Below are 57,671 nucleotides of genomic sequence, written 5' to 3'. Positions count from 1 at the left end.
GACGGCGACCTGGCGGCGGCAGTGCCGGGCGGAGACAGCGGCCATTCGGTGCTCGAGCGCTACGTGCCGGTGCTCGACGGATTCCGATCGCAGTACCTCGGCGACGACACGGCAGGCGATGTGGTTGTCGTCAGTCACGGTGCCGCCATCAGATTGGTGGCCGCGGTACTGACCGGCGTCGACGGGACCTTCGCGGCCGACAATCACCTCGACAACACGGACACCGTCGAGCTTCTTCCCCTGCCCGGCGGCGGGTGGGCCTGCGCCAAATGGGGCACGTTCCTGCCGCCGTTCGAGGGCAAGGGCAGCGACGAAGCAGACAATCCGATCAGCTAGCGGCCATGGCGCCGCGCCGAGCCGATCAGTTCGGTGAGGGCGGCTGCGACCTTGCTGTCCGTCGCGCCGGTCAGTGAACTCCACGACGTGCCGTCGGCGGCGAGGGCCGAGGTCGCGACGATGCGGCCTGCTCGGGTGTCGAACAGGGCCACGGGCCGGCCGGCCACCTGCCGGGTGCCGTGCCTGCGCGCGACGGCCGTGATCTCGGTTCTGCCGGCGCAGGTGGCCAGGGCAGAGGCGAGTGCGGCGGCGCGATCGTCCGCTACTCCGATTCTGCGGAGGCGCGAAGCGGTTGCCCCGACATCGCTCGGTGCCGCATCGAGCGCCTCGGCCAGCAGATCGGTAGGAGCGTTGACATCGCCCAGGTTGGAGTTGCCCAGTTCGACGTTGCCCAGTTCGAGCGATGTGGCCGAACCGATCGAGGCGAGGAGGTCGCGAGCGGGGTCGCCCAGGATCAACCGGATTGTCGTCTCATCGTCTGTGCGGACCGCCGACACCGTGGTCCGGTCGTCGGAAGCGACACAGATTCGGGTGGTGGGAGCGGGTTGTTCTGCCTCGGTATCGAAGATGCGGGCCGAGACGTACCAGTGCGGTTGTTCGAGAACCCGCATCCAGCGCTGAAGGTCTTCGTGAACGTCGCCCCCGACCAGCAGTCCTGCGGTGTCGAGGGCACTGCGGCCCCGACCCAGGGCCCGGTCTCGGGCGAGGACGTCGTCGAAGCGAGGAAACACGTCGAGAACAACCGGTAGTTCGGCGATCGACAGTTCGTCGACGAGGAAGTCCATTTCATCGATGCCGAGCCGGGCGTTCGGCAATGTGTGGCCCACCGGCACGGTTCCCAAGTCGATCAACGGCCGTTCCCGTTGGTAGCGGATGCGGGCAGCGTCGGATCCGCGCCGATGACGGACGGTGCGACGGTGCGACCATCCGCGAAGTGCTCGAACTGCTTGAGGTAGTCCGGTGTTTCGTGCTCGTCGTCCTCGGCCTGACCGCGTGCGCCTGCGGCCGGGGCTCCAGCCGCGCCGGTTCCACGCTGAGCCAGGCCCCCGTCGGCTGAGGCTGGTGCGCCCGAGACACTGCTGGGACCACTCTGGCCCGCAACCGACGGCGTCGATCCACCGCCCGCGGGACCCAACCCCGAGCCGGTCATTGCGAACCCGCCGATACCGCCGACTCCGCCGGAGCCGCCTGGAGCCCCGAACGAGACCGGACGCGTCGATGCCGGGCCGACAGCCCCGGACCCCGGACCTGCGGGCGGGAGACCGTGACCACCTGCGGCCCCTGGTCCGCCGGCGAGCGCCGTCGATGCGATGTTCGATGCGGCGGTGGCCACGGTGGAGACGCCCGTTCCGGCGACCGACGTGGCTGCGCTACCGAGCTGGCCTGCCGCCGCGGCAACTCCCGGGTTGTGTGCCGCCATCAGGCCACCGATCGCTGCCTGAACCGGCGAGGTCATCAGTGCACCGTTGGCGAACCTACCGAGGCCGCTGCCGGAATCGGAGACGATGGCAGGCGGGTGATCGAAGGTGGTCTTGACGATGCGATGCGAGGACACCAGCTCGAACCCTTCCATCACCAGGGCGGCACGGATATCGAGCAATCGATCGGCCACCTCGGCCGCCTCGTAACTGCCGTTCAATGCACCGCCCGTCGACGCCGCGGCGACCTTCGCGGCCTGCACGGCACCGATCTCCACGAGCGAGGGCATGGTCGCCAGCGCGACGCCATAGGAGGTACCGGCCGCCGGGGCCTCGACCGACAACGATGCAGCCTTGGCTGCCGTCGCGCCGGTCCATGTGGCGAACCGGGCGAGCGCGGCCTGGGCGAGCAGAGCCGAATCACCCTCCCAACCTTCGGTCAACGCCGCCGTGACGGCAGCGATGCTCGCCGACGCCTCGGTGAACGCCGCCGCCACCGAACCCCACGCACCGCCCGCGACGTGCAGCGGCACCGGACCTGGCCCGAGCAATCGCGTCGAATTTCCCGTCGCCGTGCGTGGCAGCCACACCACACCTGTCACTCCGAGCGTCATCCTCTAGCCCCCATGATGTTTCGGCCCTGCGTCATTGTCGTGGTCCGGTCGAGATTGTCGTGGTCCGGTCGAGACGGGTTCTCTCGAGTGCGTGCCTGCCTCAGATGCCGGGGAGCCCGGGCAGGCCACCGGCCGTGTCGTCGTCGGTGGCCACATAGTCCGCTGCCTGCTTCCGCAATTCCGCTGCCGCTCGGTGCAGCTCCGCGATGCCCTGCGCTGCGGCGGGTCCGAAGGTATCGGCTGCGGTGCCGAAGAATCGCTCGGTGAGCAGCGACACCTCGTCCGTGCCCGGCGGCAGAGGCCGCATCGGAACAGCGGTAGCAGTGACGGCGGCCTGCAAGCGCGCGGCGACCGCATCGAGTTCCGAGGCGGCGAGCTCGAGTGCCACAGGATCCACCTTGATGACGGTCATGAGCCACGCTCCTCGATCTCGAGAACTTCTGCTGTCGGTAGGTAGGACGCCAGCGTGCGCGGTTTGGTTCCATCGACATGCGAAAAACTGAGCACGAACTCTCTGCGGCGCAGTTGCGCCCCGCGGCAGTGCGTGTGCGCTCAGCCGAAGCCGAGTTGATGCAGTCGCTCGTCGTCGATGCCGAAGTGATGCCCGATTTCGTGGGCCACGGTGATGGCGATCTCACGTCGGGCCTCGGCCTCGTCGGCGACCATCTCCAGAATCGGCTTGCGATAGATGGTGATGACGTCCGGGAGATGACCGCTGTACTCGAAGCGGTCGGTCAGCGCGATGCCCTCGTACAGCCCGAGAATGTCCTCGGTCGGGTGCTCCTCCTCGACGAGAACAACGACGTTGTTCATGAAATCGGTGAGCTCTCGCGGCAGGGTGTCGAGGGCATCGGAGACGGCTTCCTCGAAGTCGACCCGGGTCATGTGGGTGGGGATGTCATCCTCCGGCAGTGATCGGAGCGGCACCGGGCAGCGGAATCGGGAGAGCCCGGCCCTCGGGAGCGGCAGGAGGGGGCACCGGGGCAGCACCGTTGATGAGGATGTCGCCCTTGGCGGTGCCGACGATGGTCGCGAAGCCGCCCGAGTCGAGTTCTTTGCCCACCGAGCACGTCACCTGACGGCTACCGGCCAGCCAGCTCGCACCGTCGATCGTGTCCCAGAACAACGTCAGGGTCTTGTCGCGCAGGGCGGTGTCCGAGCCGAGGTAGCCGTTGACGGCATCGGTGCACGTGCCTTCCAGATACGCGTCCTGATCGCCCTCGGACGGGTGACCGCCAGGGAACTGCTGAGTCAGGTTGATCACCGATGCGACCTCGTAGGCGTGCGGTGCCGAGCAGTCCACCGGATCGGCAGGCACGTTCTGATTGATGCCGATGCAGGTGCCCGTCGGCCACACCTTGGACTGGTCCTGGTCCAGAATCGAGCCGGTCACTTCCAGCAGGGCACCGGTGTTCGACGGCATCTGCACTCCGCAGCGCAGAGTTCGCTCGCCCTTGGCCCATCCGGCCTGGCTGGGGAACATCAGCCCGACGCCGAAGCGTCCACTGGGGTCGAACTTGGCACCGACGTACTGATCTACGGCAGACACGCAGTGCTCGTCGCGCAACTCGCCGAAGCGAATGGATCCGGGGTACGGCGAACCCGGACCGAACTCGACTCCCGGGTACACACTCATGTCGATGTCGCGGGCGACCTCGAAACGATGAGGATCGGCGCACGATACTTCGGCCAGATCCTGGCGGTCCGTCTCCGGATCGTCGGTGGGCGTCCACTGCAGACACGTGCCGGGATCGGCCGCACCGAACGAGGACGCAGTCACGGGCCCGGCGGTGGCAGGGCCACTTGCCGTCGTATGGGTGATGATCTTCTCGGGCGTCGAGAATCCGTCGGAGAAGAAAACCGTCGCCCCAGCAGCCAGGACTGCTCCGACTGCAACCAGGGCAAGACCGCGTCGAGCGGTGGTTGCAGACAGTGTTCGACGAGACTTCTCGCTCGTCGGGGTGTCTGTTTCGTATCCGGGCATCACCCTCCATCATGCCCGAGTATCTTCGGTGCCCATGAACGACCCGACAGGTGACGATGACCTCAGCGAGCTGGCGGGGCGTCTGTTCACGATGGCGCGCACCGGTGATGCTCGGGCTCTGGCGAGTTATCTCGACGCGGGTGTGCCGGTGAATCTGCACAACGAGTCCGGGGACACGTTGATCATGCTCGCTGCGTATCACGGACATGCCGACGCGGTGCGGGTGCTGCTCGAACGCGGTGCCGATGCGAACAAGCCCAACGACAAGGGACAGACCCCACTCGCAGGGGCGGTATTCAAGGGCGAGGACGAGATCGTGCGCGTACTCGTCGACGGCGGAGCCGACCCCCATGGTGGCCATCCGACGGCGATCGATGCTGCAACGATGTTCGGACGCGAGGATTACCTGGGGTTGCTCGGCAAGTAAGGTTCCCTCTCGTGATCGACCTGAAATTCCTTCGCGAAAATCCCGATGCCGTGCGCGCCTCGCAGCGAACCCGAGGCGAGGACCCCGCTCTCGTCGACGCGCTTCTCGACGCCGACGCGTCCCGCCGTGCTGCCGTGCTGGCGGGCGATCAGTTGCGGGCCGAGCAGAAAGCACTGGGAAAGCGGGTCGGTAAAGCCTCCGCCGAGGACCGGCCCGCGCTGCTCGCCGGGGCGTCGGAACTCGCCGCCGAAGTCAAGGCAGCGCAGGCCGCCGAAGCCGAGGCCGACGCAGCCCTCGATACGGCTCACCGGGCGATCTCGAACATCGTGCAGGACGGCACACCTGCGGGCGGCGAAGACGACTTCGTGCTGCTCGAGACCGTCGGAGATCTCCCGGAGTTCGACTTCGAGCCCAAGGATCATCTCGAACTCGGCGAAGCGCTGAACCTGATCGACATGGAACGCGGAGCGAAGGTATCGGGCTCGCGCTTCTACTTCATGACCGGCTACGGGGCGCTGCTCCAGCAGGGGCTGCTGCAGCTCGCCGCGCAGAAAGCAGTCAAGAACGGCTTCACCATGATGATCCCGCCGGTGCTGGTGCGGCCCGAGATCATGTCCGGAACCGGCTTCCTCGGCGCACACGCGGACGAGATCTACCGACTCGAAGCCGACGACCTCTACCTCGTCGGAACCTCGGAAGTAGCGCTCGCCGGCTACCACTCGAACGAGATCATCGACCTCGCCGACGGCCCCAAGCGCTACGCGGGATGGTCCTCGTGCTTCCGCCGGGAAGCGGGCAGCTACGGCAAGGACACCCGCGGCATCATTCGAGTCCACCAATTCGACAAGATCGAAATGTTCTCCTACATCAAACCGGAGGACGCAGCGGCCGAGCACCAGAAGCTGCTGGAGTTCGAGAAGGAGATGCTCGCTGCCGTCGAGGTGCCCTACCGCGTCATCGACACCGCAGGCGGCGATCTCGGTTCCTCGGCCGCCCGCAAGTTCGACTGCGAGGCATGGGTGCCGACCCAGCAGGCCTACCGCGAACTCACCTCCACCTCCAACTGCACGACCTTCCAGGCCCGACGCCTCGGCGTGCGGTACCGCGACGAGAACGGCAAGCCGCAGACGGCCGCGACCCTCAACGGCACCCTCGCCACCACCCGTTGGATCGTGGCGATCCTGGAAAACCACCAGCAGGCCGACGGCACCGTCCGGGTCCCGGAGGCTCTCGTGCCGTTCGTCGGAACGGACGTACTGAGCTAGGTGTTCTTCCCGGGGGTCGTCGCCTGCGACATCAGGCGATATTGCCGATGCAGTAGCCCTCGCCGCCGATCGTCAGCACGAAGGTTCGGTTCTGGTAGTTGCCCGAGGCGTCGATGATGTCCGCGTTGACCTGCGTGTAGATGCCGTTCTGTGCGGTGACGAAGACGCTGTCGGGATCGAACGAGGTGATCGCGGGCAGGATGCCCGGGTTCTCTGCCAGCGGTGGCGCGGTGGGGGATCCGCTGGCCGCGGGGTCCCATGTTCGTCGGGCTTCGCAGACGAGCGGGTAGTTCTCCTCGACGTCGTTGCGGTTGACCGGACTCCCGGCGACCCGTCCCAGATAGCGGTCGACGGTGTAGGCCGCATCTGCCGCGTCGAACACCTGAGGGCTGCCGGTGGGATAGACGGCGGGGCATGCGTAGCCGGATGCGATCTCACTGCGTTTGATGCTGACCGTCGCAGTGGGCCCGGTCCACGTCACCGCGTACTGGCCGTCGAGGCCGAGGCCTGCAACGGCGGCAAGAATTGCGGCGGTGTCGGCGTACATCGCGGGAATCTTGGTGGGCGGAACCGTCCAACACCGTGCTGTGACGACACCTATTCCACCGCCGACGAGATCGCCCACGAACGGACGCAGCGCTGCCGCCGCGCCGGGGTTTCCCGGGGGGTCCGGTGCGGGCTTCGGGCCCGGTCGCGGCGGTGATCAGTGCTGCCCGGGCCATGTCGCGGCCCTCGGGTGGGAGGTCGTGGGGTGGGGTTTCGGCGAAGTCGAGGATGAGGGCGGCGTGGTCGATGGAGATGCTGCCGGTGTTGACGGCGTCGGCGATGTCGGGGAAGTTCTTCAGTCCGCGGGCGAGGGCGAGAATTTTGTTGGCTTTGCCTGGCGTGAGCAGGGTGGTGGAGGTGAGCCAGCCGGCGGGTCCGGGGAAGCCGAGTTTCTCGCGGGTGACGCGGGTGTCGATCTCGGCGACGAGAGCGATCCGGCGGGCTTCCAACAACTGGATCTGGTGGGAGACCGCGGCGGCGTCGGCGAGGAGTTGATCCTCGCTCAGTTGCCAGATCTCGGTCGTCATGACTCAAACTGTATCGAACTAGTGTTCGAGTCGCAATGATCGTCAAATCGAAAACTATTGCCTTGCAAAACTATTCGCGAGCACATTCTTGTCGGTAGCTCGTGGTAGTCACCTTCTCGGTGGCTGTGGACCGGATGCCTTCCGTGGCAGGCTGCCAATGCCCTTCGGTACGACGGGACGCCGTGAGAGTTGCCGTCTCGAACGAACTCGTACGTCAGGCCGTCAGTTCTTCGGACGAACTTCGTCAGCCTCGCGCGCAACGCTTTCCAGTTCGGCGCGATACTCGGCCCACCACTGCGCATCGCCGTCGGCCATGTTCTCGTTGCCCAGTCGTAGTCCAACCGAACTGTCGATGAGCTCGCGCACGATGTCCGCATGCCCGCAATGGCGGTTGGTCTCGGCCACCAGGTGCACCAGCACACGATGCAGATCGATGTTCTGCTTGTCTGCGGGCCAGTGCAGCACCGTGCCGGGGGAGTCCAATTCCAGGGCGGCGATCGTGGCGTCCGAATGCACCCACGCCTCGCGGTATAGGGCGATGATCGACTCGGAGGACTCGTCGGCGGCGGCCCACATGTCGGAATTGAGCCGTGCGATGGCTGATTTCTCGAGTTCGGCGAAACGCGCCGGAAACTCACGACCGAACGTGAGCCCGAAGTAGCCGTACTCCACCAGCGCGAGGTGCTTCACCAGCCCCAGCAGGTTGGTACCGGTCGGGGTCATGGGCCGACGCATCTGGTACTCGGTGAGGCCGTCGAGCTTCCACAGCATGTTCTGGCGGGCGATCCGAAGGTATTGCCACAACATGTCTTTCATGACCGCCTCAGCTCACCGACGCGTGCCAGACCAGGGCCGCAGCCAAGGCTCCGAGCCCGTTGAGCGACCAGTGCAGGGCGATGGGGGCAATCAAGCTGCCGCTGCGGCTGCGCAGCCACGTGAACACCACCCCGGCTGCAGCCGTCGCGGCAACGGCCAGTGCGATGCCTACGACCTGCCCGAAGACGCCGCCGCCGAGGAATCCGCTGAGCCCCACATTGCCTGCTGTCAGGCCGAGCGAGGACGCGATGTGCCACAGCCCGAACAGCAGCGAACCGGCGGCGAAGACGCCTCGCGCACCGTAAATGCGACCCAGGGTGCCGTGCAGAACTCCGCGGAATGCGAGTTCCTCGGGGATGACGGTCTGCAAGGGGATGACGATCATCGAGGCGATCAGGGCGGCTGAGACGGTGGCGTACCGATCGGCCATGAAGAAAGGTCTGGTGAGGGGCAGCAATGCGCCGATCGCCACGACGGTGAGGACGATCCCGACGGCGCCCAGCGCGTACAGCGAACCCGTCTTCCACTGTTTCGGAGACAGGCCCAGCTCGGCCCAGCCAAGGCTGCGGCGGTTCGAGAGGACCACCAACAGAATTGCAGCGATGGGAACCGTCGCGATACTGGCCCAGGCAGTGGTGAAGTGCGCGATCAGATTGGTCCCCACGAGCACCAGTACGACGACGGCGACGTCGAGATACGCGTGGAAGGCACGTCGGGGCACAGCGCTCCCGGCCGGGTTCACAGCAGGCATTGGAGCGAGTGTACTGACGTCAGCTGAGAGCGCCCGCAGAATCGAGGCTTCGATCGAGGCCTTTCCGGTCGTAGAGGAGGGTGAACACCAGGCCGAATACCAGCCCGATGAGCAGTCCGAGTGCAGTCATCGACACCGAATGGAGCAGGCCCGCGTCGAGTGAGGCGTTGAAGTACAGGATCGACCGGGTGCCGAGGAAGATCTGGTGCATGGGCTCGAACTGCGCGAGCCAGGTGAAGATCGGCGGGCTGGCCTCGAGGGGGATGGTGCCGCCCGAGGACGGCAACGCCAGAATGATGAACACGATCAGATTGACCAGCAATCCTGCCGTGCCGAACGCGGACATCACCGCCAGCGCCGTGACGCCGACCGCTGTGATCGCGAACGCGCCGTACATCCACAAGGTCCAGGCATGGGTGATCGGCATACCGAGCAGATGGCTGATCAGCAGATAGAGGGCCGAGACCAGCATGGCGAGGACGATCATCACCAGCCATTTCACGAGCAGCGTCTGGAAGCGATTGATCCGGGTCGGTCCACGATGGATGTACTTGGGACCGATTTCCGTTGGTGTGAATCCGAGTAGGCCGTCGACGAGGGTGCTGACGATGGTCGCACCGGTGAAGCCCGCCAGGACGAGCAGGAGCGCGTAGTAGAAGGCGGACAAGCCCCCGCCGGTGCCGTCGGGTAGAGGATCGTATTGGGTGACGATCACATCGATCGGCTGTGCGAGGGTGAGAGCGCTTGCACCGGCGAGCTGAGTGTCACCGAGCTGCTGGCGCACCTGTTCGGTGATCTGTTGTCCGACAGTCTGATTGACCGACTCGAATGCAGGTGTGGCGACTCCGGTCACGAGTGACATTCCGAAACTGCCCGCGCGCGGATTGGTGTAGACGGTGATGATCGGCTTTTCGACATCGCCGGGAATCACACTCGCCTGCGCGAGAATTCCCATTCTCTTCGTGAAATCGCTGGGAATGGCGATGGAACCGTAGACCTCGGCCGTCGACAGCATCGAGTCGGCCTGTGCCGGCCCGACCTGGCGAAATGCGACCTTCTCGGAGTCGACGTTCTGGAGCAGGCCGTCGACGATGTCGTTGCCGATGTTGCGTTGTTCGCCCGCGAGGGTGTCACCCTCGTCCTGGTTGACGATCGCGATGGGTAGGTCGTGCAGATTGCCTCGGGGGTCGAGTACGCCGCCGAGATACAGGGCGGCCAGAAACGACATCAACGCCGAGACCACCAGGATAGGAGCCAGCCAGAAACGCGGCGAACGAAGGACCTGGGTCACCGATCGAGGTGTTCTGTCGGAAGTCACCGGATCAGTGTCGCAAAATTCGAGGATCCTGCGAAGCCGGAGCGCACATCCTGCTCCACTCGACGCACGAATCGGCAGAGTTTCGCCGACGAGAGCGAGGAGTGGAGCAGGAAACGAAACTGATCAGGCGGTTGCCCGACGCGGCAGCTTCCAGTCCGGACGTACCCAGTGGCAGGTGTATCCCTCGGGGTACTTCTGCAGGTAGTCCTGGTGCTCGGGCTCGGCCTCCCAGAAATCACCGGCCGCAGTCACCTCGGTGACGACCTTGCCCGGCCACAGTCCCGACGCGTCGACATCGGCGATCGTGTCCTCTGCGATGCGCTTCTGCTCCTCGTTCAGGTAGAAGATCGCGGAGCGGTAGCTGGCTCCGATGTCGTTGCCCTGACGGTTCTTGGTGGTGGGATCGTGGATCTGGAAGAAGAACTCCAGCAGATCGCGGTACGAGGTCTTGGACGGGTCGTAGATCACTTCGAGGCCCTCGGCATGGTTGCCGTGGTTGCGGTAGGTGGCGTTGGGCACCTCGCCGCCTGTGTAGCCGACGCGAGTGGAGACCACACCCGGAAGCTTGCGGACGAGCTCCTCGGCTCCCCAGAAGCACCCTCCGGCGAGGATGGCGGTTTCGGTGGCTTCAGACATCGTTACTCCTTGTGCTCTATCGATCGATACGTGGGTTCCAACGAACGAGCGGTCGTCATAATTCCGAGTCGTGGGTGCGTTCGCCGACCTCGAGAACGAGTTTGCCGGTATTGGCACCGTCGAACAACAGGTTCAGCGTCGAACCGAAGGCGGTGATGCCGCCGATCTCGATCTGCTCGCGCGCGGTCATCTTGCCGCTGGTGAGCAGTTCCGACAACGCGGCGATGCCCTCCTGGTAGCGGTCCAGGTAGTCGAAGATGATGAATCCCGTCATCGACGCGCGATTGATCAACAGCGACAGGTAGTGCGCCGGGCCGGGCTGTGGTTCGGTGGCGTTGTAGCCGGAAATGGCCCCGCACAACACTACTCGCGCACCCTTGCGTAGTCGCGACAGCGCGGCATCGAGAATCTCACCACCGACGTTGTCGAAATACACGTCGATGCCCTTCGGTGCGGCCGCCTTCAATCCTTGGTACACCGATTCGTTCTTGTAGTCGATCGCTGCGTCGAAGCCCAGTTCCTCGGTGAGCCAGGCGCATTTCTCGGGTCCGCCGGCAATGCCGATCACCGTGGCCCCCTTGGCTTTCGCGATCTGTCCCGCGATGCTGCCCACGGCTCCGGCGGCTCCGGAGATCACCACGGTGTCGCCCTCGGCGAGCTTGCCGACGTCCATCAGGCCGAAGTACGCAGTCAGCCCGGGGAAGCCGAGCGCGCCGAGCCAGGTGGGTGCGGGGGCGACGGCTTCGTCGACCTTCTGTACCCCGGTGCCGTCGGACAGGGCATGCTCGGTGACCCCGAACGAGCCCGAAACGATCTCGCCCACTGCGTAATCGGGATGGTGAGATTCCAGAACCCGGCCCACGGCGTGCGCTCGCATCACGTCACCGATACCGACGGGCGGCACGTAGGAACGCGCATCGTTGAGCCAGCCCCGCATCGCGGGATCCAGAGAGACGTAGTCGACCGTGACGACGAACTCGCCTTCGGCCGGGGTCGGAATCGGTTCCTCGGTGAGGTTCCACGTCGATTCGTCGGGTCGCCCCACTGGACGCTGCGCCAATCGGATCTGACGGTTCACAGATGTCATCTACCGTTCCTTCCACGTCGAAGACAGTTCACTTCGACACTAGGGCAGAATGACTTCACGATGACCAACGCGCCGAACACCACCCGCCTCGCCCCCCGACTCGTCGCCAGCGATGTCGACGGGACTCTTCTCGACCAGCACGAACGGGTCACCGAACGGACTCGGCGAGCCGTCTCGGCGGTCGTGGCCGACGGCGTGCCCTTCGTGCTCTCCACCGGTCGGCCACCGCGGTGGATCCATCCGGTCGTCGACCAGTTGGGATACGCCCCGATGTCGGTGTGCGCCAACGGTGCGGTGATCTACGACGCCGCGTCGGACCGAGTGCTCAGTGCCGAAACCCTCTCGGTCGAGACGCTGCAGTGGTTGGCCGAGATCGCCTACCGGGCGCTGCCCGGCTGCGGCCTCGCCGCCGAGCGGGTGGGTCTGACCGCGCACGACTCGGCAACCCCGCAGTTCGTCAGCTCCCCCGGCTACGAGCACGCCTGGCTCAACCCCGACAACGTCGAGACAACCGAGGACGACGTGGTCGAGACCCCGGCGGTCAAGCTGCTCATTCGCCTGACGTCCACCACCAGCGGCCACATGGCCGACGTGCTGTCTCCGTTGATCGCCGGCCGCGCCGACCTGACCTTCTCCACCGACAACGGACTGATCGAATTGTCCGCTCCCGGCGTGACGAAGGCCTCGGGCCTGGCCAGGGTTGCCGAATCTCTCTCCGTGGACATGGCCGACATCGTGGCCTTCGGCGACATGCCCAACGACGTGCCGATGCTGTCGATGGTCGGACTCGGCGTCGCTATGGGCAACGCACATCCGGCGGCCGTCGCGGCGGCGAACGAGCAGACCGTCAGCAACGCCGAAGACGGGGTGGCGCGGGTCCTCGAACGCTGGTGGTGACCTGCCGAGACCGGATCAGCGCCGGACGACGCGTCGGCCCGGCCACATCCGGCCACGCACGTCACTGAACACGATGCGCACTGCTCGGCCGTCGCGCTGGGCGTGAATGTGCAGGTGCGGCTCGGTGGAGTTCCCCGAATTCCCGACGGAGCCGAGCAGTTGGCCGACGTGGACCTGCTCGCCTGCGGCTACGGCGACACTGCCCTTCTTCAGATGTGCGATCAGGATCTCCTCGGAGCCGTCGCTGAGAACGACATGATTGCCCGCCGGCTTGCGAGGGTCGAGGTTGCCGTCGTCCAATCCGTCGCCGCACCGCACGACGGTTCCGTCGATGGGGGAGCGGACAGGAGTTCCGAACGCGTAGTAGTCCTCGTCGGATCTCGCGAGAATTCCGCGGTGCGAGGACCCGCGACGGTCCACCATCACCAGATCCACCGCCGCGCGCTGAAGCGGAGCCACCCAGTGGTGGTTGAGCAGTCTGCCCTCGCCAGCGAGCACCGTCCACTGCGCCCCGTCTACCGGAAACCGTGGCCGAAGCGCACTCGAATCACTCACCGCGAGAGCGCGGCTCGCAATTGCAGCCGAGACAGCAGCAATGGTCGCCGCCGCTCCGAATGCGAATGTTTCGGTATCGAAGCCGGAGGACCAGTGGTCGATTCTCAGTGCCGACACCGCGCACACCATCAGCAACACCGCATCGATCGGACGGTACGGAATGCCGAACGTCGTCGACGACGGTATCGAGAAGAAGACGCCGAGTACGGTCGTGGCGAGAACGAGCAGTAGGGACCCGCTCCAATGCCCACCGTTCTCGGCCGTCCAGCAACCGGTGACGCCCTGGGTCACCACTGCGAGCCACACCAGCTGCGGGATCGAGGACAACAACACGACGCGCGTTCGCGTGGTCATCAGTCCACGCTACCCACCAAATACGCGAAAGGGCCGAGTCGCCATGACGACTCGGCCCTTTCACATGGACATCTCAGCCCGCGGGTGCCGGCTCCGGCGCGGGTGCCGGTTCAACCGGTGCCGCGGCGGGTTTCTGCATCTCCGCGTCGTAGGTGTCGTTGTATGTCTTGATCACCGTGGTGACGATTCCGGTGAGTTCGTTGAAGATCAACGAGCCGTTCTCGAAATCGGTACGGAAGCCTTCCGGCACCCGGAACTCGTCGGTGATCGGTAGGCCGAGAATGCCGTCGACGCCACCCTGCTGCAGGTATTGCTGGAAGATCTTGCCGATGACGGCCACAGCCTGACCGGCCATGTTGGTGATGATCTCGCCGTTGGCGAACTGCGCCTTCTCTCGGCCGCCACTGACCTGCACCAGACCGCTCACCGGGACCCCGAGGGCTCCGGTCTCGCCGCCCGAGGCCAACCACTTCTGCGCGACGGGACTGGTTGCCGCCAATCTCTGCAACTCGGCCACCAGCGCCGGGATGTTCTCTCCCAGAGTGGAACTGGCATTGGTTCCCGGGCGTGACGGGGCAGCATCGGTCACCGCGGTATCGGGGGAGGTCTCGGGGGCGGTGTCCGGCGCGGCGGGCGCGCCGTCCCCGCCGCCGAGGTTCGCGGCCGCGATGTCTCGGATCTCCCCGAGGCGGGCGTATCCGGCGTTACCGGGGCATTCGGTGTTGCCGACGTCGCGGTGCCCGAAGATGACCGGCAGGTCGATGCTCTTGCCCTTGCCGACGAACGTGAAATTCGTTCCCTCGGACGTCATCGTCGTGGTGCCCTTGGGATCGAGTCCGGCCAGGCCGAGTCGCCAACCGAGGAACTTGCCGACGGAGTCGACGGTTTCCTGCGAGGGATCCTCGGTGGAGTAGTCGCCCATCATGGCAACGCCGACGGTGTTCTCGTTGAATCCGCCTGCGTGTGCGCCCTGAACCGCCTTGTCGAGGCCACCGGCACGGCCTTCGAAGATCTGGCCGTACTTGTCGACGAGGGCGTTGTACCCGATGTCGCACCAGCCCAGCGTCTGCGCGTGGTACGCGTAGATAGCGCGGACGATTTCGGCCGATTCGGACTTGGAGTAATCGTTGCTACCTGCGGTGTGGTGCACGGTGGCACCACCGATGAAGTCGTCGTACGTCGGTGTGGCGCAACGGATCGACTCGTCGGCACCCCACTGCGCGCGGGTGATCACGTTGGGGCCCGCGTTACCGGCGACCGGAGTGGCGATATCGCTGAGCGCCGAGTCGGCCGGCGATGTGCCGGGAGTGATGAGCACGGCGCTGATGTCGTTGACCGCCGCAGCCAACTGCTCTGCCGGATTCGCCTGGTTCGGATCTGCTGCCGGATCTGCCGGTGCAGGCTCGGCCGCAGCCGGATCCATCGCAGCCGGATCCATCGCGGCCGGATCGAGTGGAGCCGGATCCTGTTGGCGCAGTGGTGTGCTCGACGACGCCGGGGTGTAACCGAGGGGCTGCTCGGCGGCGGGGGCCCCGTCCACGGGTGCATCACCGGAGGGCATCTCGACCACCGGAATCTCGGGTACCGGCGCGACGGCAGAACCCTCCGGCGCTGCGCTCCCGGTCAGCGGCGTCAGCAGTACCTGCACGGCCTTGGTCATTCCGACGAAAATCGGTTCGGTGCCCTGCTTTGCGGGCGAAGGGGCGGAGTCGTCGGCGTTGCTGTCCACCGGCGCGGTCTCGAGCCACGGGCCCCAGGATCCGTCCTCGAGTTGGCGGCGAACCTGCGCGGACGCGCCGTTCAGCTCCTCGGACGTCAACGCCACCATGCTGAACGGGGTGTCCTGCGAGATTTCCTTCACGGCGGCACCGAGCGGCGGGCCAGTGGGGTCCGCAGCCTCGGGGTTGATCGGCGCGGACGCATCGACCCTGGGAATCGGTGCCTGCGCGGTCGCGTTCCCCGGCGCAGGGGTGGTGAGCCCGGGAATGTCCGGAATTTCGATCGGCGGGATCACGATCGACTCGGGCAGGGGCAGGTATTTGAGATCGGAGAGCCGCAGATCCGGCAGCGGTAGGCCGGTGAGCTGTTGCAGCGGAATCACGATGTCCGGTGCGGCGCTCAGTGCGGTCTCGACGATCGTGGTGGGCACGGTGACCGGGGTTGTCTCGTTGGCCGGTCGAACTCCGGTTGTCGTGCTGTCGGTGAGCCCTGCGACCGCAAACGGGGTCGCTACGGCGAGCAGTGCGACAGCACCGAGAACGATCGACGGCTTCGTTCGACGGTTCGGCAAGGCGGTACTCCCTGGTTGGTGGTAGGTACGCGTCGTAGGATCATGGGTGCCGAACAACAAAAATCACATCAGCACCATGAGTCCCATCAGACACAAGGCTAAACCTTAGCTTGACGGTTAGCCATTGGCGGGAGTTCCGGTGACGCGGCGCGTCGGGAATCTTTCGGGGTCGTTCCGCAGGCTCCACTGCTGTACCCCCGGGTCGTTCCGCAGGCTCCACTGCTGTACCCCCGGGTCGTTCCGCAGGCTCCACTGCTGTACCCCCGGGTCGTTCCGCAGGCTCCACTCCTGTTCCCCTGGGTCGTTCCGCAGGCTCCACTCCCGGCCCCCTACGCTTCCGAGCTGTGACTGTGCACTTCATCGGAGCCGGACCAGGCGCTGCCGACCTGCTCACGCTGCGGGCCGTCGAACTGCTGCGCTCGAGCCCGGTCTGCGTCTACGCAGGCACCTACATCGACGACGCGATCCTCGACCACTGCCCAGCAGGCACCCGCCTCGTCGACACCGCGAAGCTCGACCTCGACGCCATCACCGCCGAACTCGTCGCCGCCCACCGGCGCGGTGAGGACGTCGCTCGACTGTGCTCGGGCGATCCGTCCCTCTACTCGGCGCTCGCCGAACAGTCCGCGCGGCTCGATGCAGCAGACGTCCCCTGGGACGTCACACCCGGTGTCCCTGCGTACGCGGCCGCTGCCGCCTCGCTCGGCGTCGAGCTGACAATGCCCGAGGTGACGCAATCGGTGGTGCTCACCCGCGCCCAGGCTCGCTCGACGGCGATGCCGAGCACCGAAGCACTGCAGAACTTCGCGGCCACCCGCGCCACGCTGGCGCTGCACCTGGCCATCACCCGCACCCGCATCATCGCCGACGAACTCGCCGAGTTCTACGGGCCGCAATGCCCCGCCGTCGTTGTCTTTCATGCCAGCAAGCCGGACGAATTGCTGCTGCGCGGCACCCTGGCCGATATCGCGGACCAGGTCGAGGCCGCGGGACTGCGTCAGGCCGCGGTGATCCTGGTCGGACCGGCCCTTGCCCGACGCCTCGTCACCGAATCACACCTGTACGACGCCTGCCGGGACCGTTCGTGAACATCCACCTGATCGGTATCGGTGGCGGACATCCGGACCAGATCACCGTCCAGGCCATCGAGAAATTGCGGGCCGTCGATGTGTTCATCGTGGCAGACAAGGGGGCCTCCGTCGGCGATCTCGCGGCCGCCAGGCAGATGATCCTCGAACGTCACCACGGTGGCAGCTACCGGCTGATCGAGGTGCCCGACCCGCAGCGTGACCGATCACCCCGGCAGTACCAGAGCGCCGTCTCGGATTGGCACGATGCCCGCGCCCGCGCCTACGCCGAGGTGCTCGACGGGCTCGCGGCCGGCACAGTCGTGGGGTTCCTGGTCTGGGGCGACCCGGCCCTCTACGACAGCACGATTCGCGTGGTCGAGCAGATCGCGGCGATGCGTAAGGACGTCGAGTTCGACGTCACACCCGGCATCTCGAGCGTGTCGATGTTGGCGGCGAGCCACAAATTGGTGCTCAACCGCATCGGTGGTCCGATCGTCATCACCACCGGTAGGAATCTGGCCGCAGACGTCGCTGCCGGTCTGGACAATCTCGTCGTCATGCTCGACGGAAACCTGACCTGCAGTGCGCTGACCGGCGCGGACTGGGAAATCCACTGGGGGGCCAACCTGGGTACCAGCGACGAGAAGCTGGTGGCCGGCCCACTCGACGAGGTACTCGGCGACATCCGCCTCGCCCGCGACGAGGTCAAATCCCGGCACGGCTGGGTGATGGACACCTACCTGCTCCGCCGCGCCGGACGATGACGCCGAGCCCGTGGCCCGACGCCTGGCGGGGCAGAGCCGTCACGATCGTCGGATACCCTGGTTGCCCGTGACTGCTGTGAGCCCCGAGACCACCACTTCCGACGCCTCCGCGACCGGCCGATACGACCTGATCGTCGTCGGATCCGGGTTCTTCGGACTGACCGTGGCAGAACGGGCGGCGTCCCAGCTGGGCAAGCGTGTCCTGGTGCTGGATCGGCGGCACCACCTGGGCGGCAACGCCTACTCGGAGGCCGAGCCCGAGACCGGTATCGAGATCCACAAGTACGGTGCGCACCTGTTTCATACCTCGAACAAGAGGGTCTGGGATTACGTCAACCAGTTCACCGACTTCACCGGCTACCAGCACCGCGTGTTCGCGCTGCACGGCGGCCAGTCCTACCAGTTCCCGATGGGACTGGGACTGATCTCGCAGTTCTTCGGCAAGTTCTTTTCGCCCGATCAGGCCCGCGCGTTGATCGAGGAGCAGTCCAGCGAGTTCGACTCCAAGGACGCGCAGAACTTCGAGGAGAAGGCCATCTCGCTGATCGGCCGTCCCCTGTACGAGGCGTTCATCCGCGACTACACCGCCAAGCAGTGGCAAACCGATCCGAAGCATCTGCCCGCAGGCAACATCACCCGGCTGCCGGTCCGCTACACCTTCGACAACCGCTACTTCAACGACACCTACGAGGGCCTTCCCGTCGACGGCTACACCGCGTGGCTCGAGAACATGACACGCGACGAGAAGATCGAGGTACGGCTGAACACCGACTGGTTCGACGTGCGGGACCAGATCGTGGCGGAGAGTCCGAACGCCCCTATCGTGTACACCGGACCCTTGGACCGCTACTTCGACTACTCCGAGGGCGAATTGGGTTGGCGCACCATCGACTTCGAGACCGAGGTGCTGCAGACGGGTGACTTCCAGGGCACGCCGGTGATGAACTACAACGACGCCGATGTCCCGTTCATCCGCATCCACGAGTTCCGGCACTTCCACCCCGAACGCGATTACCCGACCGACAAGACGGTCATCATGCGGGAGTTCTCGCGCTTCGCCGAGAGCGGCGACGAGCCGTACTACCCGATCAACACTCCCGACGACCGGACCAAGCTCGAGTCCTACCGCGCCCGCGCGAAGGCCGAAGCCGCCGCCAACGGAGTGCTGTTCGGCGGTCGGCTCGGCACGTATCAGTACCTGGACATGCACATGGCCATCGCCAGCGCACTGAACATGTACGACAACATCTTGGCCCCGCACTTCGAGACCGGCGCACCCTTGGCGGGTGACAAGTGACCGGCAAGCACCTGCTCGCCGACGGTGTTGCCGACGCGGCCCCGGTGCTCGGGACATCATTGCTGCAGCGCGTGTTGCTCCCGCGCTCGGGTGAACCGCTCGACGTACGCACGCTGTATCTCGAAGAGGCGCTCACCAACGCCAAACGTGCACACTCGCTGTCGCGGACCTCGCTGACCATCGGTGCCGAGTCCGAGGTCTCGTTCTGCACCTACTTCAACGCCTTCCCGGCGAGCTACTGGCGGCGCTACAGCATCCTGAAGTCCGTGGTGCTGCGCGTCGAGGTGTCCGGCCATTGCCGAATCGACGTCTACCGCTCCAAGGCCGATGCCTCGCGCATTCACGTCGAGGGCCGTGAGGCCGTGGACGGCGATGCGGCGCAAGAGTTTCTGATCGATCTCGGTCCATTCGAGGACGGTGGGTGGATCTGGTTCGACATCACCTCCGACTCCGAGGTGGTGCTCGAGAGTGCGGGTTGGTACGCCCCGATCGAGGCCCCGGGCGAGGCGACTGTCGCGGTCGGCATCCCCACGTTCAATCGGCCGACCGACGCCGTCAAAGCCCTTGTCGCCCTTGGCTCCGATCCACTGGTGCTCGATGTGATCGAGGCCGTCATCATGCCGGATCAGGGCACCCGCAAGGCGAAGGACGAGCCCGGGTTCGCCGAGGCCGAAGCGGCTCTCGGTGGTCGGCTGGCCATCCACGACCAGGCCAATCTCGGTGGGTCGGGCGGATACAGCCGCATCATGTACGAGGCGCTGAACAACACTGCCTGCCAACACATTCTGTTCATGGACGACGACATCGAAATCGAGCCCGATTCGATTCTGCGTGCGCTGGCCATGTCTCGATTCGCCAAGGTGCCCACGCTCGTCGGCGGTCAGATGCTCAACCTGCAGGCGCGCAGTCACTTGCATGTCATGGGTGAAGTGATCGATCGCGGCAACTTCATGTGGACCGGCGCGCAGAACGTGGAGTACGACCACGACTTCTCCGAGGACCCCCTGCGCACCAGCAAGCTGCTGCACCGGCGGATCGACGTCGACTACAACGGCTGGTGGATGTGCATGATTCCGCGCGTCGTCGCCGAGGAACTCGGGCAGCCCCTGCCGTTGTTCATCAAATGGGACGACGCCGAATACGGCCTGCGCGCCAAGGATGCCGGATATCCGACGGTGACGCTTCCTGGTGCGGCGATCTGGCACATGGCGTGGAGCGACAAGGACGACGCCATCGACTGGCAGGCGTACTTCCACCTCCGTAACCGCCTGGTGGTCGCGTCGCTGCACATGCCGGGTGACGGCAAAGGCCTGGTGCTCGACACCGTCAAGGCCACGATCAAGCACCTGCTGTGCCTCGAATACTCGACGGTGGCCATCCAGAATCTGGCGATCCGCGACTTCCTGGCCGGCCCCGAGCACATCCTCGACATCCTGCCCACCGCACTTCCGACGGTGCACGCACTGCGCAAGGAATTTCCCGACGCAGTCGTCGTCGGCAGCTCCACGGAGTTGCCACTGGCCTCGGGAGAGGAAGTCGGTGCCGTCGGCCTGCCGACCAACCCGATCTCGAAGGTTCGTCGTCTGGCCAAGGGCCTGCTGCACAATGTCCGGCCGGCTCATGAGCAGCACCACGAGCGCCCGCAGCTCAACGTCCCTACCCTGGACGCGCGCTGGTTCCTGCTCTCACAGGTGGACGGCGTCACCGTCACCACCGCCGACGGCCGCGGTGTCGTCTACCGCAAGCGGGACCGCGCGCAGGCCGCCGCGCTGCTCAAGGAGGCCCTGGCATTGCGCAAGCAGCTGGCCGCCGAATTCCCTGCCCTCAAAGCTCGGTACCGTGATGCCGTGCCGCAGCTGACCAGTAAGGAAACGTGGGAACGTGTCTTTCGTTACCAGGCGTAAAGGGCAGAGCGAGGCACCGGCGGAAGTCCGGATCCTCGAGCAGGTGCAGCGCACCGTCGGTGCCGCCCCCGGCGCGATCACCGTCGCACGGGGCATGTCGCACTTCGGTGAACACGCCCTCGGTTGGGTCGCGATCGCCGGCATCGGTGCTGCGCTGGATGCGCCCCGCCGCCGGCAGTGGGCCTCGGTGGCCGTCGGTGCGGTCGGCTCGCATGCCGCGTCGATCGTCATCAAACGGATCGTGCGAAGGCCACGTCCCCATGACCCGGCCGTGCGCATCAACGTCTCGACGCCCAGCAAGCTGAGCTTTCCGTCCTCGCATGCGACATCGACCACAGCCGCCGCGGTTCTCCTCGGCCGGGTGACCGGGCTACCGTTACCGGCGGTCCTCGTCCCACCCATGCTGCTTTCGCGCTTGGTGCTCGGAGTCCATTACCCCACCGATGTGCTGGCCGGATCGGCACTCGGCGCGTTGACGGCTGCGGCCGTCGTGAAGTTCGAAGGAGACAAATGAGCGAGGATGCCGCACCCGTAGGCGCACCGCCGAAGAACCTCGCGGACGGCATCGTCAAGGCGCTGCGTCCGCGTCAGTGGGTCAAGAACGTCCTGGTGCTCGCAGCGCCGCTCGCTGCCGGTTCGGTCACCGAGGGCGAAGTCCTGCTCCCGGTCGCATTGGCCTTCGTCGTCTTCTGCTTCGCGGCCTCGGGCATCTACCTCGTCAACGACGCGCTCGACGTCGAGGCAGATCGCGCCCACCCGACCAAACGGTTCCGGCCGATCGCGGCGGGGGTGCTGCCGGTCAACGTCGCGTACGCCATGGCGGTGGTGTCCCTTGCCCTGGCCATCGGGCTCTCGTTCATCGCCAACTGGAAGCTCGCCCTGGTCATCGGCGTCTACATTGCCGTTCAGTTGGCGTACTGCTTCGGGCTCAAGCACCAGGCCGTGCTGGACATCTGCATCGTGTCCTCGGGCTTCCTGCTTCGCGCCATTGCAGGCGGGGTTGCCGCATCCATCCCGCTCTCGCAGTGGTTCCTGCTGATCATGGCGTTCGGGTCGCTGTTCATGGCGGCAGGTAAGCGCTACGCCGAGCTGCATCTCGCCGAACGGACCGGGGCGAAGATTCGTAAGTCGCTCGAGAATTACACCACTACGTACCTGCGCTTCGTCTGGACACTGTCCGCGACGGCCGTCGTGCTCTGTTACGGCCTGTGGGCCTTCGAGCAGGATGCCGAAACGGACACCAACTGGTTCGCCATCTCGATGATTCCGTTTACCATCGCAATCCTGCGATATGCAGTGGATGTCGACGGCGGCGAGGCAGGCGAACCCGAAGAGATCGCGTTGGGAGACAGGGTTCTGCAGCTACTCGCCATAGCGTGGATCGGAGTGGTTGGTGTCGCTGTCTACCTCGCCTGACCAGCGAGACACGTGGGAGGAGGACTCCGCTCGGGGATCGATCACCAGGCCCGTCTTCTGGGTCGGGGCCGTGGTCACCGGAGCGTTGTTCCTCTGGGGTGCGTGGGAACGCCGCTGGATCGCCGACGACGGTTTGATCGTGCTGCGTACCGTCCGCAACCTGCTGGCCGGAAACGGCCCGGTGTTCAACGCAGGCGAGCGGGTGGAGACCAACACCAGCACCATCTGGACCTATCTCGTGTACGCCGCCAGCTGGCTCAGCGAAGGTCGACTCGAATACGTCGTCCTGACGATCGCGCTCGTGCTGTCCACCGCGGCCGTCGTCATTGCGATGATCGGCACCTTCGCACTGCGTGGTCGCACGGCAACGCGCACTCTGTTCCTTCCTGCCGGAGTACTTGTCTACATCGCGGTTCCTCCGGCCCGCGACTTCGCGACCTCGGGACTCGAGACCTGCCTCGTCATCTTCTGGTTGGCGACGCTGTGGCTGTTGATGGTTCGGTGGGGTCAACGCCGCAGCGGCGGTGCCGAGTTGCTGCTGCTCGCCTTCTTCGCCGGTCTCGGCCCGCTGGTGCGTCCGGAGCTGTCGATCGTGGCCGTCTTTGCGCTGGCGATGATCTTCCTGGCTCCGCAGAGCTGGTTGTCGAGATTCCGCGTGTTCGCGTTCGCCGGCGCGGTGCCGGTGCTGTACCAGATCTGGCGGATGGGCTACTACGGACTGCCGTACCCCAATACCGCGGTGTCGAAGGATGCCGGCGGAGCCAAGTGGGCGCAGGGTTTCGCGTACCTGTCGAACCTGGTGGGGCCGTATCTGCTGTGGTTGCCGCTTGTGCTTCTCGTTGTGGCGGCAGTGCTGTCCGCGCCGCGTGTTCGGGTGTCGCTGCCGCGCTCGATCGGCGGTTGGCTCGCAGCGCTGCGGACACCGTCCGCCGTCGTGGTTTTCGCCCTGCTCAGTGGATTCGTGCTGGCGGTGTACGCCATCCGGGTCGGTGGCGACTTCATGCACGGCCGAACCTTGCTGCCTGCATTGTTCACCCTGCTGTTGCCGATTTCGGTGCTGCCCGTCGCTGTGCCCGAACGATGGTCTGCGGATCGGGCCGTAGTGGTATTCGTCGCTGATGTATTCGTGTGGGGCGCCATAGTCGTCTGGGCTGTCGTCGCAGCGAATACGACGGGGATGCCGCAGGGTTCGATCGTCGGCCGGAGCGGCATCGTCGACGAGCGCGCGTTCTACTCCCTCAACACCGGGCACGCCCATCCGATTCTGGCCTCGGACTATCTCGACTACCCGCGAATGCGTGCGATGGTCGAAGCGATCGAGGACACCCCGGACGGCGGCCTGCTCCTGCCCTCGGCGCAGTTCACGTACTGGGACGTTGTTCCGCCACCGCTTCCCATCCCCGAGGGTGGGGTCGGCCACACCGTGTATTTCCTGAACCTCGGGATGACCAGCATGAACGTCGGTCTCGACGTGCGGGTGATCGACCAGATGGGTCTGGCGTATCCGTTGGCCTCGCACACCGAGCGGCTGGAGAACGGCCGGATCGGGCACGACAAGAATCTCTACCCGGATTGGGTGGTGGCAGATCTCGGGCTCGTCGACGTGCATCCCTACCTGCCCTGGTACATGGACGAGGACTGGGTCACCGAAGCCGAAGTGGCCCTGACCTGCCCCGATACCCAGGAACTGATCGCCTCGTACCGGGCTCCGTTGACGAAGCAATTGTTCGTCCGAAATTTCAAGCGGGCGTTCTTCTACGCCGGATATCGATTCGATCGAGTGCCGAAGTACGAAATACAGCGATGTGATCTTCCGGCCCCGATCTTGAAGTCCGACAATTAGATGCGAGGGCACGATCGGGTCACCGGGTTGCGCCGAATGGGTCTCGACGCCAAGATGAGCTGTCTCGATCGTGTAACGGCCGGCGTACTTCGCACGATATGTGCGGAGGATGTGTATGCGCCCGACTCCGGTCGGGCGACGAAACATGATGAACTTGCGAGATCAATCGTTGATTGCGTAACCGATGTGACGACGAAGCAGCTGAGAGGTCGAGTGCATGCTGGGTAGATGGAAGAGCCGGTCCGCGGATGAGCGTGGCGGGGACAAGCAAGCGGGGTCATGGGGACGCCGTGCCGCCACGTCCATGCTGATGGCGGTGGTCCTGCCGCTGGGATTGGCTGTAGCAGGCGGTGGTGCAACGGCCAACGCAGCGTTCGACAGCAATGCCATCGACGTCTGGACCGACTCGAGCATGGGCCCGATCAAGAGCCGTGTCTGGCGCGCTGCGGATGGCAACACCAACCGCGTCGTCTACCTCCTCGACGGGCTGCGGGCCACCTCCGACATTTCCGGTTGGGAGCACGAGACCGACGCAGGTGCTGTGTTGGCTGCTTACAACATCAATGTCGTCGAGCCGGTCGGCGGACAGTCGAGTTTCTACTCCGATTGGTACGCACCCTCGAACTTCAACGGGCAGAAGACCACCTACAAGTGGGAAACCTTCCTCACCCAGAATCTGCGCGAGAACCTGCGTGACAACTGGGGCTTCAACCCCAATCGCAACGGCGTCATCGGTATCTCGATGGGCGGCTCGGCTGCACTGACGCTGGCCGCGTACCACCCGGACCAGTTCAGCTACGCGGGCTCGCTGTCCGGCTACCTGAACATCTCTGCTCCCGGCATGCGCGAGGCAATGCGCCTGGCCCTGCTGGACTCGGGCCGGTACAACATCGATGCGATGTGGGGACCGCCGTGGGATCCGGCGTGGCTGCGTAACGACCCGTTCGTCTTCGCTCCTCGTCTGCGTGACAACGGCACTCGCGTGTGGGTCTTCGCAGGCAGCGGCCTGCCGGGCGGACTCGATCGCCCGCAGAGCTTCATCGACTACTACAACACCGCCAACGGCATGGGGCTCGAAGCGATCGCACTGGCCAACAGCCGTGCCTTCCAGATCCGCATGGCCAGTATCGGTGCCACCAACGTCACCTACGCGTTCCCGGCCGTCGGTACCCACCAGTGGGGCTACTGGGGCGAGCAGATCCGCATCATGGCTCCTGATCTCAGCGCCAACATCGGTAACTGATCGCCCTCGAGACGTTTCGGTCGTTTCACCCGTTTTGCGGCCCCTAGTGACAACTCACGACTTTTCGGGGCTGTTCAGCGGGGGTGGAGCAGGATAGTCTCCTGTTTCGGGGAAGCGGCGAGATGAAACTGGGACGCTGATCACAGTTTTGCCTTGGAACCGCTCGATGGAATAACCTCCATCGAGCGGTTCTTCTTTCTCAGCAGAACCACAGCTTGTCCAGCCTTTCAGCTTTACTTCGGCCTCGCGGGGCCACCAGTTAGCCCTGTTCGATTGCCGGGGGCCGCTACGACAGCGGAGACCGCGTAGATGAGAGAGAGCACGATTCATGCGATTTGCCGGCCTCAGCAGCACATCGAAGGCCCCTTCACGTTGGCGTCAGCGCCTGCTCGGAGTGGGAGCTGCAGCGCTCGTCCTTCCCCTGGCCGCCGGTGTCGTCGGTGGAGCTGTCGCTGTGGCGGCACCCGCGTCCGTCGCGCACCAGAGCCCGGCCGGTGGCCGTGAGGATCTGATCGTCCCGTCCGAGATGGGCCCGATCAAGGTTCAGGTCCAGTGGGCTGCCCGCGGCGGAAGTGCTGCTCTCTACTTGCTCGACGGACTGCGTGCCCGCGACGACCGCAACGCCTGGACGTTCGAGACCAACGCCCAGGATCAGTTCGCCAACGACGACGTGACTCTGGTCATGCCGGTCGGCGGTCAGTCCAGCTTCTACAGCGACTGGTACACCTCCTCGAACTTCAACGGCCAGGAAGTCACCTACAAGTGGGAGACGTTCCTGACCGAGGAACTGCCTGCGTTCCTCGAGAACTACGGTGTCTCGCGCACCAACAACGGCGTCCTCGGCCTGTCCATGGGCGGTTCGGCCGCTCTGACGCTCGCCGCGTACCACCGCGATCAGTTCAAGTTCGCCGGCTCGCTCTCGGGCTACCTGAACATCTCCGCGCCCGGCATGCGCGAGGCCATCCGCGTTGCGATGCTCGACGCAGGCCGCTTCAACGTCGACTCCATGTGGGGACCGCCGTGGAACCCGGCGTGGCTGCGTAACGACCCGTTCGTCTTCGCACCGAAGCTGCAGGGCCTGTCGCTGTACATCTCGGCCGCCAGCGGGTTGCCCGGCGAGTTCGATCACCCGTCTGCGCCGATCGATTTCTACAACACGGCCAACGGCATGGCCCTCGAGGCAATCTCGCTCGCCAACACTCGTGCCTTCCAGATCCGCATGACCGCTCTCGGTATCCCCGCGACCTACAGCTTCCCGTCCAACGGCATTCACGCATGGCCGTACTGGGGCGCGGAGCTGTGGAAGGCTCGTGGCCAGATCCTGGACGCGCTCAACGCCTGACAGCACTCGACTGACGATGCTCGGAACATGCCGCCCCACGTGATGTACGTGGGGCGGCATTTCTGATTCGGCCCGCCCGATTCATCCCCTCTGTTCACAATCGCACCACCAGCCACAGCGCGTCTGCTGTCCGTCGGCATCGCGCACGTGTAGAAAGACATACGAAGCATGTCTCGATACGAGACCTTCGAGAAGTCACATCGAAAGAGAGTCACCATCATGCGCACTGGGCTTGTTCGCTTCGGTCGGAGCACGTCGGCCGGCACACGGGGCCGGCGAGCCGCAGCAGCACTGACCGTTGCGTCGGCGCTGATGGTTCCCTTCGCGACGGCGACTGTGGCCGCGGCCGCCCCGGTGGCCCACACCGCGCCCGTCTCGCACACCGGACCTGCATACACCCAGACCTCCGGCGCGACGGTGACCTCGGTGGACTGGCTCTCCGATCGTCGCGTCGCGCTGTGGATCGACTCTCCGTCGATGGGAACACCCATCCAGGTCCAGCTGCTGCTCGCCCGTGACTGGAACATCAACCCGCAAGCGACGTTCCCGCAGGTCTACATGCTCGACGGTCTACGGGCGACCGATCAGGAGAACGGCTGGACGGCCGAGACCGACGCGGAATCGTACTTCGCGGACAAGAACGTCAACGTCGTCCTCCCCGTCGGCGGTCAATCCAGCTTCTACTCCGACTGGCTGGACCAGGACAACGGCAAGAACTACCAGTGGGAGACGTTCCTGACCAAGGAACTGCCGCCCATCCTGGCCAAGGATTGGCGGAGCACCGACACTCGCGGCGTCGTCGGCCTGTCGATGGGCGGGACGTCCGCGATGTTCCTCGCTGCGCGCAACCCCGGCTTCTTCAAGTTCGCAGGCTCCCTCTCGGGCATTCTGACCACCACCTCGCTAGGCATGCCGCAGGCTATTCAGTACGCGATGAGCGATGCAGGCGGCTACAGCTCCAAGGCGATGTGGGGCGCGCCGTCGAACTCGCTGTGGGCGCAGCACGATCCGTATCTGCTGGCCGACAAGCTCAAGGGCGTCAGCCTCTACATCTCGAGTGGTAACGGGTCAACCGGACCGTACGACCAGCCGTCGGGCATTCCGGGCGTGAGCACCAACTACGCAGGCATGGGCCTCGAGATTCTGTCTCGGCTGACCTCGCAGACTTTTGCGACCAAGCTCAACCAGCTCGGTATCCCCGCGCAGGTCAACTACCGCCCGTCGGGCACGCACTCGTGGCCGTACTGGCAGTTCGAGCTGCACCAGCTGTGGCCGCAGCTCGCCACCGCACTCGGTGTCGAGGTGGACAAGCCTGCGTGCACCGTAGCCGGCCAGATCGGTAATGCGAGCGGCGCGAATTCCTGGCTCGGCCCCTGCTTGACGGCCGAGTACAACGTGGCCGGTGGACGCGCACAGGACTTCACCTTCGGCCGAGTGTTCTTCACCCCCGACACCGGGGCGCAGGTCGTCGCCGGAGCCATCGGCGGCATCTACCAGGGCAACAAGGGGCCCGAGGGTGCACTCGGCTTCCCGACGACCGGCGAGATCGGTACACCCGACGGCCGCGGACGGTTCAATGCCTTCCAGAACGGCGTGGTCTACTTCACGCCGCAGACCGGAGCGCACATGGTCAAGGGCGCTGTGCTCGACGAGTGGGCAGCCCAGGGCTACGAGAGCGGACCGTTGGGCTATCCGGTGCTCGAGGAGGTCCAGACGCCGAACAAGCCCGGCTCGGTTCAGGGCTTCGAGATCGGTGCCATCTACAACTCGCCCGATGCAGGCGTGCATTCGGTGCAGGGCATGATTCTCGGCAAGTACGGCGAATTGGGTTGGGAGAGTGGTCCTCTCGGATTCCCCAAGTCCAACGAACTCGGTCCGATCCGCGACGGTGGCCGCTTCAATCAGTTCGAGACGGGCAACATCTACTGGAGCCCGTTGAGCGGTGCGTGGTCCATTCCGTACGGTCCGATCTTCGATGCATGGGGATCGGTCGGCTACGAGGGCGGCCGTCTGGGCTACCCCACCAGCGATCAGTTCGACATCGACGGTGGCGGTAAGCAGCAGAACTTCCAGTTCGGCATCATCACGCTCAAGGACGGCGTGACCACGATCGCGCCTTGACGGTGCAGGACTCTTCAGAGTTCTCTTAAGTGCGTGGCTGTACTGTCGCCTGCGTACCCGACGACCGAAGGATTTCGATCGATGACGCGTAATTCCCTGGCCAGAACTCTGTCTCTCGGCGTCATGGCCGTCGCGGCGAGCTCGATGCTGGTGGCCTGCGGTAGTGACGACTCGACGGCCACCGGCTCGCCGACCAGCACCACCACGGCCGCCGAGACGACGACCGAGGCGAGTTCGACGACGTCGGAAGCGCAGACCACCACTGCTGCACCCACCACGAGCCCGGGCGAAGCGGCCACCGCGCCGCCGGAGCAACCGCAGCCTGTCCCGGACGACTTCCCCGGTCCGACGGAGAGTCAAATCGACACCCGCGGTCAGAGCTTTCTCGACGAACTGAAGAAGCAGGGCATCACTCCGGCGGGCAACGGCGACATCGCGGTGTCGACGGCCAACTACATCTGTGCCGCGCAGGCGCAGGGAGTTGCACCGGACGAGATCTCGACCTACGTGACGGCGAATGTCGGCGTCGAGGCCAGTGCAGCCGGAACGCAGATGACCGAGACCCAGGCTCAGCAGGCAGCCCAGACCTACATCGCCGCCGCGCAGGCGACGTACTGCAGGCCGTAGATCGACGCCGATGGCACAGCGTAAGCGCAGAATTCTCCCGGTGGTCGCCGTCGCGGTGATCCTCGGGCTGATCATCGTGGCCCTGTGGTACCTGCTTGCCGGGCGCTTGCCGAAGGGCCCGGTCACCCCGGGGCCGCCGCCGGGACCGCAGGAGCCGACCTCGCAACCGGCGGACTGCCCCGACGTGCAGGTCATCGCGATTCCGGGCACCTGGGAGTCCTCGTCCACCGACGATCCGTACAACCCGACGGCAAATCCGCTCTCGCTCATGCTCAACGTCACCCGCCCATTGCAGGAGCAGTTTCCTGCCTCGCGTGCCGACGTCTACACCGTTCCGTACGTGGCCCAGTTCTCGAATCCGATCGCTCTGCCGCCGGACGGCCAGCAGTCTTACAACAACAGTCGCACCGAGGGTAAGGCCGTAGCGGTTCAGAAGATGACCGACGTCAGCGCGCGTTGCCCGCTGACCAACTTCGTCCTCACCGGGTTCTCGCAGGGCGCAGTCATCGCCGGTGACATCGCGGCCGATATCGGCGCGGATAACGGCCCGATACCGGCTGATCGAGTTCTCGGCGTCACTCTCATCGCCGATGGCCGACGTGACGGCGTGTCCGGCACGGATGTGCCGGGTCCCCTCGACGGTGTCGGTGCCGAGGTGGCGCTCGGTGGACTCGACCTTCCCGGGATCACCATGACGGGGCGTCGAGAGGGTGGCTTCGGTGCTCTGGACGACCGAACCAACGAGATCTGCGCGCCGGGCGACCTGATCTGCGCTTCGCCCTCGGATGGATTGTCGCTCCGCAACATTCCGCAGAGCATCCAGATTCTGATCGGTGCTGCGGGTAACCCCGTGCATGCGTCGTACAACAGTTTTGTCGTCGACAGCTCGGGTACGACGGCCACTCAGTGGACGGCCGCGTGGGCGGCTGGGTTGATCGAGAACGCTCCGACACCCGCCCATTCCTGAAAATGTAACGATCGGTAACGGAAACATCACAACACGGCGTGTCGCAAGCTGGTGCGACGCACAAACCTCGGCTGGGCAACCCCCAGCCGGTGTGATCGCATTCGATGAGCGGCTAGAGTGACGCCTTGGACCTGCGCAGATCGGCCTCGGTCGGCTGCTCAGCTCCGTGCCGACAGCCACTTTCCGACCCCGCACGCTGCAGATTCCGCACGCTTCAGATCCCTGAGGAGAGCATTAGATGAGTTCCGCCGAGGCCGCGTCCGTTGGGCCGCGTAAATTCCGATTCGCTGCAGGCGGAGAGGGAAACGCCGAGGAGGGTGGGGCTCGGAAGTTCATCAAGTTGGCACAACAGGCCGAGGAACTGGGCTACGACAGCTTCATGATTCCCGATCACCTCGGTAATCAGGTCGGACCCATTGCAGCATTGGGCGCACTTGCTGTGGCGACCGACAAGATTCGGCTAGGTACGGCTGTACTGGCGAACGGCTTCCGGCATCCCGCGGTGCTGGCCAAGGACGCGGCGACGATCGATGTTCTCTCCGGTGGGCGCCTCGAACTCGGTCTCGGAGCCGGGTGGATGCGCGAGGAGTACGACAAGGCCGGGATCACGTACGACCGACCTGGCGTGCGGATCGAGAAGCTCGAGGAAACCCTCGAGATTCTCGACGTGCTGTTGCGCGGTCAAGAATGCAACTTCGAAGGCAAGCACTACACGATCAGTGGTCTCAAGGGCAGTCCTCGGCCGCGGCAGGGTCCACGGCCGCCGATCTGCATCGGCGGTGGCGGACCGAAGATGCTGGCGTTGGCGGCCAAGCATGCCGACATCATCTCCGTGGTGCCGAGCACCTCGAAAGAGGGCAAGCTACTGCTTTCGGGCATGACGATCGAGAAGACCCTCGAGCGCGTCGAGCTGATCCGAGCCGCCGCAGGGGACCGATTCGACGACATCGAGTTGAACTGGGCCATCACCACCATCGTCGTCACCGACGACCGCGAGCAGATGGCGGAGATGGCGTTGGCAGCTCTGGCCAACGGCTACCCGCCGAACGTGGATGTCGATGTGCAACTCACCGTCGAGGACATTTTGTCCTCCCCATATCTCGCATTCGGGACATACGAGGAAATCGCCGATCAAATCCGTAACGTTCGCGCGCGGACGACGATGTCCTATGTCGGGGTTTTCCCTACTCAAATGGAAGCATTCGCGCCGGTTGTCGACTTGCTGAAAGGCGAGTGACGCAGGTGTGTGTCGGTACCATGTAGCTGGCCTCGAAGCCAGGTGCCAAACTGACACCGCTAGACCTACTTGTCAGTAACATAAAACGCTGTTCGGTGTCTGTAGTCGTGCAGCTTGGCGTGCGGGCATACGTCGCACAGGCTGCATGGCGGCAGATTCGTGTTGGAGGAGATTGAAGTAATGAGCCACACGTTCGATGATTTCATCGATGAGAACGGCCACATCACCATCGACGAAGGGCAAACTCTCGTTCGCCACGTCGAGGTGAACGTACAAGAGAACGCCGACACGCTCGCGTACCGATTCGTCGACTACTCCAGGGAGCGCGAAGGCGAAGCCCATGAGCTGACCTGGGCGGAGTTCGGCGCTCGACTCAAGGCCGTTGCGGCTCGCCTGCAGCAGGTCACCCAGCCCGGTGATCGCGTCGCGATCCTCGCCCCACAAGGCCTCGAGTACGTGGTGGCGTTCTTCGGTGCGATCTACGCAGGCACCATCGCCGTGCCGCTCTTCGATCCCGACGAGCCCGGCCACACCGACCGGCTGCACGCCGTACTCGGCGACTGCAAGCCCAGCGCGATTCTCACCGCCAGCAACTCGGCCGCAGGCGTGCGTGCATTCTTCCGCGCCCTGCCCGCCGCGGAACGCCCTCGCATCATCGCCGTCGATGCGGTCCCCGACAGCGTCGGCGAAACCTGGGTCGAGCCGAACGCGACGCTGGACGACATCGCCTACTTGCAGTACACCTCGGGCTCGACACGCACCCCGGCAGGAGTCGAGATCACCCACCGCGCGGTCGGCGTCAATGCACTGCAGATGGTGGACAGCATGGAGATCAACCACGACTCCCGTGGTGTCACCTGGCTGCCGATGTTCCACGACATGGGCTTGCTGACCGTCATTCTGCCCGCACTCGGCGGTAAGTACATCACCATCATGAGCCCCCGCGCGTTCGTGCAGCGACCCTGGCGCTGGATCAAGGAACTCGCCGCGGTCTCGGATGGGGCAGGCACATTCGCGGCGGCACCGAACTTCGCGTTCGAGCATGCCGCTCAGCGCGGACTGCCCAAGAACGGCGAGAGCCTCGACCTGTCGAATGTCATCGGCCTGATCAACGGCAGTGAGCCCGTCACGACGTCGTCGATGAAGAAGTTCAACGACGCTTTCGGCCCCTACGGTCTGCCGAAGTCCGCAATCAAGCCGTCCTACGGCATGGCCGAGGCCACCCTGTTCGTCTCGACCAGCAAGCACGCCGACGAGGCCAAGGTGGTCTACGTCGACCGCGTCGAGCTCAACGCCGGAAACTTCGTCGTCGTCGCCCCGGACGCTCCCGGCGCGATCCCGCAGGTATCCACCGGAACGGTCGCCCGAAGCCAGTGGGCAGCGATTGTCGATTCCGAGACCGCGACCGAGGTCGAGGACGATCACGTCGGCGAGATCTGGTTGCACGGAGAGAACATCGGCCAGGGCTACTGGGGCCGCGAGACCGAGACCACCGAGACCTTCCACAACAAGCTCGTCCACCGCATCTCCCAGGGCTCGCACGCCGAGGGAGCCCCCGAGGGTGGCAACTGGATGCGGACCGGCGACTTCGGCGTCTACCACGACAACGAGCTGTACATCACCGGTCGCGTCAAGGATCTCGTCATCGTCGACGGCCGCAATCACTACCCGCAGGACTTGGAGTTCTCGGCACAGGAGGCGAGCAAGGCATTGCGGCCCGGCTTCGTCGCGGCGTTCGCCGTCCCGCTCAACCAGCTTCCCGATATCGTGTTCGAGTTCAGTGGAGCGGCGTTGACGAAGGACTCGGACGACAGCTCCGAGCAGCTCGTCATCGTCGCCGAGCGTGCTCCCGGCGCGGGCAAGGCAGATCCGCAGCCCATCGCCGACGAGGTCCGTACCGCGGTGTCCGCGCGTCACGGAGTCACCGTGCGCGATGTCCTCCTCGTCCCGGCCGGATCCATCCCTCGCACCTCCAGCGGCAAGATCGCCCGGCGCGCTTGCAAGGCCGCCTACATCGAGGGCACCCTGCGCGGCGGTTACCAGCAGACGGCGTTCCCGGACGCCGAACTGCCCGACTGACGCGCGCGCACCCTTCGATTCCTCCGACACAACGTGGTGAGTAATGGCTGAACTAGAGACAGACGAAAACGAGCAGGTCGGAGAATCGGATCAGTCCGCAGGCTCCACTTCCGTGGGCGATTACACGGTTGCGCAGCTTCGCGATTGGCTGCGCGACTGGGTTGCGGACGCTACCGGGCAACCGGCATCGGCGATCTCCGACGACCGCCCGATGGAGGAATTCGGTCTGTCCTCTCGCGACGCCGTCGCGCTGAGCGGTGAGATCGAGGAGCTGGTGGGTGTCACGCTGACCGCCACCGTCGTCTACCAGCACCCCACCATCGCCTCGCTGGCCAAGATCATCATCGAGGGCGAGCCGGAGGAGCCCGTCGGCACCGTCGACGACGCTTTCTACACCAGCGGCGGACAGTCGGGTGACGCGCACGACGTGGCGATCGTCGGCCTGTCGTCACGCTTCCCCGGCACCGGGCACACTCCGGAAGAGATGTGGTCGCTCCTGATCGAGGGCCGCGACGGCATCACCGATCTGCCCGACGGCCGGTGGCAGGAATTCACCTCCGATCCCGTCATCGCCGCTGCCGTGGCTGCGACGGTGACCAAGGGCGGTTACCTCGACGATGTGAAGACCTTCGACGCCGAATTCTTCGCGATGTCACCCAACGAGGTCGTCAACGTCGATCCGCAGCAGCGACTTGCGCTGGAACTGACCTGGGAAGCGCTCGAGCACGCACACATCCCGGCCAGCTCGATCAAGGGCAGTCAGGTCGGCGTCTTCATCGGCAGCTCCTCCAACGACTACCAGCTCATCGCCGTCAGCGACCCGGCCGTACACCCGTACGCCCTCACCGGCACCTCCACCGCCATCGTCGCCAACCGAGTGTCGTACTTCTACGACTTCCGCGGGCCGTCGATCGCTGTCGACACCGCCTGCTCGTCCTCGCTCGTCGCCGTGCACCAGGCGGTGCGCAGCCTGCGTACCGGCGAATCCGATCTGGCCGTGGCCGGTGGCGTCAACATGCTGCTCGCGCCGCCCATCACCGTCGGATTCGGCCAGACCGGTGTGCTCGCTCCCGACGGGAAAATCAAGGCGTTCTCCTCCGACGCGAACGGCATGATCCGTTCCGAAGGCGGCGGACTGGTCGTCCTCAAGCGACTCGAAGACGCCGAGCGCGACGGCGACGACATCCTCGCCGTCATCGCCGGATCGGCGATCAACCAGGACGGCCGCTCCAACGGCCTGCTCGCACCGAACCCGGATGCGCAGGCCGACGCACTCCGATTCGCCTACCGCGACGCCGGAATCAACCCCTCGGGCGTGGACTACATCGAAGCGCACGGAACCGGAACCATCCTGGGCGATCCCATCGAGGCGGACGCTCTCGGCCGCGTCGTCGGCCGGGGCCGTGACGCCGACAAGCCTGCCCTGCTGGGCTCGGCCAAGACCAACTTCGGGCACCTCGAATCTGCCGCAGGCGCAGCAGGTTTGATCAAAGTCGTGCTCGCGATGCAGCAGAACAAACTCCCCGCGTCACTGAACTACGCCGGACCCAACCCGTACATCGATTTCGACAAGGCGCACCTTCGCGTCGTCCCCGAAGCCACCGACTGGCCGCGCTACACCGGCAAGGCAGTCGCCGGAATCTCCGGATTCGGCTTCGGCGGTACCAACGCGCACGTGGTCGTGCGCGAGTACGTCCCGGGTGAAACCGACGCCGCCTTCGACGCCTCGGCGGTGGACCCCGAAGCCGTTGTGGCAGAGGGTGTCTACGAGGACGTGGAGGTCGAGACGGTCAGCCCGGTCACCGAGACCACACCGGCAGTCGACGAGGCTGCCGAGGTTCCCGAGACGGTCGTGCTCGCAGTCTCCGCAGCTCTGCCGTCACGGCGCAAGCGCGCCGCAGCGGACCTCGCCGACTGGCTCGAGACCGAAGAAGGCAGCACGACGCCACTCGTGGACGTCGGTCGCACACTGGCTCGCCGCAACCACGGACGTTCACGCGCAGTGGTTCTCGCATCCACCACGGCCGAGGCCATCGCCGGACTTCGCGCCATCGCGGCCGGTAAGCCCGGCCCCGGTGTGTTCTCCGCCGATTCGCCCGCGTCCAACGGCGCAGTATGGGTGTTCTCCGGGTTCGGATCGCAACACCGCAAGATGGCATCTCGGCTCTACCGAACCAATGCCGTGTTCGCCGCCGAAGTGGACAAGGTCGACGAACTGCTGCTCGACGAGGCAGGCTACTCGATCCGAGAGATCATCCTCGACGATGCACAGACGTACGAGTTCGAGAACTCCCAGGTCGCGATCTTCGTCATCCAGATCGCCCTTGCCGCAACGCTTCGCTCGCACGGTGCCGAGCCGGCGGCCGTCATCGGACACTCGATGGGTGAGGTGGCAGCCGCATACGTCGCCGGTGGCCTCAACCTCGAAGACGCAGTGCGCATCATCTACGCCCGTTCGCGGCTACTGGCCGAGGGACAGGACGGCCTCGGAGCCGCATCGCAGGGTGCCATGGCTCTCGTGGAATACACCCCCGACGAGGTCAAGACCCTCACCGATCAGTTCCCCCACGTCGAGCCATGCGTATACGCCGCACCGACCCACACCACCGTCGGTGGGCCACGCGCCGAGGTCGAATCGCTCGTCGAAATGGCCGAGGCCGCAGGCAAAATGGCCCGACTGCTCGACGTCAAAGGCGCAGGCCACACCGCAGCGGTCGACGTACTGCTCGGCGAGCTGGCCGCCGAACTCGCCGGAATCGAACCCAGCAAGCTCACCGCCGGGGTGTACTCCTCGGTCGATCGTGAGGCGCACTATCGCGTCGGGCATGCGGCGATCCACGGTGTCGAGTACTGGACCAAGGGAATGCGTCATCCCGTCTGGTTCACCCAGGCAGTCAATGTCGCTGTGGGAGACGGCCACACCACGTTCGTCGAGCTCGCACCCAACCCGGTCGCCTTGATGTCGGTGGCGGCAACGGCATGGGCGGCGGGCGTCGCGGACTCGACACTGATTCCGACGCTCAAGCGCAAGGAAGACGAGGAACAGACGTTCCTCGCGGCTCTCGCGCAGCTGTACGTCCACGGTCACGCGCTCGAGCTGGCGACGCTGTTCGCTCCCGGCCCGTACGCGGCGATCCCGCGAACTGCCTACCTGCGCAAGGAGTTCTGGCTCAACTCGCAGGTGAGCTCCAGTGGCAACAGTCGGGTCCCCGGGGCGCGTGTCGCACTGCCCGACGGTCGTCATATCTGGGAGGTCCAGGCCTCGGCCGTCGCCGGATTCGATGCACTGGTCACCGCGGCGGCATCGCAGGTGTTCTCCGATGTGGCACTGGGTGTTTCGGTCTCCCATGCTGCAGTGCCGAAGGTGGGCACGGTCGTCACCACATTGACCTCGCATCTCGGTGGCGCATCGGTCCAGGTGCACGGCCGCGACGGTTCGGCGTTCACCCTGCTGCACGAGGCCGTCGTCACCTCGGGTGACGCACGTCCGGAACCCGTTCAGGCGGTGGAACCCAGTTCGTCACCGATGGAGGAACTGCCGGAGGTCGTCGAGACGTTCGGTGACCGTTGGGATCCCAACGGAAGCCAGAAGCTCGAAGATCGGTTGGCGATCATCGTCGCCGAGTCCATGGGCTACTCGCCCGAGGACCTGCCGCCCGAGGTACCGCTGATCGAACTGGGCCTGGACTCGCTCAGCGCCGTCCGCATCAAGAACCGCGTGGAATACGAATTCGACATTCCCACAGTGCAATTGCAGGCCGTGCGCGACGCGAACCTGCGTGAGGTGGAGAAGTACCTGCGCTACGCGATCGAGAACCGCGACGAGGTGCAGGCACTCGCCGACCAGCAGGCAGCGGAGAAGGCTGCCGAGCAGGAGGCGGAGAAGGCCGCCGAGCAGGCCGCAGTCACGCCCGCTCCGGTCGAGGAAACTCCTGCGGCGACGGAACCGACTGTGACACCGGCAGTTCCAGCCGCGGCAGAGACCGACCTGGGTGGTAAGGAAGCCTTCGCCGAGGCCGCCGGTTCCGATGTTCCCCCGCGCGACAATGCCGAGCGGATGACGTTCGCAACCTGGGCTGTGGTGACGAAGGAATCGGCCAAGGGCATCTTCAACACCCTGCCGATTCTCGACGACGAAACCGCCGAGAAGTTGGCGGCCCGTCTGACCGAGCGGGCAGGCGGGGAGATCACCTTCGACGACGTCCTCGACTCGGAAACCATCGAGCAGCTCGCCGACAAGGTTCGCCCGCATCTCGAAGACGGTGAGATCGAAGGCGTAGTTCGCAATCTGCGGGCTCGCCCCGAAGGTTCCACCGCCACACCGGTGTTCGCCTTCCACTCGGCAGGCAGCTCCACCGTCGCCTACGAGCCGTTGCTGCGGAAGTTGCCGGCGGACACTCCGATGTATGGGCTCGAGCGAGTCGAGGGCCCCATCGCCAAGCGCGCCGCGGAGTACGTGCCGCTGATCAAGGCGATCCAGCCGGAGGGGCCGTACGTGTTCGTCGGGTGGTCGCTCGGCGGCATCCTCGCCTACGAGGTCGCTCGTCAGATGGAGGAAGAAGGAATCGAGGTCGCCTACGTCGGGCTGCTCGACACCGTGATGCCCGGCACCGCGATTCCGGACACCAAGGACGAGGTTCGTAAGCGGTGGGAGCGGTACGCGGCGTTCGCGAAGAAGACGTACAACGTCGACTACCCGATTCCGTACGACAAGTTGGTCGATGCGGACGACGAGGGCCAGATCCGCATCATCACCGATCTGGTCAAACTCAGTGGTGCGAAGATCCCCGGCGGAATCATCGAACATCAGCGGACGTCGTGGCTCGACAACCGAGCGATCCAGACGGCCGAGCTCAAGGAGTACGGCGGACATGTCACGTTGTACCTGGCCGACAAGTACCACGACGACGCGATCGCGCTCGAGCCTGCATACGCCACCCGTGAAGAGCACGGTGGTTGGGGACCCGTGGTGAAGGACCTCGAGATCGTGTACGTCGGAGGCGATCACCTCGCGGTCGTCGACGAGCCGTACATTGGGAAAATCGCGGCCCATCTGTCGAAGACGCTCGAGAACATCGAGTCTGCAAGAACCGGAGCGTAAGTTTTGAGTGGCACCACTGCGGAGAAGCTGGCCGAACTACGGACCAGGCTCGACCTGGCCGAGGAACCGGCAGGCGACATCGGAATAGCCAAGCGAGCGAAGAAGGGCATCCCCAGTGCCCGCGAACGCGTGAACTCGCTGCTCGATCCCGGAAGCTTCATCGAGATCGGCGCATTGGTGAAGGCACCGAACGATCCGGGTGCGCTCTACAGTGATGGCGTCGTCACCGGTCACGGCACCGTCGACGGCCGTCCGGTCGCGGTCTTCTCGCACGATCAGACCGTGTTCGGCGGCACGGTCGGCGAGATGTTCGGTCGCAAGGTCGCGGGCATCATGGACTTCGCGATCAAGATGGGTTGCCCGGTGGTCGGCATCAACGACTCCGGTGGCGCTCGCGTGCAGGACGCCGTCACCTCCCTCGCCTGGTACGCCGAGCTGGGCCGACGCCACGAGGCGCTGTCCGGACTGTGCCCGCAGATCTCGCTGATTCTCGGTAAGTGTGCCGGTGGAGCGGTGTACGCGCCCATCAACACCGATCTCGTCGTCGCCACCGAAGAGGCGTACATGTTCGTCACAGGGCCGGACGTGATCAAGTCGGTCACCGGTGAGGACGTCAGCCTGGACGAGCTGGGCAGCGCGCGCGTGCAGGCACTCAACGGAAACGTCCACCACGTTGCTGCGGACGAGAAGGCCGCGTTCGAGTGGATCCGCAACTACCTGAGCTACCTGCCGTCGAGCTGCCAGGAGGAGTCGCCGGTGATCAACCCGGGACTCGAACCGGAGATCACCGACTCCGATCGCAAGCTCGACTCGTTCATGCCCGACGCCGACAACGCCGGATACGACATGCACGACATCATCCTGCGCATCTTCGACGACGGTGAATTCCACGAACTCTCGGGCCAGACCGCGCCGAACGTGATCACCGGATTCGCCCGCGTCGACGGTCGACCGGTCGGAATCGTCGGCAATCAGCCGTTGCACCTGTCCGGCGCTCTCAACGCGGACGGGGCCGACAAAGCCGCACGCTTCATCCGGCTGAGCGACGCCTACAACATCCCGATCATCTTCCTCGTCGACACACCCGGGTTCCTGCCCGGCGTCGATCAGGAAACACTCGGCGTCATCCATCGCGGTGGTCGCTTCATCTTCTCCTTCGTCGAGGCGACAGTGCCGAAAGTGACTGTGGTGATTCGCAAGTCGTACGGCGGCGGATACGCGGTGATGGGCTCGAAACAGCTCGGATCGGACATCAACCTCGCCTGGCCGACGGCCCGCATCGCCGTCATGGGTGCCGAGGGTGCCATCAACATCATGAGTCGCAAACAACTCGCCGAGGCCGGAGAGAACGCACCGGCCCTGCGCAAGCAACTCATCGACTTCTACAACGAGCATGTCGCGACGCCGTGGATCGCGGCCGAGCGTGGCTACATCGATGCCGTCATCGAACCGTCCCAGACGCGCCTCGAGATTCGTAAGGCCCTGCAGATACTGAAGGACAAAGAAGTGATCAAGAGTCCGCGAAAGCACTCGCTGCTCCCGATCTAGTCGCTCTCGTTCGGCCCGGTCGCTCCGCTCCCTTTGGCGTCAATGGACCACTGCACTGGTCAGACGTATGCAGTGGTTCATTCACGCAACCGCTGGGGCGGTGTCAATGAGCCACTGCACCGGTCAGACGTGTCCGATGGTCCATTCACCCGGTCGATTCGCGCGGAACCATCACCACATCCGGCCGAGGTCTGGCGAGAGCGTGTTGGTAGTTCATCCGTAAGTCGTTGAGCACCTGTGTAGGCCGATCGCGGATATCTTGCGGTGAATGGGAAACGACGATCAGTCCGTGGGCCTGCATTCGGTTGCGTCGTGCTTGTGTCCGCTGGTAGTCGGCCGGTGACAGATGGTGGGTCACGGAATCGACTTCACGTGCCAGTGCCACGTCGTCGATCCACCCGTCGGTGTTGGCGATGAACTCTCCGCTCCGGGTGTAGATGTCGCAGTTGTGTGTCATCGCAGGCAGCCCGCTGGTTCGGTACAGTCGTTGGTCTTCGAGTTCTGCCACCGAGTGCGCGTCGTCCCGCAACTCGCGGAGTACTCGGCGGGTGAGCGCGCTGTAGCGACGCGGGCCTTCGGCCAGTTCGATGGCAACGTGATCGATGGTCACGCCGCCCCGCTGGAGCACCTCGGTCAACAGGGCGACGCACCGTGCCTCTGATTTCGCGGCGCGTGTGGCGTCGACCAGTGAACGCACCAGAGGAGCAACTCGGATGCTGCCCTTGGTTATCGGCTTGGGAAGCCGCCACGTTCGCTCTGCTCGGACAAATGACACCGATGCCCGACGCATCTCCGCGGGCAGCAGCAAATGAACCTCCCCGGCGGATCCGTTGGTCCCGTATCCGAACGAATCGAGTCCGACGCAGCCGGTGATCATGCTCGTCGGTCCGCCGTACGCGAGCGCTGCGGCCGACCGCTCGAGTGTCGACGGATGACCGTTGCGCAGCAGCACGACACCCGGTAGCAATCGCTGCCACGGACCGCCGGGCGCGCACCTGCCATCGATCGCTGCGTCACTCACGCCCGCCTCGCGAAGTTGCCAGCGCGTCACGACGCCGGTCGAGCTCAGGTCGAACAATGAATCTGCGTTCCACAATCGTCTCTTCATGCCCGAAGAGTGGAATTCGGCACCGACACGTTCGTCGCGTTGGGGCCCGGTCGCAGGCTGTCTGTGGATGAACGACCACTCTGTGGACGGGACGGCTGTCGCCAGCCTCAGGGTGGACGACGCTGTCGGACTCGGATGCTAAGGCCCGCCGATGGAGTCCGCTTGCTTGCCCCCCGGACAGGTGAATGAACCATTGACGCGCTCAGGGCAGTTTCAAGCGGTCGTTGCAACGATTAGCTCGTTGATCACTTTTGCTGGTGAGTTCCAGCCTAGCGTTCGGCGGGGGCGGTCGTTGAGTTCGTCGGCGACCGCTTGAAGCCGCTCTGCGGTATGCGCCCGAATCTCGCATGGCATGGAACCTAGCGACTATCTCTGCTCGGTTCGGGATGACACGTCGGGACATCTGCTCCACATCTCCTCAGGTCAGGAGCTGTGTTGCAACCATCACTTGAAACTGCCCAGACGTATGCAGCGGTCCATTGACCCACTCCAGGCCGAAACGTGGATGGACCCTTGCACGGTCGAGACGTGTGCAAGGGTCCATTGACGCGGAGCGGAGCGGGCAGCGGCGCGGAGCGGAGCGGGCGGAAGAGGGTGAGCCTAGTTCTCGAACACTCGCAATTGTCCGTCCTCGTACCAACCCGATCGGGTGACGTCAGCGGTCTTCACGTCGGCCGGAACTGCGTCGGGGTAGTACTGCTCGTAGCGTTCGAGTGATCCCCAGTCTCTGCCCCAGTCGTTGTCCAGGTAGGTGGGGATGGCCACGGGCTTGGCGAGCAGTTCGGACCAGCCCAGCGGGCCGCCGTTCTCGCCGGATTGCCATGTGTCGGTGGAGCTGACGGCGAGTGGACGGTCCGGGAGGATGCGGTATCCGGGTACCTCGGCAATGCCGTATCGGTGATCGAAGGGCCGCTGGCAGGGGAACTGCAGTCCGACGGCCCAGTCGAGCAGGACGGGTTGTTCGCTGCCGATCAGGGTGTTGAGGCTTTCCAGCACGGGTACTCGCGGCGGCGTGAAGGCGAGCCACTGGTCGCCGGTGAGGTTCGGATCGTTGGCGACGATGCGGACGGCATCGGCGTCGGGTGAGATGTCCGACAACGGGATTCGGAGGTTGCGCCACGAGGGTGCAGGTCCGATATCGCGGGGTAGGTAGGTGCCCTCGGACTGGACGGTGCCGTCGGGCTGACGTTTTCCGTATTCGAGTAGTAGCGACTGGCCGTAGGTGAGGGCGCCGGTGTCGTCGTAGGACCAGATGCGTCCGGCCGCCGAGAAGACGACCAGGGGTGCGTCGTCGCTACGGGCAGGGAGCCCATACCAACTGGAGGTGGCTGTTGCCGGCTCCTGGACGCCTTCCTGGTACGAGCCGAGTACCGGTGTGGTGGCTGGGTCGAGTCCGAAGGGCAGGGCTGCGGTGGAGCCGTTGACGCCCACGGCACCGGTGCCGCCTGCGGTGCCCGAGCTCTGGCCTTCTTCGAAAGCGGGTCCGACGGATTGTTGGTCGGTGTTGCCTTGTCCTGGTTTGACTTCCACGGCGTCGGCGCTCAGGTCGCTGGGAACGCCGTTGGCGGTGAAGTTGCGCAGGGTAGAACTCGATCCGCCGAGGGGTCCTGCGACGGAGTCGAAGTCGCCGGGCAGTGGACTGAGCATGTCGGCGTTGGGGTTCGATTCGACGAGGACATCGTTGGCGAGCCCGCACGAATCGCCGAAGAGGGACTGCACATTCGAGCGTGCGAGTGAGTAGGCAGGGTACTGGGATACGGCTCCCTTGACGAGGGAGAGGACCTCGAACAGCACCATGATTCCGGCGATGACGGTCAGCGGTGCCGCAGCGAATGTGCGGATCCGTCGACCGCGCGTCGACGACGGTTTCGGTTGTGGCGGAGCGTATCCCTCTCGCAGATATTGGAATGCTGCCACCGCCAGGACCAGTCCGAACAGGATGAGGAACAGGGTGCCCGATTGATGGCCGTTCAGAGACACGGTCTTGTCGAACCACGGTACGCCGTAGCTCGATACATACCAGTAGCCGTTGATGCCCGAGAACGACAGTGCCAGAACGAACATCAGGCCCGCTGCGAAGAGTGAACGGTTGCGCCTCGAGCGCAGGGCGGTCGCCGAGACTGCGACGGCTGTGAGTGCGGCCAGTCCACCGGCGATACCGGCGTAGGAGCCGAAGTGATGCGTCCACTTGGTGGGGTTGAACATCATGAAGAAGATGGTGCCCAGGACGACACCGATCAGACGCCAGGCCGGCCCGTTCGCGATCCCGGGGATGCGTCGGCGACGAAGCAGCACGAACAGCGTCGTGAACAGGCACAGGATCATCGTCAGGAACGCGAAGCGGCGCGCTACGGAGCCGTCGACGGTCTGGACGAAGAGGTAGTAGTAGCGCAGGAAGTCTTGGTACCAGGCCTCGTTGGGGCCGATGATGGTGCGTACTCGGGTGGACTCGATGACCGTCGCGTAGGTCTGGTCTGCGAACACCACGACGAGGACGAGCACACCTGCCGCGGCCAGCGGTGCCAGCAGTGCGAGGGTGCCCACCTGGCGGTGGCGTCGGACGACGATGCGTGCGATGGGGCGTGCTCCGGCGAGAAGTGCGGCCACGCACATCAATCCGGTGGGTGCGGCCGCGAGGGTGAAGGCTCCGATGAGACATGCGGCGGCCGCGGGGAGCAGTCGGCCGGTGGCGATCGAGCGCTCCACCGAGCACCAGGTGAGCAGTGCGCCGAGGGCGACGATCGGTTCGGGACGCAGCCCGTTGTTGTAGGGCAGCCAGAACGCGAGGAACACCAGGCCGCCGGTCCACAGGGCAACGTTGGACTTGCGGACGGCGCGGCCGAGACGCGGCACGACCTCGCGGCTGATCACCATCCAGCACAGGACGCCGGCGATGAGGGCGGGCAGGCGCATCCACGGGCTGGCGGTCGAGATCTTGGCGAACACGGCGAGCACGTCGTAGTACCAACCGAACGGTGCCTCGGGTACGCCGAACCAGCGGAAGTAGTTGGCCATGTAACCGGAGTGGTCTGCGGCGCGGGCCATCGTGAGCAGATAGCCGTCGTCGGAGGTGTTGGCACCGACGAAGTGCCATCCGACCAGTACGCCGAGGACGGTGACGTCGACACCGGTGAACTTCCACCAGTGCGAGGGGAAGAACCGGCGGTGGGCGCGGCGGTCGGTGCCGTCGAGTCGTCCGAGCGCGGCGATGGCCAACAGGGTGCAGGCGATCGCGAGGATCATGATCATCGATTTGAGCAGCGTCGGCGTCGACGAGAATCGGGAGTCGACGTCGATGGTGACCGACATGTCGGCCGGGGCCGCGCCGCTGAGGTCGCTGAAGATCCCGACGACCTGGGGACGCAGATCGCCGTCGAGCCTGCCCTCGATCGGGCGGCCGTCGTCGCCGGTCAGGCCGGTGAAGGCTGCGGAGGTGAATTGGTCGTTCGAGGTGATCTCGATGGACGCGCAGCGGGTGCTCTCGACGTCTGCGCGCGGTGCCGACGCGACGACGACGTTGCGGTCGAGTACGTCGACGTTCTGTTCGCCGACGCGAACGAACATACTGTTCAGTGCGGCGCCTTCACCCTGCGGAGGCGCGGTCGCCAGCAGTAGCCCGCCCGACGCGGGCAGTGCTGCGACTGCAGAGCACGGCAGGGTGGCGCTCAGGCTCAGGGGTGCCTGGGAGACCAGCGGGGCGTCCACGTCCTCCACAAGGCCGTTCTGCGGCCATGCGATGGTGGCGGTGGTCTGGGTGACGGGCGCGAACGGAGTGATCAACGCGAACAGCACGCCGAGCACTCCGGCCACCATTGCGATCAGCCGGGGGATTCGTACCTGAGCACGAAGTTCGTCCGAGGCTCGCTGTGGAGCGGGGACCGGGGGGCCAGCTGATGAATCTGTCGCGACGTCGGGCACGAGAGACGATGTTATGCGAGCGTCACGAAGAGGTCACACAGGCATCGTCCCCGTAACCGTTCCAAAAACAGGTAATCAGTCGGTTTTCATGGGTCCTTCGCTGGCCAATCCGGACCGAGACTGCTGCTCGACGGTGATGTCGGCCGGCCGTGCGGACGGGTCGAGTGGCGTGTATCTCTCGATCGAACCCCAGTCGCGGGCGTAGTCGTCGGCGAGGTACGACGGCAGGGTCTGCGCCTCGAGGAGCAGTTCGGTCCAGCCGAGCGGGCCGCCACCGAACGAGTCCTGCCACGCGTTGGTGGATTCTGCACCGGTGCGGTCGGGCAGGATGCGGTACTTCGGTACTTCTGCGACGCCGTCGAGGTGATCGAACGGGCGCTGGCAGGGAAACGCCAGCCCGACGGCCCAGTCGAGCAACACCGGATCGCTCGATCCGACGAGTGAGTTCAACGTCTGCGTCTTCGGCACGCGCGGCGGGGTGACGGCGAGCCACTGGTCACCGGACAGGTCGTTGTCCTCGGCGATGATGCGGACGACGTCGGCGTCGCCCGGCAGATCGCTCATCGGGACCCGCAGGTTCCGCCACGAGGGCGACGGCCCGATATCGAGCGGGGTGACGCGGCCGAGTGTGAGCACGTCGTCACCGTCGCGGCGTCCGTATTCCAGTTCGACGCGTTGGCCCGGGGTGACGACGCCGTCCTTGTCCACCGAGCGGATGCGGCCGGCGGCGGCGATGGCGATGAGGTCGCCGTCCTCGGGCAGTGCGTACCAGCCGGAGGTCAGCGATGCAGGCTCGGTGGCACCGAAGCTGCCCAGCACGGGGGTGGTGGCGGGATCGAGTCCGAACGGCAGAGCGACTGTGCTGCCGTTGATTCCGACGTTCTCGCTGGTGCCGCCCGAGGTGCCAGCGGAGTTGGACGAGGTGTTCGATGCGCTCTGTTCGGAGTCTGCGGGGCGGATGGAGTTGGCGCTGCCCTGGGCGGTGTCCTCGGAGTCTGCGGTGAGGTCTCGGGCGACGCCGTCGGGGGTGAAGCCGGTGTTTCCGCCTGCTCCGAGTGCGTCGGCACCGGGGTCGATCGGTTGCAGTACCGAGCCGTTGACATCGGTTTCCACCTGCACGTCACCGGCGAGTCCGCAGGAGTTGCCCACGAGCGCCGAGAAGTTCGAGCGGGCGATCGAGTACGCGGGATATTGCGCTACTGCACCTTTGACGAAGGACAGCACTTCGAAGGCGACGACACCGCCGGCGACGATGGTCAGTGCGGACGGGGCAAAGCGTCGACGCGTGGCGGGTTCGTCTCTGCGGTAGGGCATTCGGACATGTTGATAGGCGGCGTAGAGCAATGTCAGCACTGTCAGGCCGAGCAGGATCGTCGAAAAGCCTTTTCCGGCAATGGATGGGGGCTTGTCGAACCACGGAATGCCGTAGCTCGACACGTACCACCAGCCGTTGGAGCTGGTGAACGCCACGGCCGTCATGAACAGTACGGCGGCGGTGAACAGAGTTCTGTTGCGCGGGGATCGCACGGTGGCGGCGGTCACGGCCACTGCGGCCAGTGCGGCGAGCGACGCTGCGAGGCCGGCGTACACCCCGAAGTGATGGGTCCACTTCGTCGGTGTGAACATCATCAAAGCCAGTGCGCCGAGGATGATTCCGAGAATGCGACGCGATGGCCCGGTGGCCGTGCCGGGGATGCGTCCGTTCTTGCGCAGCATCACCGCGATGCACACGACGATGCACAGCAGCATTGCGAACATGCCGAATCGTCGGGCGAGCGAGCCGTCGGGCGAGATGGTCATCAGGGCGTCCCAGCGCACGCGTTCCTCGAACCACGGCACGTTCGGTCCGATGACCGAGCGCACCCGTGTCGCCTCGAGCACACTGCTGAGAGTCTGGTCGGCGAAGATCGCGATCAGCACCGCCAGTCCCGACGCGATCAGCGGTGCGAGAACTGCGGCCAGACCGACCGCCCGCGCTCGCTTGATCACGATCATCAGAATCGGCCGCAGTCCTGCGAGCAACGCGGCGACGGCGATCAGCCCGGTCGGCCCGGCGGCGAGGGAGAACGCAGCGATCAGGGTGCCGACCGCAGCGGGTAACAGGCGTCCGGTGGCGATCGCGCGTTCGATCGAGCACCACGTCAGCAGTGCACCGAGTGCGATGACCGGTTCGGGGCGAAGCCCGTTGTCGTAGGGCAGCCAGAACGCGAGGAACACCAGCCCTGCGGTCCAGAGCGCAACCCGGTTGGTCAGTACTGCGCGGCCGAGGCGGGGGATCACCTCACGGCTGATGACGAGCCAGCACAGCAGTGCCGCGATGGTGGCGGGCAGACGCATCCAGATGCTGGCGGTGCTGATCTTGGCCAGGGCGGCGAGCATGTCGTAGTACGGCATGCCGAACGGCGCTTCCGGGACGCCGAACCAGCGGAAGTAGTTGGCCATGTAGCCGGCGTGTTCGGAGACGCGGGCCATGTTGAGCAGGTAGCCGTCGTCGGAGGTGTTCGCGCCGATGAAGTGCCACAGCACCAGTACGCCCACCACGACGGCGTCGACGCCCGTGATCGATTTCCAGCGCGAGGGCAGGAAGCGGCGGTGGCGTCGACCGTCCAGGCCATCGATTCGATGCAGGGCGAACAGAGACGCGAGGACGGCGAGCGCCCCGAGGACCATGGCCAGCAGCTTGAACGCCGTCGGAGTCGAGGAATAGCGGGAATCGATGTCGACGCGCACGTTCAGGCCGTCCACCGGGGCAGTGAGATCGGTGAAGATGCCGACGACCTGGGGCCGGATGTCTGCGTCGACGGTGTTCTCGGCACCGTCGAGGTCGACGACCGTCCGAGTGGCGTTGGAGGAGATGGTCAACGCGCAGCCATCGCTCAGGTCGCCGACGGGGGCCTCGCCGAGAACACGGTCGCGCAGCAGCACCTGCAGCCGGCCGTCGTCCACCCGCACGATCAGCGCCTTCTGTTCGGACTTCGCAGCCTGTGTCGGTGCTGTGGAGACCACCGTGCCGTCCCCGTCGAGCTCGGTGACGGCGTTGCACGGAATGCTCGCCTCGATATCGAGCGGCGAGTAGCTGACCAGTGGGGCGTCGACGCTGCCGAAGGTGCTCTGCGGCCACGACAGGGTGGCGAGGTCCTGTTGGACCGGCAGCAGTGGAGTGGCGATGGCCAGGACTGCGCCGAGGATTCCGGTGATGATCGCGATCAACCGGATCTTCCCGTGATCCCTTCCATGCGCAGCGGCGTGTGGATCAGGGGATGCAGGCACGCGGGCCATGCTATTGGACGAGCGTCCGCACATCCCACACCCATACGCCCCCGGTGTAGACAGGCTCGAGGCCGAGCAGTGTGCTGACGGTGGTGCGCAGCACCACGGTCCGATTGCTGGTGGGGAGGACTACGACGTCTGCCTCCCAGAACCGCAGATCGTCGAGTGCCTGCGCGCGTTGCTCGTCCGTGATCTCCGGGACGGTGCCATCGTTGTAGACCGAGCCCAACAGCAGTGCCGTTGGCCGGTCGACGGCACCGTATTTGGCCACTTTGTTTTCTTTGTCGCTCGGCCCGACGAAGTATCCGGCGGCGAGCTTGAAGTCCATGCCTGCGTCCATCTGCCAGCGCAGTGGGCGAGCGTCCTCGGGCCGCGGGAGTGGCACGGTGACCACGGAGCCGCCGTCGACGTAGTTCTTCCAGTCGCCGTCGGAGAAGAACTGGGGGGTCGGAGATTTGTCGACCGCGACCAACGGCGTCGGGATCAGGGGAACGAGTGCGAGGGCGAGTCCGGCGATCCAGAACGCGGGCAGTGGACGGAGTCCGTTGCGGAACGTCCGATCGGTGGCCAGCACGAGCAGCAGTGCCAGGGCGGGTACCGCGCCCAATGCGAAGCGGGTCTCGAGGACGGACTCGACGAGGGGGTAGTCGGCGAGCTCGGCCCAGGGCAACGTGATGCCGGTGTCGTTCGTCCCGATGACCAGTGTCGACCCCAGCGAGAGCACGCTCATGACGACGGCTGTGGCGGCGGCGGCGCGGGCGCAGGCGACGCGCCACATCCATACGGCTGCGATCAGGCACAGCACCAGCAGTGGCCAGCCGAAGTAGGCGTTCTCCTCGGTGGCGTTGATGCGGACGTCCTGCCCGGGTGAGGTGACGCCACCGATGGATTGCGTCGGGAATTGGACGAGGGCTTTCGCGTCGTTGCCCATGGGGCCGTGTTCGAGGAACGAGTACGACTGCGGGCCGAAGAACTGCCACCACAGCGGAAATGCCACGAGCGTCAGCGCGATACCGGCGGACACCGCGAGCCGGGGTGCGGCGTTGCGAACGGCCGGCCACAGCGAACGCGGCCGGGACAGGTAGTAGACGACGGTGAAGATGGCGAACGACATCGCGAAGATCAGCAGCGGTTCTTCGCCGAGCAGGATCTGCAGCGCGACGATCAACCCGAGTCCGACGGTGTTCTTGGTGGTCCCGCCGCCGCGTGCGATGCGGGTGACCAGCATCACGATGACCGGAAGCAGGAACAGCACCACGAAGTTGGGGTGGCCGTTGGCGTGCGATATCGCTCCGGGCGCAAAGCCGCACAACGCGCCGCCCATGGCCGCGGCACCCTTGGATGCGTTGAGCTGACGGGAGAACAGCCAGTACCAGGCGAATGCGGTACCGGCCAGGCCCGCGGTGAGGGCGATGGCCCAGGTGACGGTCGGTCCGAAGAGCAGAGTGATGGGGGCCAGCGGGATCGAAATGCCGAACATCGCCGTGTTCGCCATCAGATTCACCCCGAGGGGGTAATTCTGCAGGTCACTCCACAGCGGATTGTCCAGATGCGCGACGGCGTGGGCGGCTACGGAGAAGAACCATTCCCACATCGTCTGATCCTGGCCACTGTTGTAGAGGTAGCCGCCGCTCAGATTGCGCCACTGACCCTGCAGGACGTACACGGCGGCGATCAGAAATCCGACGGCCGCCACGACGTCACCACGCCCGACGCCCGAGTGACGCGAGGGTGCCGTGGTCGGCTGCCGCTCGAGAACGCTCTGGTCGTGGGTGGTCATCGCGTCGAGGTTACAGAAGGATCACGGTGGGTGAAAACGTCTAGGACTCGAGTCACACCGGCAGATCTGGAGTTTTGCCTGCTGATCGCGTTCTGCTCGAGAGGGCACGCGGTCGGTCGTTCGCCGGTGCCGACAGCGTCGCCGAAAGAGTGGCTGGTGATCGAGCCCGTGGATAGGCTGTGGTAGCGAGGCGAGGTACCTGTGGCCTGCGATGCGCGTTCGCGGACCGACGTAGACCAATTGTTTTCACTGGACGGAAAGTGTTGACATGCACTTCGATCGGGTTCAAGGTGCGTTGTTCGGCGATATTGCCGAGGCTTTGCAGGCGCAGTTGCCGTCCGGTGAGTTACGGGATCGGGTGGGCACGGCGCTGATGGATTTACTCGGTGCCGAGTACTTTGCATCCTATGTCTGGGATTACGCTGTGGGAGCTTATGATTCGGGCGTCTCCAAAGGGATGGACCCAGCGAATCTGCTGCGCTACGAGCAGTACTATCAGTTCCACGACCCGCTGACTCCGGCGATGGCTCGATACCACCAGCATGCGAAGGATGTCCACGAGGTTCTACCACGTACAGAACTGATCAACACCGAGTTCTACAACGACTTCCTCGCCGTGGACGGGCTGTACTACGGCCTCAATTTCTTCGGCTACGCCGGTGGGAAGCAGGTTGGTGACCTGCGGATCTGGCGTACCAAGAGCCGCGGTCCGTTCGGTCGCACCGAACGTGCATTGCTGGAAATCATCGGAAAGTCGTTGTGCACCCAACTGTCTGTACGGCCCGAAGTCACAGCTGAATTGCCTTCGGTGATCGGTACGGTTCTGACTCCGCGCGAACGTCAGATCACTGTCGCAGTTCTCCGGGGCCTCGACGATGCCGAAATCTCCGAACAGTTCGGCATCTCCTACGCCACGGTGCGGACCCACCTTTCCCACGTCTTCGGCAAGCTCCACGTGTCTTCGCGGATGGGTCTGATTGCAGCTGTTCGGAAGGCAGAAAATCAACAAATTCGTTGATGTGGGCAGGGACGCTGCGCGCCACACTGCCTGTATGACTCTGAATCAACTGCCTGGCATCGTCGACGGTGGCCCAGGCTCTGTTCGTCGGATCGCGGACGACGTTCGGGCAGGCCGGACAACAGCTACCTCTCACGCCGAACGCTTTCTCTCGGTGGCCGAGGCGTCAGCAGATCTGAACTGCCTGATCACAGTTGATCCGGATGCGGTGCTCGCGGCCGCCGATCGGATCGATCGGCTGGAGGTGGGCACGCGCCCTGAGCTGTCGGGAGTGCCGTATGTCGCCAAGGACATCATCGACACTGCCGGAGTCCGCACCACTGGTGGTACCTCGGCGTTGCGCAATCACGTACCGACCAGCGACGCCCCCGTGATCGAGGCTCTGAACGCGGGTGGTGCCATCATGGCCGGAAAGGCCAACCTGCACGAACTTTCCTTCGGAATCACCTCGAACAACGGCGTTTTCGGCCCGGTGCGCAATCCACACGATCAGTCGAAGATCGCCGGCGGCAGCAGCGGAGGCAGTGCCGCCGCCGTCGCAGCAGGACTGGTGCCCTGTGCTCTGGCAGCCGATACCGGGGGCTCGTCGCGACTGCCTGCGGCCCTGTGTGGTGTAGTCGGCTACCGTCCGACCCTCGGCCGTTACTCTGCTGCGGGTCTGGTGCCCATCTCCTGGACACGAGACACAGTCGGCGTGATCGCACAAACAGTGAACGACGTACGGGCAGTGGATTCCGTACTCGCACACCGCAGAATCGCACATGATTCCAATCCGGCCGGCGACCTCCGGGACGTACGTATCGGACGACCAGCACACATCTGCGTCCAAGATCTCGACCCCGACGTATTCCGCACCTACACAGCAACATTGGATGCGCTGAGCGCTGCAGGCGCTACCGTCGTCGAACTGGATCTGACGGCGGAGTTCGAGACGGCAAACCGGATCGGACTACCAATCGCACTGTACGAATTTCCCATCGCAGTGGCGCGCTACCTCGCAGATTCCGGGGATCCCATCGACATGGAGAGCCTGGGCGCAGGCATCGGAAGTCCCGACGTGCGTGCAGTGTGGTCAGCGGTGTGGGACAACCCGGTCGATCGGACCGACTACGACGCTGTGCTGGACGAGTTGAATCAGATCAAACTCAGTTACGCCGCCAAGCTCACTGACGCTGATGTCACGGCACTCTGTTTCCCCACATCACCGGTCGTGGCCCGGCCCATTGGACACGACAACACGGTGGAGCTGAACGGCGAGCACGTCGCGCCCTTCCCCCTGTATACGACCTATGCGAACTTGGCAGGAGTGTTGGGTACACCGGGAATCTCACTGCCTGCAGGCATGTCCGAGGCCGGGCTGCCGATCGGAATCGAATTCGACGGACTCGCCGGCGACGACGCCCGGCTTCTGTCTCTGACCGATCGGTTCGCGCAGGTGCTCGAATAGCTCTGCAAACATGCGTTACCGGGCGCGCTGGCTCAGCCCGTCACCCCGTGCGCACCACCAGTGCGAACGGCCCGATATCGGTGACGGTGAAGCGCGGATCCTCGAACAGTGACTCGTCGAAGGTGACGGTGTAGCGCCGCACGTTCGGGTCGTTGGGGTAGACGTCCTCGGCCAGGCGCAGGGTGTAGCCATCGGCACCGCGGCGGAACAGGAATGCGTCCGGCGCGCGCCACCGACTGTTGTCCAGCGCGTCGATCAGCTGGTCGGGGGTCTCGAGCTCGGTCCACTGCTCGATGGCCTCTGCTCGCTGATCGAACTGGGCCAACGGATTGGCGTAGTGCGAGGTCAGTCCTTGGAATCCGAAATATGGGTAGTAGCTCAGGAACGAGGTGTCGGCGGTCAGGACGACGGTCTCGTCGCGCGGCCGACCGGTCTGCTCGGCCAGGGCGTCGTCCACCTCCTGGTAGTAGGAGACCGCGCTCGGCGGGCGCATATCGGCGCGGACGCCGTCGCCGTCGGTATCGGAATACGCGACGGTGATCTCGGTCTGCAGCACCTGCGGAATGTTCTGCGCGAACGCCATCGCGCCGATGGTCGCCACGACCACGGCCGCGATCCGGAACTTGGGTGGCTCATTGATCGCCTGGTAGATCGCGTACGTGCCTTCGAGGAATCCGAAAACTCCTGCACTGCCCAGTAATACGATCAGCACCGCTTCCAGACGGAACGACAGCAGGGTGGTTCCTGCCGCGGTGGCAGCCATGGACAGCAGCGTCCACAGGTAGACCGAGACGACGCCGACACCGAGTGCTCGAGCGCGGCGTGAGGACGAAAAGCGCACCGCGACCCAGATCGTTCCGACGAGGCAGACCATGCCGAGCAGAGAGAACTCGAACATCGGGAAGGGGAGTGTCGCACCGGCTTCGGGCAGGTAGTGCAGGGCGGTGCCCGACGTGGACGGCGCGCCGCGCAGGAAATCGATCAGGTACGGCAACCACACCGTGGCCGCGATGACGCCGGAGATGGCAGCGATCGCAGCGACCTTGATTGCGACGGGAACCACCGCCCGCCAGGTCTTCCGCTGGCGATAGGCGAGCACTGCGGCGAACAAGGCCATGAGCACCACGGTGAACGCGGCCAGACCGAGGTAGAGGGTGTAGAACGTCGCGGCAAGTCCGAGGAAGAGCCCGGTGCCGACCACCGCGCCCCACCCGCCCGATGCGGTGCGGTGCAGCGCACCCCAGGCGAGAATCAGTGCCGGGGCGAACAGCAGCACGATGACGGCGCTGTAGGCCTCGGGGGAGGCGTAGGCGACCACCAGGGCGGTGGTCACAGCACTGACGGCGACGGCCCAGTCGCTACGAATCAGGGCCTTCCACAATACGAATGCAACCACCGATGTGACGGCGAGCAGTCCGATTGCGTACGGCTTGAACACTTCCCAGCCGTCCATGCCCAACACGTTGCCGACACGGCCACCGAGCCAGAACCAACCAGCCGGGTAGAAAGGCGGGATATCGACGTACGTCATATCGCGCAGTGCCGCGGAATCGGTCAGTCGCGTCAGGTATTCGGTACGAAACTCCTGGTCGACGGAGATGCCGAAAAGATAGAGCTTGGTTGCCGCCAAGGGCATCCCGAGAGTGACGGTGACGAAACCGGACAGTCCGATCCACGCGGACAGTCGAGCGATCCACGGCCACTTGTGTATTCGGTACAGATAGATCGACGTGGCGAACAGTGCCGCCGCGACCACCTGCCCGAGCGTCGTCAGCGCCCGCGTGACATTGGAGGAGTTGAACGCCGGCCACTGCACGAGTGAGAAGGCGTACAACCCGACCGTCGCCACCACGACTGCGACGATGATTCCGGCAACTGTTTCTCCGACGGCAGCAGCAGTTCTGCGCACCGGCGCAACCCCGACACTCATGCAGTTAGATGGGCAGCTTGCGGAAGATCGGCCGCGGAACGTGCCGCAGCACCATCATCACCAGACGCCACGGTGCCGGAGTCCAGATCAGCGGCGTGCCCTTCCGCGACGCGTTCACCGCGAGCTTCGCGATGACCTCTTTGTCGACCGTCATCGGGGCTTCCTTGACGTGCGCGCTGAACTTGGTGCGCACCATGCCTGGGCGAACGACTGTGACCCGAGGTCCGAACTCGCGCAATGCTTCTCCGAGCCCGAGGTAGAACCCGTCGAGTCCGGCCTTGGTGGAGCCGTAGACGAAGTTGGAACGGCGGACCCGCTCGCCTGCCACCGAGGACATGACGATGATGCGCCCGTAGGCCTGCGCCTTCATCTTCTCGCCCAGCAGTACGCCGACCGAGACGGAGGCGGTGTAGTTGATGTTCGCGGCGAGGACGGCCTTGCGCTGGTCCTGCCAGAGCTGCTCGGCATCGAAGTCGACGGCGAACGCAACGATCGCGACGTCGACGTCACCGTTGGCCCAGGCTGCGTCGATCACCTTCGGGTGCGAGGCCGTGTCGAGCGCGTCGAAGTCGATGACCTCGACGGACTTGGCACCCTTGGCGGTCAGCTGGGCGACGGAGGCCTCCCTCAGCGGATCATTCGGAAGCGCGGCGAGGATGACACGTGCCGGAGAGCTCGACAGGTACTCCTCGGTGATCGCGAGACCGATCTCGCTGGTGCCACCCAGAACCAGAATCGTCTGGGGGTTACCGACGGCATCTATCGTCACAGCAGTTCCAACCTTCTTGCCATATCGGAGGCGAAAACGCCTGTGGGGTCAACGGATCGACGGACCTTGATCCATTCGTCGATTCTCGGATACATCGAGTGGAACGTTTCGGCGTCGGTGCGCGAGTCCTTCGCGGTGTAGAGACGGCCACCGAATTCGAGCACCCGCTTGTCGAGTTCGCGGACGAACTCGTTCAGGCCCGGCTTGATCGGGAAGTCGACGCAGATGTTCCAGCCCGGGATCGGGAAGCTCAGTGGCGCTTTGTTTCCGGGCCCGAAAAGTTTGAACACGTTGAGGAACGAGTAGTGGCCCGACCTCTGGATGTCGACGATGATCTTCTTGAACTCATCGACAGCCTCCGGCGGCACAACGAATTGGTACTGCAGGAATCCCTTGGAGCCATACGCGCGGTTCCACTCGCTGAACATGTCGAGAGGGTGGTAGAACGCCGTGAGGTTCTGCACCTTGTTGCGGTAGTTACCCGACTTGCGATACCAGACTTCGCCGACCGCAGAGAACGTGTACTTGTTCGCGAGACCGTTCGGGAAAATGTCCGGGAACGTCACGAGTGGCTTCGCGTTGAAGCGCAGCGGATCCTTCTGCAGCTTCTCCGGGAGCTGGTCGAGGCGAGCCAACGATCCGCGCGACACGGCCGCTCGGCCGAGCTTGGGCGGCGGCGCGACCGCATCGAACCAGGCACTCGAGTAGTCGTAGTTGTTCTCGCTGCCATCGCTGTGCAGGGCGATGGTTTCGTCGAGGGTGCTGGTGACGTCACCGTCGGCGATGAAGTACGCCGTTTCCGTCGGCGTCATCTCGATGGTCGCGCGCAGGATGATGCCGGTCAGGCCGTTGCCGCCGACCGTCGCCCAGAAGAGCTTGGCGTTCTTGCCCGAGGGCGTCAGGCGGCGAATCTGACCGTCTGCGGTGAGCAGCTCCATCGAGCGCACATGGTTTCCGAAGCTGCCTGCGCTGTGATGGTTCTTACCGTGGATGTCCGTGCCGATGGCCCCGCCGATGGTGACCTGGCGGGTACCCGGCAGCACCGGTACCCACAGGCCGAACGGCAGCGCGGCACGCATCAGCTGATCGAGACTCACGCCGCCGTCGACATCGACGATGCGCGTCGACGCGTCGATGCTGTGAATGCCGTTCAGAGCATTCATGTCGATGACGAGGCCGCCGGAGTTCTGCGCATTGTCACCGTACGAACGGCCAAGTCCGCGGGCGATGACGCCGCGTCGCAGGTAGGCCGGCTTGGAGTCGTTCTGCTCGGCGACCTGCTTGACCGCGCTGGCGATGAGCTCGGGGTCGGAGGTCGAGAGCACCTCTCCGGTGGAGGGCGCAGTTCGGCCCCAACCGGTGAGTGTGCGGGTCTGCGTGGGTAGCGGCGCAGTGTTCCCGGCCTGTGGTTCCAGGGGGAAGAGTGCGTCGTCGGCTGTCGTGGACATCGCTCAAGAGGGTACCCGCATCGGTGCAGCGGCTAGTGTCAGTCCTCGTGTCCACTCCCGACCGCTCCGCAGAAGAAGGCTCGACGGGCGACGACTGGTCGCCCGAGGACGAAGAGCTGCAGCATCACGTCCCGCTACCCGTCGAGCTGCCGCTGACCGAGAACATCGCCGACGCGTCCCTCGATCTCAAGACGCAGGTGCTGCGTTTCCTGGCGACGGGTGTGCTGTCGGCGATCGTCGACCAAGGCATCAACCTGATCCTGCACTTCGTGTTCGGCGTCGGCGTGACGCTCGCGAAGGCCATCGGCTTCGTCCTCGGTACCACCACTGCATATTTGATAAACCGGCGTTGGACATTCAATGCTGCCCCGTCTCGGGCCAGGTTCTTCGCGGTCGTGGCACTGTACGCAGTCACGTTCGCGGTCCAGGTGGGCATCTATACCGGGCTCTACCAGGTGCTTCCTGATGGCTTCTGGTACGCCAACGTTGCCTTCGTCGTGGCACAGGGCACGGCGACGGTCATCAACTTCGTGGTTCAGCGTCTGGTGATCTTCAAGATTCGCTAGCTCCCGTCGTGCGCCTTTTGCGTACCCAGAGGTACGC

43 protein-coding genes and 2 pseudogenes (1 of these 45 running past the window's edge) are annotated in these 57,671 nt (G+C 65.0%); 23 read left to right on the top strand and 22 right to left on the bottom strand.

Annotated features, from left to right (window positions below; genetic code table 11):
* Positions 1 to 336, top strand: partial view of a histidine phosphatase family protein gene (locus J1M87_RS19635; RefSeq protein WP_206491224.1) — the 3' portion only. Its footprint begins 330 nt before the window's first position; the window shows 336 of its 666 coding nt (coding positions 331-666); its start codon lies off the left edge, out of view; its stop codon occupies positions 334 to 336.
* Here J1M87_RS19635 and J1M87_RS19630 read toward each other — a convergent pair.
* From J1M87_RS19630 to J1M87_RS19610, 5 genes are all read right to left on the bottom strand, one after another.
* Entirely contained in the window at positions 333 to 1,187 is an 855-nt protein-coding gene (locus J1M87_RS19630) for an ESX secretion-associated protein EspG (protein ID WP_206491223.1), read from the bottom strand. The two genes, J1M87_RS19635 and J1M87_RS19630, sit on opposite strands and share 4 nt — an antisense overlap.
* Entirely contained in the window at positions 1,184 to 2,356 is a 1,173-nt protein-coding gene (locus J1M87_RS19625) for a PPE domain-containing protein (protein WP_307830867.1), read from the bottom strand. Before J1M87_RS19625 ends, J1M87_RS19630 begins: the two co-directional genes overlap by 4 nt.
* Positions 2,357 to 2,468: 112 nt before the next feature.
* Positions 2,469 to 2,780 (bottom strand): PE family protein, encoded by a 312-nt coding sequence (locus tag J1M87_RS19620; protein ID WP_206491221.1) that lies wholly within the window; start codon positions 2,778 to 2,780, stop codon positions 2,469 to 2,471.
* Positions 2,781 to 2,920: 140 nt separating this feature from the next.
* On the bottom strand, positions 2,921 to 3,253 hold the full coding sequence (locus tag J1M87_RS19615) for a metallopeptidase family protein (RefSeq protein ID WP_206491220.1): 333 nt from the start codon (positions 3,251 to 3,253) through the stop codon (positions 2,921 to 2,923).
* A gap of 13 nt (positions 3,254 to 3,266) precedes the next feature.
* Complete coding sequence (locus J1M87_RS19610; protein ID WP_206491219.1) at positions 3,267 to 4,352, bottom strand: septum formation family protein; 1,086 nt, start codon at positions 4,350 to 4,352, stop codon at positions 3,267 to 3,269.
* 34 nt (positions 4,353 to 4,386) lie between these two features.
* Here J1M87_RS19610 and J1M87_RS19605 point away from each other — a divergent pair, with 34 nt between their 5' ends.
* Both J1M87_RS19605 and serS read left to right on the top strand, forming a co-directional pair.
* Positions 4,387 to 4,779 carry an ankyrin repeat domain-containing protein gene (locus J1M87_RS19605; protein ID WP_206491218.1) on the top strand — a complete coding sequence of 131 codons (393 nt, stop codon included), beginning with the start codon at positions 4,387 to 4,389 and terminating at the stop codon, positions 4,777 to 4,779.
* Positions 4,780 to 4,790: 11 nt separating this feature from the next.
* Positions 4,791 to 6,044 (top strand): serine--tRNA ligase, encoded by a 1,254-nt coding sequence (gene serS / locus J1M87_RS19600; RefSeq protein ID WP_206491217.1) that lies wholly within the window; start codon positions 4,791 to 4,793, stop codon positions 6,042 to 6,044.
* Between the two features lie 31 nt (positions 6,045 to 6,075).
* On the opposite strand, the gene J1M87_RS19595 is transcribed toward serS, so the two are convergent.
* The 7 genes and pseudogenes from J1M87_RS19595 to J1M87_RS19565 form a co-directional block, all read right to left on the bottom strand.
* Positions 6,076 to 6,669 (bottom strand): hypothetical protein, encoded by a 594-nt coding sequence (locus tag J1M87_RS19595; RefSeq protein ID WP_206491479.1) that lies wholly within the window; start codon positions 6,667 to 6,669, stop codon positions 6,076 to 6,078.
* 121 nt (positions 6,670 to 6,790) lie between these two features.
* Positions 6,791 to 7,117, bottom strand: a pseudogene (locus J1M87_RS29310) (DUF222 domain-containing protein); the annotation flags it as partial.
* A gap of 222 nt (positions 7,118 to 7,339) precedes the next feature.
* Entirely contained in the window at positions 7,340 to 7,933 is a 594-nt protein-coding gene (locus J1M87_RS19585; RefSeq protein ID WP_206491216.1) for a DinB family protein, read from the bottom strand.
* 7 nt (positions 7,934 to 7,940) lie between these two features.
* Positions 7,941 to 8,684: a CPBP family intramembrane glutamic endopeptidase gene (locus J1M87_RS19580; protein ID WP_206491215.1), complete on the bottom strand. Its 744-nt coding sequence runs from the start codon at positions 8,682 to 8,684 to the stop codon at positions 7,941 to 7,943.
* Between the two features lie 19 nt (positions 8,685 to 8,703).
* Complete coding sequence (locus J1M87_RS19575) at positions 8,704 to 10,002, bottom strand: DUF3533 domain-containing protein (protein WP_307830866.1); 1,299 nt, start codon at positions 10,000 to 10,002, stop codon at positions 8,704 to 8,706.
* Positions 10,003 to 10,125: 123 nt separating this feature from the next.
* Positions 10,126 to 10,638 carry a peptide-methionine (S)-S-oxide reductase MsrA gene (gene msrA, locus J1M87_RS19570; RefSeq protein WP_206491214.1) on the bottom strand — a complete coding sequence of 171 codons (513 nt, stop codon included), beginning with the start codon at positions 10,636 to 10,638 and terminating at the stop codon, positions 10,126 to 10,128.
* Between the two features lie 55 nt (positions 10,639 to 10,693).
* On the bottom strand, positions 10,694 to 11,725 hold the full coding sequence (locus J1M87_RS19565) for an NADP-dependent oxidoreductase (protein ID WP_206491213.1): 1,032 nt from the start codon (positions 11,723 to 11,725) through the stop codon (positions 10,694 to 10,696).
* 60 nt (positions 11,726 to 11,785) lie between these two features.
* Here J1M87_RS19565 and J1M87_RS19560 point away from each other — a divergent pair, with 60 nt between their 5' ends.
* A complete protein-coding gene (locus J1M87_RS19560; protein ID WP_206491212.1) occupies positions 11,786 to 12,622 on the top strand; it encodes an HAD family hydrolase in 837 nt (278 codons plus the stop codon).
* 15 nt (positions 12,623 to 12,637) lie between these two features.
* Here J1M87_RS19560 and J1M87_RS19555 read toward each other — a convergent pair whose 3' ends face one another.
* On the bottom strand, positions 12,638 to 13,531 hold the full coding sequence (locus J1M87_RS19555) for a M23 family metallopeptidase (protein ID WP_206491211.1): 894 nt from the start codon (positions 13,529 to 13,531) through the stop codon (positions 12,638 to 12,640).
* A gap of 73 nt (positions 13,532 to 13,604) precedes the next feature.
* Positions 13,605 to 15,821: an N-acetylmuramoyl-L-alanine amidase gene (locus tag J1M87_RS19550; RefSeq protein WP_206491210.1), complete on the bottom strand. Its 2,217-nt coding sequence runs from the start codon at positions 15,819 to 15,821 to the stop codon at positions 13,605 to 13,607.
* A 344-nt stretch (positions 15,822 to 16,165) separates the two neighbouring features.
* Here J1M87_RS19550 and cobM point away from each other — a divergent pair, with 344 nt between their 5' ends.
* From cobM to J1M87_RS19470, 16 genes are all read left to right on the top strand, one after another.
* A complete protein-coding gene (gene cobM / locus J1M87_RS19545; RefSeq protein WP_206491209.1) occupies positions 16,166 to 16,909 on the top strand; it encodes a precorrin-4 C(11)-methyltransferase in 744 nt (247 codons plus the stop codon).
* Complete coding sequence (gene cobF, locus J1M87_RS19540) at positions 16,906 to 17,655, top strand: precorrin-6A synthase (deacetylating) (protein WP_307830865.1); 750 nt, start codon at positions 16,906 to 16,908, stop codon at positions 17,653 to 17,655. The genes cobM and cobF overlap by 4 nt, the downstream gene beginning before the upstream one ends.
* A gap of 67 nt (positions 17,656 to 17,722) precedes the next feature.
* Positions 17,723 to 18,952 (top strand): UDP-galactopyranose mutase, encoded by a 1,230-nt coding sequence (glf, locus tag J1M87_RS19535; RefSeq protein WP_206491208.1) that lies wholly within the window; start codon positions 17,723 to 17,725, stop codon positions 18,950 to 18,952.
* Positions 18,949 to 20,856, top strand: coding sequence for a glycosyltransferase (locus J1M87_RS19530; RefSeq protein ID WP_206491207.1), 1,908 nt, complete (start codon positions 18,949 to 18,951; stop codon positions 20,854 to 20,856). The genes glf and J1M87_RS19530 overlap by 4 nt, the downstream gene beginning before the upstream one ends.
* On the top strand, positions 20,834 to 21,370 hold the full coding sequence (locus J1M87_RS19525; protein WP_206491206.1) for a phosphatase PAP2 family protein: 537 nt from the start codon (positions 20,834 to 20,836) through the stop codon (positions 21,368 to 21,370). The genes J1M87_RS19530 and J1M87_RS19525 overlap by 23 nt, the downstream gene beginning before the upstream one ends.
* The gene (locus J1M87_RS19520; protein ID WP_206491205.1) at positions 21,367 to 22,272 is read left to right on the top strand and encodes a decaprenyl-phosphate phosphoribosyltransferase; all 906 of its coding nucleotides are present in this window, start codon (positions 21,367 to 21,369) and stop codon (positions 22,270 to 22,272) included. Before J1M87_RS19525 ends, J1M87_RS19520 begins: the two co-directional genes overlap by 4 nt.
* The gene (gene zomB / locus J1M87_RS19515; RefSeq protein WP_374222405.1) at positions 22,250 to 24,115 is read left to right on the top strand and encodes a flagellar motor control protein ZomB; all 1,866 of its coding nucleotides are present in this window, start codon (positions 22,250 to 22,252) and stop codon (positions 24,113 to 24,115) included. Before J1M87_RS19520 ends, zomB begins: the two co-directional genes overlap by 23 nt.
* Positions 24,116 to 24,332: 217 nt before the next feature.
* Positions 24,333 to 25,358, top strand: coding sequence for an alpha/beta hydrolase family protein (locus tag J1M87_RS19510; protein ID WP_241257141.1), 1,026 nt, complete (start codon positions 24,333 to 24,335; stop codon positions 25,356 to 25,358).
* A 328-nt stretch (positions 25,359 to 25,686) separates the two neighbouring features.
* The gene (locus tag J1M87_RS19505) at positions 25,687 to 26,700 is read left to right on the top strand and encodes an alpha/beta hydrolase family protein (RefSeq protein WP_206491204.1); all 1,014 of its coding nucleotides are present in this window, start codon (positions 25,687 to 25,689) and stop codon (positions 26,698 to 26,700) included.
* Positions 26,701 to 26,919: 219 nt separating this feature from the next.
* Positions 26,920 to 28,821: an alpha/beta hydrolase-fold protein gene (locus J1M87_RS19500; protein ID WP_206491203.1), complete on the top strand. Its 1,902-nt coding sequence runs from the start codon at positions 26,920 to 26,922 to the stop codon at positions 28,819 to 28,821.
* A gap of 81 nt (positions 28,822 to 28,902) precedes the next feature.
* Positions 28,903 to 29,448: a DUF732 domain-containing protein gene (locus J1M87_RS19495; RefSeq protein ID WP_241257140.1), complete on the top strand. Its 546-nt coding sequence runs from the start codon at positions 28,903 to 28,905 to the stop codon at positions 29,446 to 29,448.
* Between the two features lie 10 nt (positions 29,449 to 29,458).
* Positions 29,459 to 30,415, top strand: a complete 957-nt coding sequence (locus J1M87_RS19490) for a cutinase family protein (protein ID WP_206491202.1) — start codon at positions 29,459 to 29,461, stop codon at positions 30,413 to 30,415.
* 238 nt (positions 30,416 to 30,653) lie between these two features.
* Positions 30,654 to 31,652: an LLM class F420-dependent oxidoreductase gene (locus J1M87_RS19485; protein WP_206491201.1), complete on the top strand. Its 999-nt coding sequence runs from the start codon at positions 30,654 to 30,656 to the stop codon at positions 31,650 to 31,652.
* Positions 31,653 to 31,832: 180 nt separating this feature from the next.
* Entirely contained in the window at positions 31,833 to 33,731 is a 1,899-nt protein-coding gene (fadD32, locus tag J1M87_RS19480) for a long-chain-fatty-acid--AMP ligase FadD32 (protein WP_206491200.1), read from the top strand.
* A 43-nt stretch (positions 33,732 to 33,774) separates the two neighbouring features.
* A complete protein-coding gene (gene pks13, locus J1M87_RS19475; protein WP_206491199.1) occupies positions 33,775 to 38,832 on the top strand; it encodes a polyketide synthase Pks13 in 5,058 nt (1,685 codons plus the stop codon).
* Between the two features lie 3 nt (positions 38,833 to 38,835).
* The gene (locus J1M87_RS19470; protein WP_206491198.1) at positions 38,836 to 40,380 is read left to right on the top strand and encodes an acyl-CoA carboxylase subunit beta; all 1,545 of its coding nucleotides are present in this window, start codon (positions 38,836 to 38,838) and stop codon (positions 40,378 to 40,380) included.
* 145 nt (positions 40,381 to 40,525) lie between these two features.
* Here J1M87_RS19470 and J1M87_RS19465 read toward each other — a convergent pair whose 3' ends face one another.
* From J1M87_RS19465 to J1M87_RS19450, 5 genes and pseudogenes are all read right to left on the bottom strand, one after another.
* Entirely contained in the window at positions 40,526 to 41,488 is a 963-nt protein-coding gene (locus J1M87_RS19465; RefSeq protein WP_206491197.1) for a hypothetical protein, read from the bottom strand.
* Positions 41,489 to 41,701: 213 nt separating this feature from the next.
* Positions 41,702 to 41,818, bottom strand: a pseudogene (locus tag J1M87_RS29480) (IS30 family transposase); the annotation flags it as partial.
* Between the two features lie 270 nt (positions 41,819 to 42,088).
* The gene (locus J1M87_RS19460) at positions 42,089 to 45,406 is read right to left on the bottom strand and encodes an arabinosyltransferase domain-containing protein (RefSeq protein WP_374222404.1); all 3,318 of its coding nucleotides are present in this window, start codon (positions 45,404 to 45,406) and stop codon (positions 42,089 to 42,091) included.
* 75 nt (positions 45,407 to 45,481) lie between these two features.
* Entirely contained in the window at positions 45,482 to 48,685 is a 3,204-nt protein-coding gene (locus J1M87_RS19455) for an arabinosyltransferase domain-containing protein (protein WP_241257139.1), read from the bottom strand.
* Position 48,686: 1 nt separating this feature from the next.
* On the bottom strand, positions 48,687 to 50,456 hold the full coding sequence (locus tag J1M87_RS19450) for a glycosyl transferase (RefSeq protein ID WP_206491196.1): 1,770 nt from the start codon (positions 50,454 to 50,456) through the stop codon (positions 48,687 to 48,689).
* A 268-nt stretch (positions 50,457 to 50,724) separates the two neighbouring features.
* On the opposite strand from J1M87_RS19450, the gene J1M87_RS19445 reads away from it, so the two are divergent.
* Both J1M87_RS19445 and J1M87_RS19440 read left to right on the top strand, forming a co-directional pair.
* Positions 50,725 to 51,474, top strand: a complete 750-nt coding sequence (locus J1M87_RS19445) for a helix-turn-helix transcriptional regulator (protein WP_206491195.1) — start codon at positions 50,725 to 50,727, stop codon at positions 51,472 to 51,474.
* Positions 51,475 to 51,508: 34 nt separating this feature from the next.
* Positions 51,509 to 52,921, top strand: a complete 1,413-nt coding sequence (locus J1M87_RS19440) for an amidase family protein (RefSeq protein ID WP_206491194.1) — start codon at positions 51,509 to 51,511, stop codon at positions 52,919 to 52,921.
* Between the two features lie 40 nt (positions 52,922 to 52,961).
* Here J1M87_RS19440 and J1M87_RS19435 read toward each other — a convergent pair whose 3' ends face one another.
* Genes J1M87_RS19435 through J1M87_RS19425 form a run of 3 tightly spaced genes read right to left on the bottom strand, consistent with a single transcriptional unit; the run spans position 52,962 to position 57,068 of the window.
* Positions 52,962 to 54,851, bottom strand: a complete 1,890-nt coding sequence (locus J1M87_RS19435; RefSeq protein ID WP_206491193.1) for a galactan 5-O-arabinofuranosyltransferase — start codon at positions 54,849 to 54,851, stop codon at positions 52,962 to 52,964.
* 4 nt (positions 54,852 to 54,855) lie between these two features.
* A complete protein-coding gene (locus J1M87_RS19430) occupies positions 54,856 to 55,620 on the bottom strand; it encodes a decaprenylphospho-beta-D-erythro-pentofuranosid-2-ulose 2-reductase (RefSeq protein ID WP_206491192.1) in 765 nt (254 codons plus the stop codon).
* Positions 55,617 to 57,068, bottom strand: a complete 1,452-nt coding sequence (locus J1M87_RS19425) for an FAD-binding oxidoreductase (protein WP_241257138.1) — start codon at positions 57,066 to 57,068, stop codon at positions 55,617 to 55,619. Before J1M87_RS19425 ends, J1M87_RS19430 begins: the two co-directional genes overlap by 4 nt.
* A 47-nt stretch (positions 57,069 to 57,115) precedes the next feature.
* Between J1M87_RS19425 and J1M87_RS19420 the strand changes: the two genes are divergently transcribed.
* On the top strand, positions 57,116 to 57,634 hold the full coding sequence (locus tag J1M87_RS19420; RefSeq protein ID WP_374222403.1) for a GtrA family protein: 519 nt from the start codon (positions 57,116 to 57,118) through the stop codon (positions 57,632 to 57,634).
* The last annotated feature ends 37 nt before the right edge of the window (positions 57,635 to 57,671 follow it).

It is taken from the genome of Rhodococcus sp. KRD162 (assembly GCF_017168335.1).
Taxonomy (GTDB): domain Bacteria; phylum Actinomycetota; class Actinomycetes; order Mycobacteriales; family Mycobacteriaceae; genus Rhodococcoides.
This window is presented reverse-complemented; position numbering and strand designations above follow the sequence as displayed.

Bases quoted from the DNA above. Each gene is read 5' to 3' on its own strand.
- J1M87_RS19555 (WP_206491211.1), bottom strand. From the start codon at position 13,531: ATGACCACGCGAACGCGCGTCGTGTTGTTGTCCTCGATCCCGCAGCTG.
- J1M87_RS19425 (WP_241257138.1), bottom strand. From the start codon at position 57,068: ATGTCCACGACAGCCGACGACGCACTCTTCCCCCTGGAACCACAGGCC.
- J1M87_RS19485 (WP_206491201.1), top strand. From the start codon at position 30,654: ATGAGTTCCGCCGAGGCCGCGTCCGTTGGGCCGCGTAAATTCCGATTC.
- J1M87_RS19495 (WP_241257140.1), top strand. From the start codon at position 28,903: ATGACGCGTAATTCCCTGGCCAGAACTCTGTCTCTCGGCGTCATGGCC.
- J1M87_RS19500 (WP_206491203.1), top strand. From the start codon at position 26,920: ATGCGCACTGGGCTTGTTCGCTTCGGTCGGAGCACGTCGGCCGGCACA.
- J1M87_RS19450 (WP_206491196.1), bottom strand. From the start codon at position 50,456: ATGACCACCCACGACCAGAGCGTTCTCGAGCGGCAGCCGACCACGGCA.
- msrA (WP_206491214.1), bottom strand. From the start codon at position 10,638: ATGTCTGAAGCCACCGAAACCGCCATCCTCGCCGGAGGGTGCTTCTGG.
- J1M87_RS19565 (WP_206491213.1), bottom strand. From the start codon at position 11,725: ATGACATCTGTGAACCGTCAGATCCGATTGGCGCAGCGTCCAGTGGGG.
- J1M87_RS19435 (WP_206491193.1), bottom strand. From the start codon at position 54,851: ATGAGTGTCGGGGTTGCGCCGGTGCGCAGAACTGCTGCTGCCGTCGGA.
- J1M87_RS19465 (WP_206491197.1), bottom strand. From the start codon at position 41,488: ATGAAGAGACGATTGTGGAACGCAGATTCATTGTTCGACCTGAGCTCG.
- J1M87_RS19520 (WP_206491205.1), top strand. From the start codon at position 21,367: ATGAGCGAGGATGCCGCACCCGTAGGCGCACCGCCGAAGAACCTCGCG.
- J1M87_RS19440 (WP_206491194.1), top strand. From the start codon at position 51,509: ATGACTCTGAATCAACTGCCTGGCATCGTCGACGGTGGCCCAGGCTCT.
- J1M87_RS19585 (WP_206491216.1), bottom strand. From the start codon at position 7,933: ATGAAAGACATGTTGTGGCAATACCTTCGGATCGCCCGCCAGAACATG.
- fadD32 (WP_206491200.1), top strand. From the start codon at position 31,833: ATGAGCCACACGTTCGATGATTTCATCGATGAGAACGGCCACATCACC.
- J1M87_RS19455 (WP_241257139.1), bottom strand. From the start codon at position 48,685: ATGGCCCGCGTGCCTGCATCCCCTGATCCACACGCCGCTGCGCATGGA.
- pks13 (WP_206491199.1), top strand. From the start codon at position 33,775: ATGGCTGAACTAGAGACAGACGAAAACGAGCAGGTCGGAGAATCGGAT.
- J1M87_RS19505 (WP_206491204.1), top strand. From the start codon at position 25,687: ATGCGATTTGCCGGCCTCAGCAGCACATCGAAGGCCCCTTCACGTTGG.
- J1M87_RS19610 (WP_206491219.1), bottom strand. From the start codon at position 4,352: ATGCCCGGATACGAAACAGACACCCCGACGAGCGAGAAGTCTCGTCGA.
- J1M87_RS19510 (WP_241257141.1), top strand. From the start codon at position 24,333: ATGCTGGGTAGATGGAAGAGCCGGTCCGCGGATGAGCGTGGCGGGGAC.
- J1M87_RS19490 (WP_206491202.1), top strand. From the start codon at position 29,459: ATGGCACAGCGTAAGCGCAGAATTCTCCCGGTGGTCGCCGTCGCGGTG.
- J1M87_RS19560 (WP_206491212.1), top strand. From the start codon at position 11,786: ATGACCAACGCGCCGAACACCACCCGCCTCGCCCCCCGACTCGTCGCC.
- J1M87_RS19445 (WP_206491195.1), top strand. From the start codon at position 50,725: ATGCACTTCGATCGGGTTCAAGGTGCGTTGTTCGGCGATATTGCCGAG.
- J1M87_RS19615 (WP_206491220.1), bottom strand. From the start codon at position 3,253: ATGACCCGGGTCGACTTCGAGGAAGCCGTCTCCGATGCCCTCGACACC.
- J1M87_RS19580 (WP_206491215.1), bottom strand. From the start codon at position 8,684: ATGCCTGCTGTGAACCCGGCCGGGAGCGCTGTGCCCCGACGTGCCTTC.
- J1M87_RS19605 (WP_206491218.1), top strand. From the start codon at position 4,387: ATGAACGACCCGACAGGTGACGATGACCTCAGCGAGCTGGCGGGGCGT.
- J1M87_RS19620 (WP_206491221.1), bottom strand. From the start codon at position 2,780: ATGACCGTCATCAAGGTGGATCCTGTGGCACTCGAGCTCGCCGCCTCG.